The sequence below is a fragment of the Halomonas sp. ABH4_019 genome (assembly GCF_056159885.1).
In genome coordinates this window covers 57672-111814 of the sequence record NZ_JBSWWC010000002.1, presented here as the reverse complement: position 1 = coordinate 111814, position 54143 = coordinate 57672, and the positions used below count along the sequence as shown (strand labels likewise).

Sequence of the window (54143 nt, the reverse complement as noted above, 5' to 3'; positions counted from 1 at the left end):
TCTATCAGGTCACCAACCTGGCCCGGGCGCTCGGCAAGCTCAAGGAGCTCGGCGTCTGGATCACCGGTACCGCCGGCGAGGCCGAGGCCAGCCTGTTCGATGCCGACCTCGCCGGCGCCACGGCGCTGGTGATGGGTGCCGAAGGCAAGGGCATGCGTCGGCTGACCCGGGAGGCCTGCGACCAGCTGGTCAAGCTGCCGATGGCGGGTAGCGTCTCGAGTCTCAACGTCTCGGTGGCCACCGGCATCGGCCTGTTCGAGGCGATACGGCAAAGAAGCCTGAAGCCATAAGCTTTAAGCTTGAAGAGAACCCTTGATCTCATGTCTGAGGGTTCATGCTGGCTTCGAGCTTCGAGCTTCGAGCTTCGAGCTTCGAGCTTCGAGCTTCGAGCTTCGAGCTTCGAGCTTCGAGCTTCGAGCTTCGAGCTTGCGCCCCCGCCGCTCAGTCTTTAGAATACTGGCGCCCGTTCGTCCGGCGAACGGGCATCGTGTATTTCGATAATCACCTCCTTGCTTCCCCTGGGGCCCTGTCGCCTCTCTGGAAGCTGCCAAACCGCAAGGAGAACCCATGCGTCATTACGAGATCGTCTTCATGGTCCACCCGGACCAGAGCGAGCAGGTTCCGGCGATGGTCGAGCGCTACACCAGCGTCGTCACCGAGAACGGCGGCACCGTGCATCGTCTCGAGGATTGGGGCCGCCGTCACCTGGCCTACCCGATCAACAAGATCCACAAGGCTCACTACGTGCTGATGAACGTCGAGTGCCGCGGCGAGACCCTCGAGGAAATCGAGAACATCTTCCGCTTCAACGACGCCATCATTCGCAGCCTGGTCGTGCGCTGCAAGGAAGCCGTCACCGAGGCTTCGCCGATGATGAAGCCGGCGGAAGACAAGCGCGCCCGTCGTGACGAGAAGCCGTCGCGTCCCGCCCAGTCCGCCTAAGCCACACATCGCACGCTAAGGAGTCTTTCCCATGGCACGCTTTTTCCGTCGTCGCAAGTTCTGCCGTTTCACCGCCGAAGGCGTGAAGCAGATCGACTACAAGGATCTGGACACCCTCAAGGCCTACATCACCGAGACCGGCAAGATCGTTCCCAGCCGCATCACCGGGACCAAGGCCCGTTACCAGCGTCAGCTGTCCACCGCCATCAAGCGGGCACGCTACCTGGCGCTGCTGCCCTACACCGACAGCCACCAGTAAGACACCGGCGTGATGCTGCCCGTCGCCCGCTGGATGATGCGCGGCACGCCCCAGGCCGTCGCCGGGGCGGCCGCCGCGACTCTGGTGCCCTGGCTGTTCTGGCTGGGGGCCGCCATCGCCGGCCTGGTCACCCTGCGCCGCGGCCTGTCGCCGGCGCTGCCGGTGATCGTCGCCGCGGCTCTGCCGGCGGGCTGGTGGTGGACCCGGGGTGACGTCATCCCGCTGGCCAGCATCCTGCTGGTCGCGCTGATGGCGGTGGTGCTGCGCGCCCGGATGCGCTGGAGCGAAGCGCTGATCGTCGGCGCCCTCGCCGGGGCGGCGATGATCCAGCTGGACATCTTCCTGCCGCCGGGCGGGGTCGGGCCGCTGCTGGAGCAGCTGCGCCAGGGCTCCCCGGAGGTGGCGTCGATGCTCGACGAGTTCGCTCGCCAGGGCATGGAGACCGAGCGCCTCGCCGAGCTGCTGATCGGCGGCGTCACCGGCCTGGTGGTGCTGCTGGCGGGCGTGGCCTGCCTGGCCCTGGCCAGGAGCTGGCAGGCGGGGCTCTACAACCCCGGCGGCTTTCGCGAGGAGTTCCACGCCCTGCGCCTGGCGCCCCGCGAGCTGCTGGTGCTGCTGGCGACGCTCGTCGTCGGCACGGTGCTGGTGCTGCCCGGCGTGGGCCTGATGCTCTGGGTGCCGCTGCTGGTGGCCGGCATCGCGTTGGTACATGGTGTCATCGGATTGAAGGGAATGAACGGGCTGTGGCTGGTCGCCTTTTACGTGTTGCTGATCACCACCTGGCCCATGATTCTCATCGTGCTGCTCGCGGCCCTGATCGACTCGTTCGCGGATTTCCGCGCACGACTCGGCCGCAGCGACTGACAAGAGGTTTACGAGATGGAAGTCATTCTGCTCGACAAGATTGGCAAGCTGGGCGGTCTGGGTGACCAGGTCACCGTCAAGCCCGGTTATGGCCGCAACTACCTGGTGCCCTACGGCCTCGCCGTGCCGGCCACCAAGGACAACATCCAGGCCTTCGAGGCCCAGCGCGCCGAGCTCGAGGCCCAGGCCGCCGAGCGCAAGGCCGAGGCCGAGGCCCGCGCCGAACAGCTCAACGACATCGAGCTGTCGCTGGTCGCCAAGTCCGGTGACGAGGGCAAGCTGTTCGGTTCCATCGGTCCGCGCGACCTGGCCGACGCGATCTCCTCCGCCGGCTTCGACGTGGTCAAGAGCGAGGTCCGCATGCCGGAAGGCCCGATCCGCCAGACCGGCGAATACGACATCGAGCTGCACCTGCATGCCGAAGTCGATGCCACCGTGCGCGTGGTGGTCGTGGCCGAATAAGCCCGATCCCAGCGGTGGACGCCAGGGGCGCGAGGAGAGATCCTCGCGCCCTTTTTTGCGGGCTTGCGGCACGACGGCGAGGCTGGGGACTCCGGGGCCTTCGCGTTAGAATGTGCCGGCCCATGTTGCGAAGGTGCCTCCCTCAATGAACGAACCCCTCGAGCTCGACCAGGAGACCGCGGCCCTGAAGGTGCCGCCGCATTCGCTGGAAGCCGAGCAATCCGTGCTCGGCGGGCTGATGCTCGACAACCAGGCCTGGGACAGCGTGGCCGACCGCCTGGTGGCCAACGACTTCTATCGCTACGAGCATCGGCTGATCTTCAACGTCATGGCGGGGCTGGCCGAGGAGGCCCGCCCGCTGGACGTGGTGACCCTCTCCGAGGCCCTGGAGGGGCGGGACCAGCTGGAGACGGTGGGGGGGCTGGCCACCCTGGCGGAGTTGGCCCGCAACACGCCCTCGGCGAGCAACATCCGCGCCTATGCCGACATCGTTCGCGAGCGGGCCACCCTGCGCAAGTTGATTCGCGCCGCCAACCAGGTCGCCGAGAGTGCCTTCGCGCCCCAGGGGCGGCCCGCCGACGAGCTGGTCAACGAGGCCGAGCGGCTGGTGTTCCAGATCAGCGAGGAGCGCCCCAAGGAGGGCGGCCCCGTCGGCATGAGCGACCTGCTGGCCAAGGCGGTGGATCGCATCGACGAGATGTTCAACATGCAGGGCGAGATGACCGGCCTGTCGACCGGCTTCCGCGACCTGGACGACATGACCTCCGGCCTGCAACCCTCGGACCTGGTGATCGTCGCCGGGCGCCCCTCGATGGGCAAGACCACCTTCGCCATGAACCTGGTCGAGCACGCGGTGATCTCGAGCGACAAGCCGGTGATGGTGTTCTCCATGGAGATGCCTGGCGAGTCGATCATGCTGCGCATGCTGTCGTCGCTGGGGCGGATCGACCAGACCCGGGTGCGTACCGGCCAGCTGGAGGACGAGGACTGGCCGCGGCTGACCTCGGCGGTCAACCTGCTCAAGGACAAGCAGCTGTTCATCGACGACACCGCGGCGCTGTCGCCCAACGAGATGCGCTCGCGGATCCGCCGGGTGGTGCGCGAGCACGGCAACCTGGCGCTGATCATGATCGACTACCTGCAGCTGATGCAGATCCCCGGCTTCTCTGAGAATCGCACCGGCGAGATCTCGGAGATCTCGCGCTCGCTCAAGGGCCTGGCCAAGGAGTTCGGCTGCCCGGTGGTGGCGCTGTCGCAGCTCAACCGCTCCCTCGAGCAGCGGCCCAACAAGCGTCCGGTGATGTCGGACCTGCGCGAGTCCGGCGCCATCGAGCAGGATGCCGACCTGATCGGCTTCGTCTATCGCGACGAGGTCTACAATCCGGATAACCCCGACAATCAGGGGCTGGCCGAATTCATCATCGGCAAACAGCGTAATGGCCCCATCGGCACGGTGCACATGGCCTTCATCGGCAAGTACACCCGCTTCGAGGACCTGGCGCCGGACAGCTACGGCGAGGCCTTCGGCGAGTGACCCCTTGAGCGCGGCGTTCGGCGCCGTATAATCCCTCCCCCCTGAACAGCACACTGGAGGAGCACCATGGCAGGCGGATTTCGGCGCGGCAATCGGCGGCGCACCCCGAAGCTCGAGGCACGCGGCGAGTTGCAGTCCGTGGAGCGCGAGGGCCCGTTCAAGGAATGGCTGGGCATGCCGGACCTGTACCGCTATTACATCGTGGTCGACGGCGAGCATTACAGCTATCAGACCGAGGACTCGGAGCTGCCGGTGGCGGTCGGCGACCGGGTGGTGTTCCGCTACAAGGAGACCAAGGCCGGCAACTGGGTCGACCGCAACTCCCTGGGCAAGGCGATCGACCCCGCCGACTACCAGTAACCGGAACCCCGGGCCCCTTCATCGGTCATAGTGACGACACGGAGTCGTCATCCGCGTGTCATCGGGCGGCGTCAGGCTTTGCCCGATCCACTCAATGATCCCGCGATGGAGGGACCCATGGATTTCAATGACCTCAAGGCCTTCGTGGCCCAGCACGACAACTTCGAGATCCGCGTGATCGGCCATGCCGGCAGCCACTGCTACCAGGTCGAGCTCGAGGACGTGGAAGGGCGCCGCCACATGCTGACCCGCGGCGGCAAGCCGATGCTGTTTCGCGCCCTGGACGACGTCTACCTGGAGCTCAAGCGGGCCGGCATTCACCGTGCCTATCTGGTCCAGCAGGTGCCCCATGACGAGGTGATCGGCCGCGAGACCCACTACGGCGATCCGCTGGCCTCGCGCATGCCGCTGGTCTTCTGAGCGCCGCGCGAACGGCTTTCACCCGATACCCGCGCCGTTCCCGGCGTCTCCGGCGGGCCCCGCCCGCTTGCCCCGGCCGCCCTGGCCGGTTTCCACCACCCCACCTCCCACCCGTTCGGCGGGCCACCAGGCCGCCGCTGTATCAAGCGTCCCCGGCACTCGGCGTGCCGTATCCCGTCCGATGGTCCCCCTGGCCATAGGCCGGCTCGGTCGTGAGCCCGGCGAGGAAGGTCTCGGCCTGTTCCCGCATGGCCGCGCGCTTGTCGTCCGACATGCGGTCCAGCGAACCGTAGATCAGCTTCATGCGGTGATTGCCGGACAGGGCGTCGCGATGGCGCTCGAGGAAGCGCCAGTAGAGGCTGTTGAGCGGGCAGGCGTGCTCGCCGACGACCCGCTTGGGATCGAAGCGGCAGTGCCCGCAGTGGTCGGACATGCGGTCGATGTACTTGCCCGAGGCGCAGTAGGGCTTGGAGCCCATCAGCCCGCCGTCGCCGTGCAGCACCATGCCCAGGGTGTTGGGCAGTTCCACCCACTCGCAGGCGTCGGCATAGACCGCCAGGTACCAGTCGCACAGCGCCGCGGGGGCCACGTCGCACAGCAGCGCGAAGTTGCCGGTGACCATCAGCCGCTGGATATGGTGGGCGTAGGCATTGTCGCGGGTCATCTCGATGGCGCGCCTGAGGCAGCGCAGCTCGGTGTCGCCGCTCCAGTAGAAGTCCGGCAGCCCACGGTTCGCGCCCAGGGCGTTGGCGCGCTTGTAGTCGGGCATGCGCGTCCAGTAGAGGCCGCGCACGTATTCCCGCCAGCCCAGTATCTGGCGAATGAACCCCTCCGCCGCATTGAGCGGCGCGCGGCCCTCGCGATACTCGCGCTCGGCGCCCTCGCAGACCTCGCGAGGCGATAGCAGGCCGAGGTTCAGCGCCGCCGACAGCCGCGAGTGGAACAGGAAGGGCTCGTCGTCGCTGATGGCGTCCTGCCAGCGGCCGAAGTCGGGCAGCAGGGCGGTGAGGAAATGCCGCAGGTCGGCCAGCGCCTGGCGGCGGGTCACCGGCCAGTGGAAGCCCGCGAGGTCACCGAAATGGTCGCCGAAGTGCTCCTCCACCAGCGCCAGTACCTCGCGGGTCACATCGTCCCGGCGATGGCGGGGCGGGGCGGGCACCTCGAGACGCTCGGGCAGCGGCTCGCGGTTGTCGTGGTCGTAGTTCCAGCGCCCGCCGGCGGGCTCGTCGCCGTCCATCAGCAGGCCGGTGCGCCGGCGCATCTCACGGTAGAAATATTCCTGGCGCGGCGACTTGCGCCCCTTCTCCCAGGCGGCGAAGTCGTCCGGCGTGGCATAGAAGCGGTCGTCCTCCATCAGGCGCCAGGGCAGGGCGGCGCCGCGGCGCTGGTGCATCGCCTGCCACAGTCGCCACTCTCCCGGGCGGGTGACGCGAACCTCGCCGCAGGCGTAGAGCGCGGCGAGACGCTCGGCCTCGTCGATCAGGTTCTGGGCATTGTCCGGTGCGTCCAGGCTGCTGTAATGGACCCGCCAGCCCCGGTTGCGGAGTGCCGCGGCGAAGTGGCGCATGGCGGCCAGGATCAGCGCGATCTTCTGGGGATGGTGGGGCACGTAGCGGCCTTCCTCGGCCACTTCGCACAGCGCGACGACGGCCTCCGGCGGGGCGCCGCGCAGGATCGGCAGGTCGAGGCTGAGATGGTCGCCGAGGATCAGGAGCAGGGGGCGGGACATGGCTCACCAATAATTGTACAAATGTCCCTGATAGTATAACTATATTCCGCTCGACTGCCTGGGGTGATAGGCTAGCAGGCGAATCCAAGACTCACGCCGATCACAGGGAAAGCGCCTCATGGCAGCCTTTGAGCACTCCTCCGATGCCACATTGATCACCCCCGGCGAGGATCGACTGCGGCACGCTCCACAGGATCATCCCCCGCTGCCCGGGGGCAAGGTCGGGGTGGTGCTGGCCAACCTCGGCACCCCGGACGCCACCGACTACTGGTCGGTGCGCCGCTATCTCGACGAGTTCCTGTCCGATCGGCGGGTGGTGGATTATCCCCGCTGGCTATGGCAGCCGCTGCTCAAGCTGGTGATCCTGACCCGGCGTCCCTTCGCCTCGGGCCAGGCGTACCGCAGCATCTGGAACCGGGGTCTCGACGAGAGTCCGCTGCTGACCATCACCCGGGAACAGACCGCCAAGCTGGCGACGCGGCTTGAGGCGGCCTTCGGCGAAGGCGTCGAGGTGGACTTCTGCATGCGCTACGGCAACCCCTCCACCGACAGCGTGCTGCGCCGGCTGCATGCCCGGGGCTGCGAGCGGATCCTGTTCTTCCCGCTCTACCCCCAGTACGGTTCGCCGACCACCGCCACCGCCTGCGACCAGGCCTTCCGCACCCTGATGCGTCTCAAGTGGCAACCCTCGGTGCGCACCGTGCCCGCCTATTACCGGCATCCGGACTATCTCGCGGCACTGGCCGCCTCGGTGCGGGAGGCCTACGCGAGCGCCGAGGCGACGCCGGAAGTGCTGGTGGCTTCCTATCATGGCGTGCCCAGGCGCTTCCTCGACGAGGGCGACCCCTACTACTGCCACTGTCGCCAGACCACCCGCCTGCTGCAGGAGACCCTGGGGCTGTCGGAGGCGGCCATCGAGACCACCTTCCAGTCGAAGTTCGGGCCCGAGGAGTGGGTGGGGCCGGCCACCGTCGAGCGGGTGGCCGAGCTGGCCCGCCAGGGGCGACGGCACATCGCGGTGATTTCGCCGGCCTTCGCCGCCGACTGCGTCGAGACCCTGGAGGAGATCCAGCAGGAGATCCGCGACGCCTTCCTCGAGGCCGGCGGCGAGACCTTCACCTACGTGCCCTGTTTGAACGCCCGGGACGACCATGTCGCCGCGCTGGAGGCCATCGCCCGTCGGGAGCTGGCCGGCTGGCTCTAGTGTCCTGCATCAGAGGTCGACGGTAGCATTCTGGCGGCCGCTTGCGCCGCCATGCCGCGTTGCCACTCCTCGCCATCGCGCTGCTATGCCTCGTCGCGGCGCCTTGCCTGGCGACCCAATGTGCTCGCCATCTTTTCAACGAACCTCCGAAACAGGACACTAGTGCACCGCGGACCAGCCTTGCCGGGGTCTCCACGCGCCACCCGGCGGCTCGACCAGGCCTCCGCGCGGTGCCTTGCCTGGCGGACCCCGGCGGCTCGTCTATGCGTCGACGAGAACGCCGCAACGCTGCGCCTCGCTGGCTCCCGTGCAGGGCTTAGCGGTCCTGGGGCTGCTCCTCCAGGGTGATGGGGCCGCGCTCCTCGGGGTCGCCATGGGGGATCGGTGTCTTGCCGACCTCCTCGTCGTGGAGTTCCACAGGGCGACCGCGAGTCTTGTCGATGTAGTCGAGCCTCAGGTGCAGGCCGGTCTTGGCCAGCAGGTGGGCGCTCACCGGCGCGGTGATGAACAGGAACAGGGCGATCAGCATCTCCTGGACCACCGGCTCGTTGTCGGCGATGCCGAAATAGCACATCGAGGCGATCAGAATGCAGCCGATGCCCATGGTGGTGGCCTTGGTCGGGCCATGCAGGCGCATGTAGAAGTCCCGCAGGTGGGTCATGCCCAGCGAGCCGATGAAGGCAAAGGCGCCGCCGGCGATCAGGAACAGGGAGATGACCCCCTCGAGAATCACGTAGAACGACATGCCGCTGGTCTCCTATTCGATGATGTCGCCGCGCAGCAGGTACTTGCAGACCGCCACGGTGCCGATGAAGCCGAGCATGGCGATCAGTACCGCCGCCTCGAAATAGGTCTTGGTGTTGAGCCACAGGCCGAACAACACGATCAGCGCGATGGAGTTCACGTACATGGTGTCCAGCGCCAGGATGCGGTCGGGGAGGCTGGGCCCTATCGTCAGGCGGTAGGTGTTGAGCACCAGGGCGATCATCACCAGCGCCAGGCTGATCTTCAGCGCGATGTCTAGCATTCGTAGATCTCCTTGAGCGGGCGCTCGTAGCGTTCGCGGATCTGCTCGATCAGCGCCTCGTCATCCTCCGCATCGAGGGCATGGATCAGCAGGCTCTTGCCGTCCATGCGCAGGTTGGCCGACACCGTGCCGGGGGTCAGGCTGATGGTGTTGGCCAACAGGGTGATGGTGAAGCGCTCTTCCAGCATCAGCGGATATTCCACGAAGTGGGGCCGCGAGCGTTGTCGAGGATTGAGGATCAGCCAGGCGACCTGGAAGTTGGCGACCACGATATCGCCGAGCACTCGCAAGACGTAGCGCAGCAGCAGCCACGGGCGCTTGACCCGGGGCTGGACATCCCAGAAGCGGTAGGTGAGCAGCGGGATGACGACGGCCAGGAAGCCGCCCAGCAACAGATGGCCGAACGCCAGGCTGCGCGCCAGCAGCAGCCAGACCACCAGCAACAGCAGGGACAGCAGCGGGATGGGCAGCCAGGAACGAGGACGGATCATGAGGCATCTCCAGCGTCGGGCAGCAGGGCGCGCACCATGGCATCGGGATCGGCCAGTTGTTCGGAGGTGGCCTGGGTGTAGTCGCTGATCGGACCGGCCAGGGCCACCAACAGCGGCGAGGCGGCCAACAGCAGGCTCGCGCCGACCCAGTGCTGGCGAGGCAGGGGCTCGCCGCTGGGTTCGCCCTGCTGGCTGCGCCAGAACAGCGTCGAGCCGGCCCGCGACAGGGCGATCATGGCGCCCAGGCCACTGGCCAGCAGCAGCGGCCACAGCCAGGGTTGCTGGGCGTCGGTGGCGGCATCCAGCAGCAGGGCCTTGCCGATGGCGCCGGACAGCGGAGGCAGGCCGGCCACCGCGATGGCGCTGACCAGAAACAGCAGGCCCAGGGCGCCCCCCTGGGTCAGCGCCCGACCCTTGACGATCCGGGTGCCGGCCTTGCCGCGCTGCACGCCGATCATCTCGGCGAGCAGGAACAGGCCGCCGGTGACCAGGGTGGTGTGAATCAGATAGTAAAGCAGCGAGGCGGTGGCCTCGACGGTGCCCATGCCGACCCCGGCCAGCAGGGTGCCCACCGAGACCAGCACCAGGTAGGCCACCAGCAGGCGCAGGTCTCGGGCCGCCAACACGCCGAGGGTGGCCACCGCCAGAGTGGCCAGCGCCAGCCACCACACCCAGGGTTGCTCCAGGGCGGCCAGTGCGCCGGCACGTTCACCGAACACCAGAGAATAGAACCGCAGGATGGCGTAGACGCCGACCTTGGTCATGATCGCGAACAGTGCCGCCACCGGTGCCGGGGCCGCGGCGTAGGCCCGTGGTAGCCAGAAATAGAGCGGCAGGATGGCGGCCTTGAGGCCGAAGACCACCAGCAGCAGCAGGGCGCCGGCGGTGACCAGCCCGGCCCGCTCCGCGGGCAGCTCGCCCAGGCGCACGGCCATGTCGGCCATGTTGAGGGTGCCGGTGGCGCCGTAGAGGGTCCCCACGGCGATCAGGAACAGCGCCGAGCCGGCCAGGTTGAGCACCACATAGTGGACCGCGGCCTGGGTGCGCGACTTGCCGCCGCCGTGCAGCATCAGGGCGTAGGAGGCCAGCAGCAGTACCTCGAAGAACACGAAGAGGTTGAACAGGTCGCCGGTCAGGAAGGCGCCGTTGATGCCCATCAGCTGCAGCTGGAAGAGGCCGTGGAAGTTGCTGCCTCGCTCGTCGTCCCCGCCGCAGGCGAAGATCACGCAGCCCAGTGCCAGCACCGAGGTCAGCAGTACCATGAGCGCCGAGAGGCGATCGAGCACCAGGGCGATGCCGAACGGCGGCTGCCAGTCGCCCAGTGCGTAGTAGGCGATCTCGCCGCTCGACGCCCGGTCGACGAGCAGGGCGGAGATCAGCACCAGCAGCAGGGTGGCGCTCACCCCCAGTCGGCGCTTGAGCCGAGTGCCTCCGTGGCGCGAGCGCAGCAGCAATACCCCGGCGAACAGCGGCAGCACGATGGGCAGGACGATCAGGTGCTGGCTCATCGACGGTTCTCCTCGCCATTCTCGTGGCTGCGGCCATCCACGTGGTCGTTACCCATGTCGCCGCGGGCCCGCATCGCCAGGATCACCGCGAAGGCGGTCATGGCGAAGCCGATGACGATGGCGGTCAGTACCAGCGCCTGGGGGAGGGGGTCGGCGTAGTTCCGGTCCCCATCGATGATCGCCGCGCCATGGGTGGTCAGCCCGCCCATGGAGAACAGGAAGAGGTTGACCGCGTAGGACAACAGGGTCAGCCCTACCACCACGGGGAAGGTTCGTCCCCGCAGCATCAGGTAGAGCCCGCAGGCGCTGAGCACGCCGGTGGTGATGGCGTAGAGGCTTTCCATCAGCGTTTCTCCTTGCCGGTGGTCGTGGCGTCGGGGGTCTCGTCCTTCACCGGACGGTGCGGGGTGGTCACCTTGCCGAGATTGGCCAGGATCATCAGCGTCGCCCCCACCACGGCCAGGTAGACGCCAAGGTCGAAGATCATGGCGGTGGCCAGCTCGAAGTCGCCGACCAGCGGGAGATGGAAGTGGCCGAAGGCCGAGGTCAGGTAGGGGTGGCCGAACAGCCAGCTTCCTGCCCCGGTCAGGGCCGCCAGCCCCACCCCGGCGATGGCCACCGGCTGGTAGGGGAAGTCGAGGCGCGACTGGCCCCATTCCACGCCGCGGGCGATGAACAGCAGGATCAACGCCACGGCACTGATCAGCCCGGCGATGAAACCGCCGCCGGGCAGGTTGTGGCCGCGCAGGAAGATGAAGGCGGACACCAGCAGCGCCAACGGCAGCAGGGTCTGGGAGATGGTGGTGAGGATCATCGGGTAGCGGTCCGGCGACCACAGCCGGCCGTCGTTGTCGCTGTGCGGCATGAACAGCCGCAGGCGATTGAGCAGCTTGAAGATCGCCAGGCCGGCGATGGCCAGTACCGTGATCTCGCCCAGGGTATCGAAGCCGCGGAAGTCGACCAGGATGACGTTGACCACGTTGTGACCGCCGCCGCCGGAGACGCTGTTGGCGAGGAAGAAGTCCGAGATGCTGGCGCTGTCGCGGGTCAGCACCGCGTAGTTGAGGCTGGCGATGGACATGCCCAGGGCCCCGGCCAGGACGACATCGCGCAGGCTACGCGGCAACGAGGAATCGCGGGGGGTCTTCTGAGGCAGGAAGAACAGCGCCAGCATCAGCAGGATGATGGTCACCACCTCCACCGAGAGCTGGGTCAGCGCCAGGTCCGGGGCGGAGAAGCGCGCGAAGGTCAACGACACCAGCAGCCCCACCATGGACAGCATCAACAGCGAGATCAGGCGATAGCGATGGGTGACCACCGTGGCCAGGCCGCTGAAGATCAGCAGCACCGCCCCGGTCAACAACACACCGTCCACCGGATGCCGGGTCGCCTCGCCGGCCAGACTCGGCATCCGACCGAGCCCCAGGGCGGTGAGCCCCAGGGCCGCCACCAGCAGCAGCCCCATGTAGCGCTGTAGTGAGGCATTGTCGAGGCGCCCCAGCAGGCGTTCGGCGTGGCGCGCCGTGCGTTGGGTAGCGGCCTCGAACACCAGGCGCGCATCCACCGGCTGGAAGCCGCGCTGGAAGCGCCGCAGCTGGGCATGCAGGCGATACAGCAGCACCCCGGCGACCAGGGCCACGGCGCTCATCACCAGCGGCAGGTTGAAGCCGTGCCAGATCGCCAGGTGAAACTCCAGGGGGGCGAGCAGCACGGCGCGGCTGGCCAGGTCGAGCAGGCCGCCGGCCAGCGCCGAAGGGAACAGGCCGACCAGCACGCACAGCGCCGTCAGCAGGGCCACCGGAGCGCTCATCAACCGCGGAGGATCATGGGGCGCTTGGGGCGGGGCCTGGCGCGGCGCCTTGAAGAACACCGCATGGACCAGGCGCAGCGAGTAGGCCACCGAGAGCACGCCGCCGGCGGTGGCCAGCACCGGCATCAGCCAGCTCAGCCCACCCAGTACCGGGGTGTGCAGGGTCTCGGCGAACAGCATCTCCTTGGACAAGAAGCCGTTGAGCAGCGGCACCCCGGCCATGGCGGCGCCGGCGATCGACGTCAGCAGGGCGGTGAGGGGCATGGCCCGGCGCAGGCCGCCGAGGCGAGGGAGTTCGCGGGTGCCGGTCTCGTGGTCGATGATGCCGGCGCTCATGAACAGCGCCGCCTTGAAGGTGGCGTGGTTGAGGATATGGAACAGCGCCGCCAGCACCGCCATGGGGCTGCCGATGCCCAGCAGCACCGTGACCAGGCCCAGGTGACTGACCGTGGAGAAGGCCAGGATGCCCTTGAGGTCGGTCTTCATCAGCGCGAACCAGGCGCCGTAGAGCAGAGTGGTCATGCCCACCAGCGACACCACCAGGGTCCAGAGCTCGCCGCCGGCGAGCGCCGGGTGCAGGCGGGCCATCAGGAAGATGCCGGCTTTGACCATGGTCGCGGAATGCAGATAGGCCGAGACCGGTGTGGGGGCGGCCATGGCGTGGGGCAGCCAGAAGTGGAAGGGGAACTGCGCCGACTTGGTGAAGGCGCCGAGCAGCACCAGCACCAGGATCAGCGGGTAGCGCGGATCGGCGAGCAGTGCCTCGCCGCTGGCCAGCACGCGGTCCATGTCGTAGCTGCCGACGATGTCGCCGATCAGCAGGAAGCCGGCCAGCAGTGCCAGGCCGCCGGCGCCGGTCACCGCCAGCGCCATGCGGGCGCCCTTGCGGGCATCGCTGCGCCGGGACCAGAAGCCGATCAGCAGGAAGGACGACAGGCTGGTCAGCTCCCAGAACAGCCACAGCAGCAGCAGGTTGTCGGCCATGACGATGCCGACCATGGAGGCCATGAACAGGACCAGATAGGCATAGAAACGCCCGTAGGGTTCCTCCGGGCTCAGGTAATAGTGGGCGTAGAGCAGGATCAGCAGGCCGATGCCCAGGATCAGCAGATTGAACAGCAGCGTCAGGCCGTCGAGGCGGAAGGCCAGTTCAAGGCCCAGCGTCGGTATCCAGTCGACGGCGAAGCGCAGCATCTCGCCGTCGAGCAGCGCGGGCACGGCGCCCAGCGTCAACAGCAGCGCCAGGGTGGGCAGGGCGGCGGTGGCCAGCGAGCAGGTGCGGCGCCCGCGGTGCGCACTGAGCGCCGGCACCAGTACGCCAAGCAGGGGGAGCAGGGCGATCCATAGCAAGGTCATCGGTCGGTCATCCTGGGCGATTCCATGGGGGCAGGGCCGCACCGCCGGGCCGACGAGCGTGTCGTGTCCCCGGCCGGGCAAACGGCGCCTTCGATGGCGTCAGGGGCCATACTCTACCGCAAGGTCGGCGTCTCGTGCCTCCTTGCTTTCAATAGCTTGGCTCATTAACGTTGGGCCTTTGCTGGCCCGGCGGAGGCTCGCCCCGCCTTCATGGAGGGATCGCATCATGCAACTGGCCGTGTTGGGAGGCTTCGTGCTGGCCGGGATGGCGCCCCTGCTGCATCGCTGGTTCGGGCCCCGGGCCCCGCTGGTCATGTCCCTGCTGCCGGCCTCGATCGCCGCCTGGCTGCTCGGCCAGTGGCCGACGATCATGAGGGGCGAGGCGTTGCGGCTGGAGTGGGCCTGGGTGCCGGGGCTCGATATCAGCCTGACCTTCCTCATCGACGGCCTGTCGCTGCTGTTCGCCTTGCTGATCACGGTGATCGGCGCCCTGGTGCTCGCCTATAGCGGTGACTACCTGCGTGGCCATCGCGACCTGCCGCGCTTCCTGGTGGTGATCACCGCCTTCATGATGTCGATGCTCGGCCTGGTGCTGGCCGACAACCTGGTGGCGCTGTTCGTGTTCTGGGAGCTCACCAGCATCACCTCCTACCTGCTGATCGGCTTCAACCACACCGACCCGGCCGCCCGCAAGGCCGCCCAGCAGGGCCTGCTGGTCACGGTGGGCGGCGGTCTGGCGCTGCTCGCCGGCTTTATCATGCTCGCCCTGGCCGGGGACAGCTGGTCGTTGCAGACCCTCGTCGGTCGTGGCGAGGCCCTGAGCGATCACGCTCTCTATACACCGCTGCTGATCTGCGTGCTGCTCGGCGCCTTCACCAAGTCGGCGCAGTTCCCCTTCCACTTCTGGCTGCCCAATGCCATGGCCGCGCCCACTCCGGTCTCGGCCTATCTGCACTCGGCGACCATGGTCAAGGCCGGGGTCTACCTGCTGGCTCGGCTGCACCCGGCGCTGGGGGGCACCGAGGCCTGGGTAACCACGCTGTCGCTGGTCGGCGCGCTGACCATGGCGACCGGGGCCTTCCTGGCGATTCGACACACCAACATCAAGAAGCTGCTGGCCTACTCCACGGTGATGGCATTGGGCACCCTGACCATGCTGCTGGGGATCGGCACGCCGAAGGCGCTCAGTGCCTTCGTGGTCTTCCTGCTGGCGCATTCCCTGTACAAGGGGGCCCTGTTCCTGATCGCGGGCATCCTCGACCACGAGACCGGTACCAAGGACGTCACCGCCATGGGAGGGCTGCGTCATGTCATGCCGCTGACCGCGACCCTGGCCGTGGTCGCCGCCCTGTCACTGGCCGGCCTGCCACCATTGCTGGGCTTCGTCGGCAAGGAGCTGATGTTCGGGTCGGCGCTGGGTGCCTCGGCCTGGCGAGGGGGAATCCTGGCGCTGGCCTTCCCGGCCGCCTTCCTGACCCTGGCGGTGGCGGCGATCGTCGCCTTGCGCCCCTTCTTCGGCGAGCGCCGCGAGACGCCCCGGACACCCCACGAGGCGCCCCCCGCCATGTTGGCCGGTCCCTTGCTGCTGGCCACCCTGTCGCTGCTGCTGGGCCTGGTGCCGGGGAGCCTCGATGGCCTGGTGAACGCCACCCTGGCGGGTCTCGGCGTTCCCGGCGCCGAGATGCACCTGGCGCTGTGGCACGGCGTCAACCTGCCGTTGGTGCTGTCGCTGGCGAGCCTGCTGCTGGGGGGGCTGACGTACCGTCACTGGGACCGGCTGCGTGCCGGCTTGAGGCGGCTCGATCCGTTCATCGCGCGTGGCCCCGAGGCCGGTTACGAGTCGCTGATGGCGGGCATGGTGGCCCTGGCCGAGTGGCAGACCCGTTTCCTGCAGAACGGCTACATCCGCAACTATCTGGTGATGACCCTGCTGGTGCTGCTGGGGCTGGTGGGTCATGCGCTGTTCTTCCGCCACGGCCTGGCGCTGGACGTCGGGCTGTCGGTCTACTTCCATGAGGCGGTGGTCGCCGGGCTGATGGTCGCAGGTGCCCTGGCGGCCTGCGTGATGCGCTCGCGGCTGGCGGCGGTGGCGGCGGTGGGGGTGATGGGCTTCTCCATCGCCCTGACCTTCGTGCTGTTCAGCGCGCCGGACCTGGCGATCACCCAGCTGCTGGTGGAGACCCTGACGGTGATCCTGCTGGTGCTGGTGCTGTTCCGGCTGCCGCGTTTTGCGACGCTCTCCACGCCGGCCGAACGGCTCCGCGACCTGGTGGTGGCGTCGCTCACCGGGGGCTTGATCACCCTGCTGATGCTCTCGGTACTGAGCGGCCAGCGGCTGCCGCGAATCTCCGATTACCTGGTGGCCAACAGCCAGCCGTTGGGCCATGGTCACAACATCGTCAACGTCATCCTGGTGGATTTTCGCGCCCTGGACACCCTGGGCGAGGCGTTCGTGCTGGCGCTGGCGGCCATCGGGGTCTACGCCATGCTGCGCTTTCATGCCGGCGAGTACGACGCCCGGCATGCGGGGCGCCGGGGAGGATCGTCGGATGGTTAAGTCGGGAACCCTGATTCTCAACGTGGCGGCGCGCCTGCTGCTGCCGCTGCAGCTGCTGTTCTCGGTGTTCCTGCTGCTGCGTGGCCACAACGAGCCGGGCGGCGGCTTCATCGCCGGCCTGGTGGCGGCCGGCGCCTTCGCCCTCTACCTGTTCGCCTACGGTCGTCGTGCCCTGGGCGAGATGCTCAAGGTCTCGCCTCTGGATCTGGTGGGGATGGGGCTGTTGTTTGGCGTCGCCTCGACGCTGCCGGCCTGGTGGGTCGGTGAGCCCTTCTTCACTGCCCAGTGGTGGACGATCCCGCTGATCGACTTCAAGGCCTCGACGCCCCTGATCTTCGATATCGGGGTCTATCTGGTGGTGGTGGGCTCGGTGCTGACGGCGATCACCGCCCTGGTCGAGACCGACCGGCACGACGAGCGAGATCACTGAGGAGGCTACATGGAACCCCTGATGGCCGTGACCATCGGCGTGCTGTTCGCCGCCGCCATTTACATGATGCTACGACGCTCCATCGTCAAGCTGGTGATCGGCCTGATGCTGCTCTCCAATGCCGCCAACCTGTTGATCTTCGCCACCGCGGGGATGCGACGCGGGGCGCCGCCGCTGGTGCCCGAGGGCATGTCGGCGCCGGAGGGCGTGGTCGCCGACCCCTTGCCCCAGGCGTTGGTGCTCACCGCTATCGTCATCGCCTTCGGCGTGCTGTCCTTCGCCGTCGTGCTGGTGCGGCGTGCCTGGGAAATCGTGCGTGCCGATGACCTGGACAAGATGAAGGATACCGACACGTGACCCCGCAGATTGCGTTGCCCGTGCTGATTCCCCTGTTCGCCGGCGCCCTGTCGCTGGTGTTCTGGCGCTCGCCGATCATGCAGCGCCTGGTCGCCGTGGCCGGCACCGCCGGGTTGCTGGCCACCAGTGTCTGGCTGCTGATCGCGGTGAACCGTGACGGCATCCTGGTGATGCACATGGGAAGCTGGCCGGCGCCCTACGGCATCAGCCTGGTGGCCGATCTGCTGGGCGCCATCATGGTGGTGCTCACCGGCCTCATCGGCCTGGCCGTGGCGCTGTTCTCGCTGGCCTCGATAGGTCGTGGGCACCAGGCCTATGGGTATTTTCCGCTGATGCACCTGCTGCTGGCCGGTGTGGCCGGGGCCTTCCTGACCGGCGACATCTTCAACCTCTATGTCTGGTTCGAGGTGATGTTGGTGGCCTCCTTCGCGCTGCTGATCCTGGGCAGCGAGAAGCCCCAGATGGAAGGGGCCATCAAGTACGTCACCCTCAACCTGGTGTCCTCGGTCATTTTTCTGGTCGCGGTAGGCTTGCTCTACGGCATGGTCGGCACGCTCAACATGGCCGATATCGCCCGCCGTCTGGCGACCCTGGAGAACACCGGCATGGTCGACGTGCTGGCGATGATGTTCATGGTGGCCTTCGGCATCAAGGCGGCGGCCTTCCCGCTGTTCTTCTGGCTGCCGGCCTCCTACCATACCCCGCCGGTAGCGGTGTCGGCGCTGTTTGCCGGCCTGCTGACCAAGGTCGGGGTCTATGCGTTGTTCCGGGTGTTCACCCTGATCTTCCACCACAGCCCGGGATATACCCACGAGATCCTGCTGTGGGGCGCGGGCCTGACCATGCTCTCCGGGGTGCTCGGGGCGGCGGCGCAGTTCGAGTTCCGGCGTATCCTGTCGTTCCACATCGTCAGTCAGATCGGCTACATGATCCTGGGCCTGGCGTTGTTCACGCCCCTGGCGATCCTCGGCGGCGTCTTCTATATCGCCCACCATATCATCGTGAAGACCAACCTCTTCCTGATCAGCGGCATCGTCCAGCGCCTGCGCGGCAGCTACCGACTCGAGGCGCTGGGCGGCTTCTATCGCAGCCATCCCTGGCTGGCGGTGCTGTTCCTGATTCCGGCGCTGTCGCTGGCCGGCATGCCGCCGCTCTCCGGCTTCTTCGCCAAGTTCCTGGTGATTCGGGCGGGCATCGAGGCCGAGGCCTATGGCGTCACGGCGATCGCCCTGGTGGTGGGGCTGTTGACGCTCTACTCGATGGTCAAGCTCTGGAACGAGGTGTTCTGGAAGGAAACGCCCCCGGAGGGCGAGATGGACCCCTATCCGGTGGTCGGTCAGCGCGAGCTGTGGCTGATGGGGGCGCCGGTGGTGGGGCTGGCGCTGTGTACCCTGCTCATCGGCCTCAATGCCGGCCCCCTGTATGCCCTGGCCGAGGCCTCGGCCACTGAACTGATGGCGCCCGAGCGCTACATCGAAGCGGTGCTCGGGGCGCCGGGGGAGGGCGGCTCATGATCGGCGCGGCCTGGAACCTGCTGCTCGGCTTCGCCTGGGTGGTGCTCACCGGTGACTTCAGCGGCCGCAACCTGCTCGCCGGGATGGTGTTCGGCTATCTGGTGCTGGCGCTGATTCAGCCCCAGGTGCCGGCGTTGGCCGGCCATGCCCAGCGCTTGCCGCGGCTGATTCGGTTCGTCGGCTTCTTCCTCAAGGAGCTGGTGGTCGCCAACCTTCGGGTCTCCTATGACATCGTCACGCCGCCCTGGTACATGAAGCCGGGGGTGATCGCCATGCCCTTGAAGGCCAGCACCGAGTTCGAGATCGCCTTCGTGGCCAACCTGATCTCGCTGACGCCGGGGACCCTGAGCCTGGATGTGTCCGACGATCGTCGGGTGCTCTATATCCATGCCATGTTCCTGGATGATGAGCCGGCGCTCAGGAAGAGCCTGGCGAAGCTGGAGCGCCGCGCCCTGGAACTCTTTCACTAGCCAAGGGAGGGAGACCCCGTGTCGACCGTGATCCTGTTGAGCCTGGCCCTGATGTCCCTGGCCCTGTGCCTGGCCTTCGTGCGCCTGTTCCGCGGCCCCAGCCTGCCGGATCGGGTGGTGGCCCTGGAGCTCTTTTCGTCGATTCTCGTCGGCATCATCGGGGTGGTGGCCGTCGCCACCGACGTGCCGAGCCTGCTGGACGTGGCCATCGTCATGGCGCTGATGGCCTTCATGGCGACGATCGGCTTCGCTCGCTTCCTGGAACGCGGGGGGCCCCGGGATGATTGAATTTCTCGAGGGGGCGGGGCTGCTGGCCGGCTCGACCTTCATGTTGCTGGCCGCCCTGGGGGTGGCGCGGCTGCCCGACCTGCTGACCCGAATGCATGCCACCACCAAGGCGGCGACCCTGGGGGCCTCGCTGATCATGCTGTCGGTGGCCCTGCACTTCGCACAGACGGCGGTGGTGGCCCGTGCCTTCGGGATCATCCTGTTTCTCATGCTGACGGCGCCGGTGGCGGCGCACGTCATCGGCCGTGCCGGCTATTTCGTCGGCTCGCGGCTATGGGACGGCACCATCAAGGACGAGCTCAGGCCCCACTACGACCCCTTGACCCACCGCCTGCACAGTGGCGTCGAGGAGGACGGCGGCTCGAGCGACCCGCCCCGCGACACCCCCGACGACCCGTAACGGCCTGCGCGGCCCCGTCGGCGCTTGCGTTCGCGTCCATCCGTTATATCCTGTACATATATTGTACGGATTTGGCGTTTTGTCCATGAGTAGTGCCGCCATGCGTCGCAAGGCCGATCTGCCCGCCAAGCCATGCCTGTCCTGTGGCCGCCCCTTCCGGTGGCGTCGCAAGTGGGCGCGCTGCTGGCACGAGGTGCGCTACTGCAGCGAGCGCTGTCGACGCACGGCCCGACGGCTGTCGCGGGCGGAGGGCCGAGCATGAGCGTTGATCTGATCTGGCTGCGCCAGGATCTGCGTCTGGCCGACAATCCGCTGTTGCGCGGCCCCCTCGGCGAGCAGATGCTCTGCGTCTTCGTGCTGGATGCGCGCTGGCTGGCGGAGGGCCGGCTCGGACCGGCTCGCCTCGGCTTCCTGTGGCAGAGCCTGATCGAGCTGCGCGGGGCCATGCTCGCTCGGGGCAGCGACCTACTGGTGCGCATCGGCGACCCCGTGGACGAGGTGGCGATGTTGGCCGCCGGGCTCGGCGCTCGTCGGGTCCGGGTGAGGCGCGATCCCGGCTGGGAGGAGGTGCGTGCGGCCGCTCGGCTGAGTCGGCGCCTCGCCCCCGAGTGTTCGCTGGACATCCAGGAGGGCGGCATGCTGCTCTCCTCGGCGAGCCTGCCGCTGGCCATCGAGTCTCTGCCGGCCGGCTTCTCGTCCTTCCGGCGTCGAGTGGCGGATGTCGAGCCCCAGCGCGCCGAGGCGGAGCCGGTGACTCTGCCCCCCTGGCCCTTCGGTGCGCCGCGAGGGCTGCCGCCATTGGGGCGGGTCTGCCCCCGGGCGGCGCGGTGGCGGGCCTCGTCCCGCGGCGGCTTTCGCTTCGCCGGCGGTGAGACGGCGGGGCGCGAGCGACTCCACGACTATCTGTGGGGCAGCGGTGCCGTGTCGCGTTATGCCGAAACCCGCAACGGCCTGGTGGGCGCCGACTTCTCCAGTCGGCTGTCGCCCTGGCTGGCCCTGGGCTGTCTGTCCGCCGCCCAGGTCAACGATGCGCTGTGCGCCTGGGAGTCGGAGCATGGCGCCAATGCCTCGAGCCGCTGGCTGCGCTTCGAGCTGCTGTGGCGGGACTACTTCCACTGGGCCGCCGTCCAGGATGGTCGTCGCCTGTTCGGTGGATGCGATCACCCCGCCGGTGGCGACGCCTTCGACGCCTGGTGCCGGGGGGACACCGGCCTGCCGTTCGTCGATGCCGGGATGCGCGAGCTGGCCCAGACCGGCTGGCTGTCCAACCGGGCGCGCCAGAACGTGGCCAGCTATCTCGTCCACGACCTGGGCGTCGACTGGCGGCTGGGGGCGGCCTGGTTCGAGCGTTGCCTGATCGACTACGACGCCGCCAGCAACTGGGGCAACTGGGGCTATATCGCCGGCCGGGGCCGCCATGCCAGCGCCCATCGCTTCTCGGTGCTCGATCAGGCCGAGCAGTATGATCCCCGCGGCGAGTACGTCGCCCGCTGGCGTCCCGAGCTGTCGGACCTGCCGCCGGGCGAGCCCCGGCACCGCCCCTGGCGGCGCGATCCCGAGGCCTTTCCGCCGCCGCTGGCCTCGTGCGTCGGGGGCGGGGAGGCATAGACATGATGACGTCCCGACTCGAGGCGCTGTCCCGCCGGCTCGGCCTGGCCGGTCTGGTGCCGTTCGTGGCCGCCTCGGCGGCGGCCTGGCTGGCGCCGCCGTTCTGGCAGGTGTATGCCCTCCAGGCCTTCCTCTACTACGCCGCGGTGATCCTGTCGTTTCTGGGCGGGGTGCACTGGGGGCTGGCGCTCGGCGAGGCCGGTGGCGACCGGGTCGATGGCCGTCGGCTGCTGGTCGGCGTGCTGCCAAGCCTGGTAGCCTGGCCGGCGCTGATGATCGATAGCCTGGCCGGCGCCCTCGCCCTGCTGGCGGGCTTCGTCGCCCTGCGTGCCTTCGAGGCGGGCCCCGGCGCCCCGGGGTTGCCCGTCGGATACCGTCGGCTGCGCACTAGCCTGACCCTGGTGGTGGTGATCTGCCACCTGGCGCTCATCGCGCGCTTGCTGCGACTGGCCTGAGGGCTCGATCTGGGCGATCATCGGGTCCTGTTTTCGCCAAGGAACGTCGTCGACATGCTGCCCCCGCTCTTGATGCTCGTCTTGCTGTGCGCCGGCCTGGCCGGCTGCCAGGGTATCGCCACGTCCCATGCCGAGGCCGCCCCGGCGGCCTCACAGGCCACCGAGCCCGACGGCCTCGAGCCGGCTGGCGAGGCGCCGGACTTCGCGGCCTGGCGCCGGGAGTTCCGGCGCCAGGCCCGGGCGGAGGGCATCGACGAGACGACCCTGGCGCACCTCGATGCGCTGCGCTATCGGCCCCGGGTCATCGAGCTGGATCGCCGCCAGCCGGAGTTCGTGCGCCCGATCTGGGAATATCTCGATGGCGCGGTCTCGGACAGCCGGGTGACCAACGGCCGGGCTCGGCTCGCCGAGCATCGCCAGGCGGCCCGGCGAGCGGCGGAGCGCTTCGGGGTGCCTGCCGAGATGCTGGTGGCCATCTGGGGCATCGAGAGCAGCTACGGCGGCTACCTGGGGGACTTCTCGACCCTCGAGGCGCTGGCGACCCTGGCCTACGACGGTCGTCGCCGCGCCTTCGCCCGCGGCGAGCTCATGGCGGCGCTGCGTATCCTGCAGGCCGGTGAGGTGCCCGTCGAGCGCATGGTCGGCTCCTGGGCCGGGGCCATGGGCCATCCGCAGTTCCTGCCGTCGAGCTACCTGGCCCATGCGGTGGACGGCGACGGCGACGGCCGACGCGATATCTGGGGCAGCGTGCCCGACGTGATGGCCTCCATCGCCGGCTATCTCGCCGAGGCCGGGTGGCGGTCCGGCGAGGCCTGGGGCGCCGAAGTCCTGCTGCCGCCGGACTTCGACTATTCGCTGGCCGAGCCGTCGACCCGGCGCTCGGCCGCGGAGTGGGCGAGCGCCGGGGTGAGGGCCCGGGACGGCGCTGCGCTGCCGTCCCTCGAGGCCGCCGCGGTGATCACCCCGGCCGGGGCGCGGGGGCCGGCCTTCCTGGTCGGCCACAACTTCGGGGTCATCCGGCGCTACAACAACGCCACCAGCTATGCCCTGGCGGTGGCCGTGCTGAGCGATGCCCTGGCCGGGCGCCCCACTATCCGCGGCGACTGGCCCCGCGAGGAGCCGGCGCTGCGGCGCACCGAGGTCCGTGAGCTGCAGCGCCGGCTCGACGCCCGCGGCTATGAGGTCGGCGAGGCGGACGGCATTCTCGGCCCCAACACGCGGCGCGGCCTGCGTGGCTTCCAGCGCGAGCTCGGCGTGACCCCGGACGGCTTCGCCACTCGCGAGCTGCTGGAGCGGCTGCGGGAGGTGACGCCATGAGGCGGCTGGCCTGTTGCCTGGCCCTCGCCCTGTGGCCGGGGCTGGCGATCGCCGAGGCGCCCGAGCGGGTGGTGGGCTGGGTCGAGCCGGTGGCCCTGATGCCCTGGAACCTGCCCTTCGAGGCCAAGCTGGACAGCGGGGCGCTGACCTCGTCGCTGGACGCCCGGGACATTCGCGCCTTCGACAAGGAGGGCGAGCCCTGGGTGCGTTTCCGGCTGCAGCTCGAGAACGACGCCGAGGGCGAGACCTTCGCCATGACCCTCGAGCGGCCCCGTGTGCGGCGCATGGTGGTGCGCGGGGCCGGGGGACGCGACGAGCGGCCGGTGGTGCTGCTCGATGTCTGTGTGGACGGCGTGCGCTATGAGGAGGAGTTCAGCCTGCGCGACCGCTCCGCCATGGACTATGCGATGCTGCTGGGGCGACAGACCATCGGCCACCTGGGGCGCCTCGACGTGGCACGCACCCACCTGACCGAGCCCGGTTGCGACGGCGAGGCCCGCCGCGTGCCCCACGAGCCCGAGGAGCAGGAAGACGCCGGCGACCCCTCAGAATAGCCGCGCCAACAGCGCCGTCACCGCCGTCTCCACGCGCAGGATCCGCGGGCCCAGGTGGATGCCCCGGCAGCCGGCCGCCTCGAGTCGTTCGACCTCCCAGGGAATGAAGCCGCCCTCCGGACCCACCGCCAGTAGCGTGTCTTCCTCGACGCCGCGCGGGCAGGCCTCCGGCATGCCGGGATGCGCCAGCAGGCCGCGACGGTCGGCCAGCAGGCCCGGCAGGCTGTCCTCGACGAAGGGCCGGAAGCCCTTGGCCAGGGTCACGCGGGGCAGGCGGGTGTCCCGGGCCTGCTCGAGGCCCAGCACCAGGTGGCGATGGATCTTGTCCTCGGTGAGCTCCGGCGACTGCCAGTAGCTCTTCTCCACTCGCCGGGTATTGAGCAGCGTCAGCTCCTTCACGCCCAGCGCGGTGACGTGCTCCAGGGTGCGCGCCAGCATGCGCGGGCGCGGCAGGGCCAGCACCAGGTGCACCGGCAGCGCCGGCGGCGGGGCCTGGTCGAGGGCGGCGACATCGAAGACCGCCTCGTCCTCGCTCAGGGCCAGCAGCTCGCCGCGTCCCAGGGCGCCGCCCTCGATGCCCAGCGTCATGGCGTCGCCGGCCCGGGCCCGGTGGACCTCCTTGAGGTGGGCGAGTCGGCGGGGGTCGCGGACCCGGGCCAGGCGGTCGTTCTCGATGTCGTCGGGCGAGAGCAGGATCAGGTTCATGGGGCCTCGTGACGCCTTTATGTCTTGCATGGAGGGTAGGGCGGTGCACAATACCTGCATAAGGAGGCGTCCGCCCACCCGAACCGAACAAGGAGCAGCGCCGTGCGCGTGATTCGCAAGTATGCCAATCGCCGGCTCTATGATACCGAACAGAGCCGCTATGTGACCCTCGAGGACCTGCGCAAGCTGATCCTCGACGAGGTGCCCTTCCGGGTCGAGGACGCCAAGAGCGGCGAGGACCTGACCCGCACCATCCTGCTGACCATCATCATCGAGCAGGAGCAGGCCGACGGCGATGCCCAGGTGTTCTCCAACGACCTGCTGGCCCAGTTCATCCGCGTCTACAACATGGCCCAGCCGCTGCCGCTGGCCCGCTACCTGGAGCAGGGCACCCGGTTGATGATGGAGCAGCAGAAGCACATGCAGGACCAGTGGCAGCAGGCCATGCGCCACACGCCCATGGAGCTGATGCGCGAGCTGGCCGAGGAGAACATGCGCTTCTGGCAGCAGAACCTCGGCGGCCAGGCCGGCAAGGGCCGCAAGGACGACGACGAGTCCTGATGGCGCTCAGCTGCTCTCGGGGTGGATCCGGTGACCGGTCGGCGAGCGGGCCGGCCCACCCGGCGCTGTGAGTCCCTCCGTGGGCACTGCTTTTGCCCTGCGGCGCTCTCGCATCCTGTGCCGCTTGTGGGTCCGGCGCGTCCCACCCGAAGGCGGCGTTGGCGGCCGCTTTCTGACATAATGCCGCGACGTTTTTCCCGTGTTATCCCCCTGTAGTGAGGTAGAGCAGCGGATGAAGGTTCTGATCATCGGCGGCGGTGGCCGCGAACACGCCCTGGCCTGGAAGGTCGCCCAGTCGCCCCGGGTCGAGACCGTCTTCGTGGCGCCGGGCAACGCCGGCACCGCCCGGGAAGCCGGGCTCGAGAACGTGGCCATCGGCGCCGAGGACCTGGAGGGGCTGGTCGCCTTCGCCGGCGAGCGGGACGTCGAGCTGACCATCGTCGGCCCCGAGGCGCCGCTGGTGGCTGGCGTCGTCGACCGCTTCCGGGAGGCGGGTCTGGCGATCTTCGGTCCCACCGCCGGGGCCGCCCAGCTCGAGGGCTCCAAGGCCTTCACCAAGGACTTCCTGGCGCGCCACGCCATTCCCTCCGCCGAGTACCGCACCTTCGTGGCCGTGGAGCCGGCCCTCGAGTACCTCGCCGAGAAGGGCGCGCCGATCGTCATCAAGGCCGACGGCCTGGCCGCCGGCAAGGGCGTGATCGTGGCCATGACCCGCGAGGAGGCCGAGGCCGCGGTGCGCGACATGCTCGAGGACAACGCCTTCGGCGACGCCGGCGCCCGGGTGGTGATCGAGGAGTTCCTGACGGGCGAGGAGGCCAGCTTCATCGTCATGGTCGACGGCGAGACGGTGCTGCCCATGGCCACCAGCCAGGACCACAAGCGCGCCTTCGACGACGACCAGGGCCCCAACACCGGCGGCATGGGCGCCTACTCGCCGGCGCCGGTGGTCACCGACGCGGTCTATGAGCGCGTGATGGAACGCGTCATCCGGCCCACGGTGCGCGGCATGGCCGAGGAGGGTCACCCCTACACGGGCTTCCTGTACGCCGGGTTGATGATCGACCCCGAGGGCAACCCCCGGGTCATCGAGTACAACTGCCGCTTCGGCGACCCCGAGACCCAGCCGATCATGATGCGCCTGCGGTCCGACCTGGCCGAGCTGTGCCTGGCCGGGGCCCGGGGCGAGCTGGCCGGCCACGCCTGCGACTGGGATGCCCGCGCCGCGGTGGGCGTGGTGATGGCGGCCGGCGGCTACCCGGGCAGCTACCGCAAGGGCGATGCCATCGACGGGCTCGACGCCGCCGAGGCCACCGGCTGCAAGGTCTTCCATGCCGGTACCGCCATGGGCGAGGCCGGCGAGGTGCTCACCGCCGGCGGCCGGGTGCTGTGCGTCACCGCGCTCGGCGAGGGCGTCTTGGCGGCCCGCGACCTGGCCTATCGGGGCGTGGAGGACGTCCGCTGGGCGGACGCCTTCCATCGACGCGATATCGCTCACCGCGCCATCGCCCGGGAGGCAGGCGAGGAGTGAGCGGGGCGGCCGACAGGCATCACCAAGGAGGCGGCATGGAGCGCGTGAAACTGGTCTTTCCCGAGGCGTACATTCGCCACCGGCATCCGCTGTCGGTGCGCATCACCGACATGAACTATGGCCGGCACCTGGGGCATGACGCGGTGGTGTCGCTGATGCACGAGGCCCGCGTCCAGGCCCTGGGCGCCCTGTCGCTCGCCGAGGGCGACATGGGCGGCTTTCCCTGCGTGGCGGCCGACCTCGCCGTGCAGTACCAGGCCGAGTCGCGCTGGCCCGAGGCGCTGGTGGTGGATACCGCCATCCCGGCCCCCGGGCGCCGGGCCATCGCCGTCTACCACCGTATCCGTCGGCAGGCGGACGAGCGCGTCGTGGCCACGGCGCGGATCAACCTGATGCTGGTGGACCCCGCCAGCGGGCGACCGGTAGCGGTGCCCGAGGCGGTGCGCGAGCGCCTGACGGGAGCGGCCTGATGTCACGCGAGTATCCGATCATCGCCGTGACCGGCTCCTCCGGGGCCGGCACCACCACCGTCAAGCGGACCTTCGAGCGCATGTTCGCCCGCGAGGACGTGCACGCCGCCTTCGTCGACGGCGATGCCTTCCATCGCTATACCCGCCAGGAGCTGGCGCGGATCTTCCGCGAGGAGCCCGAGCGCAAGGACGAGCTGTCGCACTTCGCCGTGGAGGCCAACCTGCTCGATCACCTGGAGGCGCTGTTCCAGGAATACGGCGAGCATGGCACCGGCACCTATCGCCACTACATCCATGCCGAAGACAAGTCGATGATCGAGGCCGGCTACCAGGTGGGGACCTTCACCGAGTGGCAGCCGTTGCCGCCTGGCACCGACCTGCTGTTCTACGAGGGGCTGCACGGCGGCCTGGTCACCGCCGACCACGATATCGCCCGCCATGCCGACCTGCTGGTCGGGGTGGCGCCGACCATGAACCTGGAGTGGATCCAGAAGATCGATCGCGACATGCGCTACCGCGGCTATTCCCAGGAGGCGGTGATCGACACCATCCTGGGGCGCATGGACGATTACGTGCGCTATATCCAGCCGCAGTTCTCGCGCACCCACATCAACTTCCAGCGGGTACCCACGGTGGATACCTCCAACCCCTTCGAGGTGCAGGACATCCCCGCCGATGCCGAGTCCTTCGTGGTGATCCGCTTCCGGGATCCCGCTACGGTGGACTTCCCCTACCTGCTGGCGATGATCCAGGATGCCTTCATGAGCCGCCCCCATACCCTGGTGGTGCCGGGTTCGCGGATGCCGCTGGCCATGGAGCTGATCCTGGGGCCGCTGGTGCGCCACCTGCTGGCCCAGCGGCGCTTCCGCTGAGCGACCTTCCATCCTCGAGGAGCACGACCCCATGGACTGCCTGTTCTGCAAGATCGTCAATCGCGAGATACCCGCCGACATCGTCTTCGAGGACGACGAGGTGCTGGCCTTCAAGGACCTCAATCCCCAGGCGCCGACCCACCTGCTGATCGTGCCCAAGCGCCATATCGCGACCCTCAACGACATCGAGGAAGGCGACCTGGCGCTGGTGGGGCGGCTGCAATTCACCGCCGCCAGGCTGGCCCGGGAGGCCGGCTTCGCCGAGGACGGCTATCGGGTGGTGATGAACTGCAATGAGCAGGGCGGCCAGACCGTCTATCATATTCATATGCACCTGATGGGCGGTCGACGCTTTACCTGGCCGGCTGGGTAGTCGGCATGCGGCGTCTCGCCGCGAGCTGTGCGGTGTTCGACGCATCAGGTGCAGCTCTTGGCCTGGCCCGATCCCGTTCCCTCATGGCGCCGCCCGCGGGCGGCGTCGTTGCGTCCGCGAACTGCCGGCCCCGGGGCGACTCGGGTACAATGCGGCCATCATTGATTCAGGGGGTGTCATGAACCGTCAGTATTCCCGTGCCGATCACCTGGTGCGCCAGGGCGATGCCGTGCTGCGTACCCTGCTGCCGGGGGCCGCCCGGCCCTCGCGTCCCTCGCCGGCCACGCCGGAGGTGCGCGATGACGCCCTAGACGAGGCCGAGCGCCGTCATGCCGAGGGGCTGATGCGCATCAATCACACCGGCGAGGTCTGCGCCCAGGCGCTCTACCAGGGCCAGGGGCTGACCGCCAAGCTGCCCGAGATTCGCCGGCAGATGGAGGAGGCGGCCCAGGAAGAGGTCGACCACCTGGCCTGGTGCGAGGCCCGTCTCGCCGAGCTCGACGGCCGTACCAGCCTGCTCAATCCGCTGTTCTATGCCACCTCCTTCGGCCTCGGCGCCCTGGCCGGGGCGGTCGGCGATCGCGTCAGCCTGGGCTTCGTCGCGGCCACCGAGGAGCAGGTGGGGCGTCACCTCGAGGCCCACATGGACGAGCTGCCGTCCGGCGACCATCGCTCGCGAGCGGTGCTGCGCCAGATGGCCATCGACGAGGCCCATCACGCCGAGCAGGCGCTGGCCGCCGGTGGGGCTCGTTTCCCGGCACCGGTCCAGGCCGGCATGACGCTGATGTCCAAGGTAATGACCAAGTCGGTCTACAGGCTCTAAGCCGGAAGACACCCCAAAAAGCGAACCCCACCCGGTCTTGCCAGGGTGGGGTTCGCTTTTTCTGACAGCTTCAAGCTTACCGCTTGAGGCTCCCGCGCTCCGCGCGGGCTAGTCCATGTTGCGCGAGTAGAAGATCTCCAGCATCTCCTTGCGCAGGCGGCCCTCGATATCCCGGGCCTCCTCGAAGCTGATGTCGCGCCGCGAGGTGCCGAACAGGTAGTTGTCCAGCTCGAAGTCCTTGAGCAGCATCTTGGTGTGGAACATGTTCTCCTGATACACGTTCACGTCCACCATCTGGTAGGCCTGCTTGGTGTCCTCGGCCAGGTAGTCCTGGATGGAGGTGATGTCGTGGTCGATGAACAGCTTCTTGCCGTCCACGTCTCGGGTGAAGCCGCGCACCCGGTAGTCCATGGTCACGATGTCGGAATCGAAGCTGTGGATCAGATAGTTCAGCGCCTTCAGCGGGCTGATCTGGCCGCAGGTGGAGACGTCGATGTCCAGGCGGAAGGTGCTGATGCCGTTATCCGGATGGGACTCGGGGTAGCTGTGCACCGTGACATGGCTCTTGTCGAGGTGCGCCACCACGGTCTCAGGTAGTGGCCCCGGGCCGGGCTCCATCTGCTCGGGGTCGGCCTCCTCCAACTCGTGCTCGGCGATCAGGATGGTCACGCTGGCCCCGTGGGGCTCGTAGTCCTGGCGCGAGATGTTGAGCACGTGGGCGCCGATGATGTTGGTGACGTCCTTGAGGATCTGCGTCAGGCGCTCGGCGTTGTAGAGCTCATCGATGTAGTCGATGTAGGCCTTGCGCTGCTCCTCGGTCTTGGCGTAGCAGATGTCGTAGATGTTGAAGCTCAGGGAGCTGGTCAGGTTGTTGAACCCGTGGAGTCGGAGATTGTCGGTCACGTCCGAGCCTCCCTACTGTGGCAGATGTTGTCATCCCGACGGCAGCGCCGGAACCCCTGGCGATCGAAAGGCGCGTATTATGCACACCCCTCGGTGACGGCGCACCCGCCGCGGCGGATTTTTTTCGCCGCCGCCGGGGGGACGCCCCCTGGCAATTCAGGGAGGCGACGTGTCGTCCGTCCGGGGTCGCCCGGGCGGGCGGCATCAGTCCTCGACGATGGTGAAGGAGTGCGTCACTTCCACGCCGCCCTTGGCCAGCATGATCGAGGCGCTGCAGTACTTGTCGGCGGAGAGCTCCACGGCGCGCTTGACCTGCTTCTCCTTGAGCCCCTGGCCGCTGACCGTGAAGTGGATATGGATCTTGGTGAAGACGCTGGGCACGCTGTCGGCGCGCTCGGCCTCGATGCTGGCCACGCAGTCCGCGATCGGGGCCCGGGACTTCTCGAGGATCTCCAGGACATCGAAGGAGGTGCAGGCGCCCATGCCCATCAGCAGCATCTCCATGGGGCGCGGGCCGGTGTTGCGGCCGCCGTGGTCGGGCGGGCCGTCGATGACCACGCTGTGGCCGCTGCCGGCCTCGGCGACGAACTGGCGACCATCGGTCCATTTGACGCTGGCTTTCATACTCGGAGTTCCTTCCAGTTGATTAAAGGCGCGGCGCCACCGTGGCCGCTGCCGGCTTTCCACACCTCAGGCGACGAACTGGCGACCATCGGTCCATTTGACGCTTGCTTTCATGCACGGGGTGTCCTTGTGAATACAGGCTTCGTGAATGAGAGGCAATGAGCGGCTCGCCAGCTTAGCAGCTGGCGCCGCTCGACTCAGCCCGAGCGGGCTCGGAGGGCCCGGTCGAGGGTCTCGAGGCGGGCCGGGGTGCCGACATCGACCCAGGCGCCGCGATGATGATGGCCGGCGACCCGCCCCGCGTCCATGGCCCGGCGCAGCAGCGGGGCCAGGGCGAAGGCGCCGTCGTCGTGGCCGGCGACCAGCGCCGGGTCGAGCAGCGCCAGGCCGGCGTAGGTCAGGCGCGGCGCGCCGTGCTGGCGGACCCGCCCGGTGGCGTCCAGGTGGAAATCGCCCTCGGGATGATGATCCGGGTTGTCCACCAGCACCAGGCGTGCCAGGTCGCCATCGAGCGCGGCAAGCGCGTCAGGCGCCAGGTCGCACCAGACGTCGCCGTTGACCAGCCAGAAGGGCGCCTCGCCGAGCAGCGGCAGGGCGCGGCGGATGCCGCCGCCGGTCTCCAGCGGTGCCTCCTCGCGACTCCAGGCGATCGATACGCCGAACTCGCGGCCATCGCCCAGCGCCTCGATGATCTGCTCGGCCCGGTAGCTGACGTTGATGACCACGTCCCGGATGCCGGCGGCCGCCAGGCGCTCCAGGTGATGAACGATCAGCGGCTTGCCGGCCACCGGCAGCAGCGGCTTGGGGCAGCGGTCGGTGAGCGGGCGCATGCGCTTGCCGAGCCCCGCGGCCAGGATCATCGCCTTCATGCCGCGCCCTCCCGGTCGATGCCGTTCGCCGCCAGCCGCGCCGCCAGGGCGGGGCGGAAGGTGTCGGCCAGCCAGGCCTTGAAGGCGTCATGGCCGTCGAGCTCGGCGAGCGCATCCTCGAGATGGCCGAGAAAATGGGGCAGGCGGGCGAGATAACCGTCGCGATGGTCGCGCAGGGTCAGCCGGCAGAAGATGCCCAGCACCTTGAGGGCGCGCTGGGCGGCCATGGCGGCGACCTGCGCCCGGAAGGCGTCCGACTCGACGCCGGCGTCGAGTCGGCCGTCGGCCACGGCTCGGGCGCGGAAGGCCTCGATCCATTCGGCGCGTCGGGCGGCGTCGAAGCGGCAGTAGCGGCCGTGCAGCAGCGAGATCAGGTCGTAGCTGAGCGGGCCGGCCACGGCGTCCTGGAAGTCGATCAGGTACAGCGCCTCGTCCACCACCATCAGGTTCATGGCGTCGAAGTCGCGGTGCACGGTGACCGTCGGCTGGGCCAGGGCGCTCTCGATCAGCGACTCGCGAAGCGACGTCCAGCCGGACGGCGGAGCCAGGCCGAGCCAGCGTTCCAGGCACCACTCGGGAAAGAGGTCGAGCTCGCGGCCGAGCAGGGCGGCATCAAAGGCCGGCAGGTCGTCCGGGATGGCGCGGTTCTGCAGCTCATGGAGCAGGGCCAGGGCGGCGTCGTGCCAGGCCAGGGTAACGGGGGCATCGTCGCCGTCGAAGCGGGTCTGCAGCGGCGTGTCGCCGAGATCGTCGAGCTCCAGGAAGCCGGCGTCGAGGTCCACGGCATGCAGGTGCGGCACCGGCAGGCCGGCGAGCTCCCAGGCCCGGTCGATGGCCACGAAGGGCGCGCTGTCCTCCTGCGCCGGTGGGGCATCCATCAGCATGCGCGTGGCGCCGTCGGGCAGGCTCAGCCGATAGTAGCGGCGAAAGCTGGCATCGCCGGCGGCCAGGCGCAGGTCCACGGCCTGCGGGGCGAGTCCATGGCGCTGGGCGGCCCAGTGGCGCAATTGCGTCTGGCGGGCGAGGGCATCGGCCTCTGGCATCTTCACCTCTCGATGTCCGGTGGCGGGGCGCCGGTTGACGGCCCCAAAGCGTCGCCGCATGCTGAGGCCCGACGTCGTCGGCGATGACAGGGACTCGTCGGCGGGACAGGTCGCATGGGGCCTGTATAATACCGATTCACTCCGCCAAGGACATCGTGGAACATGGCCAAGCGACCCTCCCGGACGGCCCTGGCAGGCCTGGTGACTTCAAGCCTGATCGGCGCCCCCGCGCTGGCGGCGCCCCCCGAGCCGCTGCCGGCCGACCAACTGGACTGGCAGCCCTGGGGGGCGGACCGCCCCGCGGGCGCCGTATGCCGGGGGCGCTACGTGATGCCGGACTATCGGCTGGCGCCGCCCCCGGGGGGCCAGGTCTCCAGCGAGGCGGACAGCGGCGAGTACGGGGTCGAGGGCGAGACCCTGCTCAGCGGCGAGGTGGTGCTGCGCCGCGACGACACCCAGCTGGAGGCGCCGCGGGTGCGCCTGCCGGCGGCCCGCGACCGGGTGCTGGCCGAGGGGCCGGTGGCGCTGCGCGACCGCAACCTGCTGGTGCGCGGTGATGCCGCCGAATTCGCCCTGGACAGCGACGCGGCGAGCATCGATAGCGCCCACTACGTGGCCCACGAGCAGCGCGTGCGCGGCGACGCGGTACGCCTGGCGCGGCTGGAGGACGGCCGCTATCGCCTGCGCGAGGCCAGCTTCACCACCTGCGAGCCGGGCAGCCGGCTGTGGCGGCTGGTGGGCAACGACATCCTGCTGGATCGCCAGCAGGGCTACGGCACCGCCAAGCACGCCCGGCTCGAGGTCGGCCATGTGCCGGTATTCTACTGGCCCTGGGTGCGCTTCCCCCTGGACGACCGCCGCCAGACCGGTTTCCTGTGGCCGGTGCTGGGCGCCTCCGGCGACGGGCTCGACTACGCCCAGCCCTTCTACTGGAACATCGCCCCCGACCAGGACGCGACCATCACCCCGCGCTGGATCAGCGACCGCGGCTGGTTGCTCGGCGGCGAGTATCGCTACCTCTTCCCGTCCGACGCCGGCACCATCGAGGGCGCCTATATCGCCGACGACCAGCGTGCCGGTGAGGAGGCCTCGAACGGCTCCGACCTCGAGGACGGCGACGAGCGCTGGTACCTGGACTTCCGCCACGCCGGGCGCATCGATGCGCGCACCGACTATCGCCTGCGCTACGGGGCGGCCAGCGACGGCGCCTACTTCGACGATTTCGGGCGCAACTTCGCCGAGCGCGACACCGACCAGCTGTCGCGCCTGGCCCGGCTCGACTACCGCGGCGAGGTCTGGCGCCTGCAGGCCAAGGCCCAGGGCTATCAGGTACTCGACGACCCGCTGGACGAGGGCGACAAGCCCTTCTATCGCCTGCCCAGCCTGGACGCTCGCGCCCGCTGGACCCAGGACACCGGCTTCTATCAGGAGTGGGCCTCCAACCTGACCTACTTCTGGCGGGACATCGAGGGCGACGAGAACGGGATCTACGACTTCCGCGACGGCCAGCGGCGCGTCCCGCTGCGCGAGGCGGCCAACGGCGCCCGGCTTAGGCTAGATCCTGCCGTGGGCTGGCGCCGCGACGAGAGCTGGGGCTTTCTCGAGCCCCGCGTCGAGCTTGCCCACCTGACCTATGACCTGGACTACGGCGAGCGCGACACGGATCGCGCCGAGACCCCCTCGCTGACCGTGCCCATCGCCTCCGTCGACGGCGGGCTGGTCTTCGAGCGTGACCTCGATCTCGGCGGCGCTGACTATCGCCAGACCCTGGAGCCGCGCCTCAACTACGCCTACGTGCCGGCCCGCGACCAGAGCGAATTCCCGGACTTCGACACCGCCGAGCGCAGCTTCTCCTGGCAGCAGCTGTGGTCGCCGGACCGCTTCTCCGGCGGCGACCGGGTGGGTGATCTCAACCGCCTGTCCTACGGCGTGGAGAGCCGACTGCTCGAGGACGCCAGCGGCCGCGAGCGCCTCTCGCTGGGCCTCGGCCAGGCCTTCTACTTCGAGGATCGCCACATCGACATGGCGGGCGATCCCGATACTCTGCCGGCGGATGAGAATTCCTACGAGTACTACGATGCTACCCGCGAGCGCTCGCCGCTGGTCACCCGCCTCGACTGGCGATTGAGCGACCAGTGGCGCACCCGCTGGCAGTGGCTCTATGACGATCACCTGTCGCGCACCGAGCAGGCCAGCTGGGACCTGCAGTATCGGGCCGACGCCGGTCACGTGTTCAACCTGGGCTACCGCTGGCAGCTCGAGGGGTTCGACCTCTCCGAGGAGGACGCCGAGGACAGGCTCGGCTACAACCGCGAGGAGCTCGATGTCTCCGGGGCCTTCAAGGTCACCCCGCGGGTCGACCTGATCGGGCGGGTGGTCTACGACCACACCAACGACCGGACCCTGGAACAGCTGGCGGGTGTGCAGTGGAACGACTGCTGCTATGGTCTGCAGCTGGTGTGGCGCAAGTGGGTCGATGACGAGGACACCGCCAACACCATCGCCGATGACACCACCGATCGCGGGTTCTTCCTGCGCTTCGTGTTCAAGGGGCTGGGCGGCGTCGGCGGTGAGGCCGCCGACTACTTCGACGGCGCCGTGCCGGGCTATCGCAGCACCGCCCTCGAGCGGCCCTGAACGCCGCCCGGCGACGCGACCAAGGGGCCGGACATCGGCCCCGACAGGCAAACCGATACCGAACGAGAGGAAACACCGACATGCGCAGCCGACAACTCGCCGCCCTGCTGCTGGTCCTGCTGCTGGGGGCCGCGCCCCTGACCGGGCTGGCCCAGCAGGTACGCCAGCCCCTGGATCGTATCGTGGCGGTGGTCAACGAAGGCGCCATCATGGCCTCGCAGCTCGAGGACCGCCTCGCCCGGACCCGGGGCCAGCTGGAGGCCCGGGGCATCGAGATGCCGCCGAACGACGTGCTGCGACAGCAGGTACTGGAGCGCCTGATCGTCGAGGAGATCCAGCTGCAGATGGCCCGCGAGGCCAACCTCAGCGTCGACGATACCGAGCTTAACCGCCAGGTGCGCGCCATCGCCGAGAGCAACAACATGACCCTGGACCAGTTCGCCGATGCCCTGGAAGCCGACGGCGTGTCGCTGGGCGTGGTGCGCGACCAGGTGCGTCGCGAGCTGCTGATGCGCGAACTCCAGCAGCGCCGGGTCGGCGGCCGAGTGAGCCTCTCCGAGCGCGAGGTCGACCGCTTCATCGAGCAGCAGGGCGGCAACATGAGTCGTGATCAGGCGCGCCAGGGGCTGTTCCAGCGCAAGGCCAACGACGAGATGGAAGACTGGATCCAGGAGATCCGCAGCGAGGCCTTCGTCGAAGAGCGACTCGAGCCGGGCGCATGAGCGACGCCCCCGTCATCGCCCTGACCACCGGCGAGCCGGCCGGCATCGGCCCGGAGCTGGCGGTCATGCTGGGGGCCGGCGGGGCCTCTGGCCATCGGCGGGTGGCGGTGGGCGACCCCGAGCTGCTGGCCGAGCGGGCCGCGGCCCTGGGCGCTTGCCTGGAGATCGTCGAGCTGGCGCCGGGCGAACCGGTGCCCGAGACGACGCCCGGCGTGCTGGCGGTCTGGCCGGTGACGCTGGCCGCCCCCTGTCGCCCCGGGGTACTGGACACCCGCAACGCCGGCTATGTGCTCGAGACCCTGGACCGTGCGGTGGCGGCCTGCCGCGCTGGCGAGGCCAGCGGCATGGTCACCGCGCCGCTGCATAAGGCGGTGATCCGCGAGGCCGGCCACGCCGACTTCACCGGCCATACCGAATACCTGCGCGACGCCTGCGGCGTCGACGAGGTGGTGATGATGCTCGCCACCGACCACGCCCTGCATGCCGCCGGCCCGGAATGGAACGGCCCGCGGGCGCTGCGCGTGGCGCTCGCCACCACCCACCTGCCGCTGCACGAGGTGAGCGACGCGATCACCCCCGAGCGGCTGGCGCGCCTGCTGCGCATCCTCGACGCCGACCTCAGGCGCTGGTTCGGCCTGGCGACGCCGCGCATCGCCGTGTGCGGCCTCAATCCCCATGCCGGGGAGGGCGGCCACCTCGGTCGCGAGGAGCTGGAGGTGATCGCCCCGACCCTGGCGGCGCTGCGTCGCGAGGGCCTGGCCCTTGACGGGCCGCTGCCGGCGGATACCCTGTTCACCCCGCGCCACCTGGCCGAGGCCGACGCCGTGCTGGCGATGTATCATGACCAGGGCCTGCCGGTGCTCAAGTACGCCGGCTTCGGCCGTGCCGCCAACATCACCCTGGGGCTGCCGCTGGTGCGCACCTCGGTGGATCACGGCACCGCCCTGGACCTGGCCGGCCGCGGCCTCGCCGATCCCGGCAGCCTGGCGGTGGCCGAGGCCCTGGCCGCCGACATGGCCCGACGCGGCCAGCGCGGCTGAATCGCCCGTCAGGCGTCACCGGCAAGGCGCCGCTTCCGTTTCGACTAGAAGGACAGACCGCATGGCATCCCGCCCCCAGGGTCATCGCGCTCGCAAGCGCTTCGGCCAGAATTTCCTGCGCGACCCCGGCATCATCTCGCGGCTGGTGCGCGCCATCGGCGCCCGCCCCGGCGAGCGGCTGGTGGAGATCGGCCCCGGCCAGGGCGCCCTCACCGAGCCGCTGCTGGAGGCGGCGGGCGGCCATCTCGAGGTCATCGAGCTGGACCGGGACCTGATTCCCGGGCTGCGGGTGCAGTTCTTCGACCAGCCGGGCTTCGTGATCCACGAGGGCGATGCCCTCAAGGTCGATTTTGCCGAACTGCGCGGCGACGGCCCGCCGCTGCGGGTGGTGGGCAACCTGCCCTACAATATCTCCACGCCGCTGATCTCCCACCTGCTGCAGGCCGGCGACGCCGTGGCCGACATGCACTTCATGCTGCAGAAGGAGGTGGTGGAGCGCCTGGCCGCGCCCCCTGGCGGCGGCGAGCGTGGGCGGCTGTCGGTGCTGGCCCAGTACTACTGCACGGTCGAGTCGCTGTTCACCGTGCCGCCGGAGGCCTTCGTGCCGCGCCCCAAGGTGGAGTCGGCCATCGTGCGCCTGATGCCCCATGGCGCGCCACCGCACCCGGCGCGGGACGAAACGCTGCTGTTCACCGTGGTACGCGAGGCCTTCGCCCAGCGCCGCAAGACGCTGCGCAACAACCTCAAGGGACGGCTCGATGGGGCGAGCCTCGAGGCCCTCGACATCGACCCGACCCGGCGACCCCAGACCCTGAGCGTGGAGGAGTTCGTGCGCATCGCCAATCACCTGGCCGAACGGGGGAGCGCCTCATGACGGCCACCGCCCTCGGCGAAGAGATCCACGTCGACGTGGAGCCGGCCTTCCGGGAAGACGAATCCGCCCCGGAGGAGGGGCGCTTCGTGTTCAGCTACACCATCACCGTGCATAACCACTCCGGCCACAGCATGCAGTTGCTGGCGCGCCACTGGAAGATCACCCAGAGCAGCGGCGAGATCCAGGAAGTGCGTGGCAAGGGCGTGGTGGGGCAGCAGCCGCTGATCGGCCCCGGCCAGACCTTCCGCTACACCAGCCGCGCCATCCTGGATGGCCCGGTGGGGGTGATGGAAGGGGCCTTCACCTGCGTCGACACCGCCACCCAGCGCCCCTTCGAAGTGGCCATCGCCCCCTTCCGGCTGGCCGGCCCCAACCAGGTGCACTGAGCACCATGCACCGAGAGCGCGAGGGAACGTCATGAGCACCTATGCCGTCGGTGACCTCCAGGGCTGTCACGAGGAGTTCGTGGCCCTGCTCGAGCGTCTCGACTTCGATCCGCGCCGCGACCGACTGTGGCTGGCCGGCGATCTGGTCAACCGCGGTCGCGGCTCGCTGGAGTGCCTGCGCGAGGCGATGGCCCTGGGCGATGCCGCTCGGGTGGTGCTCGGCAACCACGACTTGCACCTGCTGGCGGTGGCCCGCGGCGGCGCCCGGACCAAGCGCAAGGACACCCTGGACGCCACCCTCGCCGCGCCTGACCGCGGGCGCCTGCTCGACTGGCTGCAGAGCCGCCCGCTGGTCGTGCGTGAGGGCGACACCCTGATGAGTCATGCCGGGCTGCCGCCGCACTGGTCGCCGGCACAGGGCGAGGCCCTGGCCGCCGAGGTCGCCGAGCGGCTCGGCGGCGAACATGCCGGCGCCTTCCTCGAGCGCATGTACGGCAACGAGCCGGCCCGCTGGCGCGATGACCTGGACGGCCTCGACCGGTGGCGGGTGATCGTCAATACCCTTACCCGGATGCGCTTCATCGATGCCCATGGCATCCTCGACTTCTCGGCCAAGGAGGGCATCGACAGCGCGCCGCCGGGCTTCGCGCCCTGGTTCCAGTACCCGCGTGACGATGCCCCGAGGCTGCTGTTCGGCCACTGGGCGGCCCTGGAGGGGAAGACCCCCGGCAGCCGGGTGTGCGCCGAGGCGCTGGATACCGGCTGCGTATGGGGCGGTGCGCTCACCGCCCTCGACCTCGATACCGGCGAACGCATCAGCGTTCCCAGTCGCCACTGACTCCATTCTTCGCATCGGAGGCCCGATGACTGCCGCGACCTTCCAGCACCTGGACATTCCCACCCTGGCCGAGTGGCTCGACGGCGAGGCGCCCGTGACCCTGGTGGACATCCGCGACCCGGCGAGCTTCGCCGCCGGGCATATTCCCGGCTGCCGCCACCTGGACAACGACAGCGTGTCGGCCCTGCTCGCCGAGGCCCCCCGCGAGACCCCGCTGGTGGTGGTCTGCTATCACGGTCACTCCAGTCAGCAGGCCGCCGCCTGGCTGGCCGGCCAGGGCTTCGCCGAGGTCTACAGCCTCGATGGCGGCTTCACCGACTGGCAGCACCGGCTTCCCGAACGGGTGGAGGCCTGAGCTTGGCCGCATGTCGCGACCCCCGGCTCGTCGGCCTGACCGTGTATCGGGTCGGCGGCGCCGTGCGCGATGCGTGGCTCGGCTGGCCGGTCACCGACGTCGACTGGGTGGTGGTCGGCGCTACGCCCGAGGCCATGACCCGGCGCGGCTTTCGCGCCGTGGGGCGTGACTTCCCGGTCTTCCTGCATCCCGAGTCCCAGCAGGAGTTCGCCCTGGCGCGCACCGAGCGCAAGTCCGGCCACGGCTATACCGGCTTCGAGGTGCATGCCAGCCCCGAGGTCAGCCTGGAGCAGGACCTGGCGCGGCGCGACCTGACCATCAATGCCATGGCCGAGAGCCCCGAGGGCGAGCTGGTCGACCCCTACGGCGGGCTGGCCGACCTCGAGGCCCGGGTGCTGCGTCACGTCTCGCCGGCCTTCGTCGAGGACCCGCTGCGGGTGCTGCGTACCGCGCGTTTCCTGGCTCGCTACGCCGGGCTCGGCTTCGTGATCGCCCCGGAGACGCGCGGGCTGATGCGCCGGCTGGCCGCCAGCGGCGAGCTCGGCCACCTGGTCGCCGAACGGGTCTGGACCGAGACCGAGAAGGCCCTGGGCGAGCCCTGGCCGGACGTCTATTTCCAGGCCCTGCACGACTGCGGGGCCCTGGCGGCGTTGATGCCGGAGCTGGCGGCGGACGGCGTGGCGCTGGACGAAGCCCTGGGGCGGCTGGCGCGGTTGCCCGAGGATATCCCGGCCGGCGAGGAAGCGTGTTGGCGCTGGGCGCGCCTGGTCGAGCACCTCGACGCCGACGCCCGCCGGGGGCTGTCCGAGCGCCTCAAGCTGCCCAAGGTGCCGCGCAGGCTGGCCGCCCAGGCCGCGTTGACCCGCCGCCTGGTGGAGGAGGCGCGCCAAGGAGAGCTGGACGGCGCGCACGTCATGGCCTGGCTCGACGGCATCGATGCCTGGCGCCACGCTGAACGGGTGGCGCCGCTGATCAGCCTGGTGAGCATGGAAGAGGCGGCGCTGGCCGAGGACCTGGCGCTGGCCTGGCGACTGGCGGGGCAGATCCTGCCACGCGGGCTGGTCGAGGAGGGCTACCAGGGCCGTGCCCTGGGCGAGGAACTGGCCCGGCGCCGTCGCGGCGCCATCGACGAGGTACTGGCGGCCTGAACCTCAGGCCAGCGGCAGGCGGTGCTCCCGCCACACGAACTCCACCGGCCACAGGGCCTGGTCGTCGGCGTCGAATGCGGCCCACAGCGCGGCGTAGCGGATGTCATCCTGCGGATGGCGGGCATCGGGCAGCAACTCCGCCAGGGGTTTCAGCACGAAGGCATGGTGGCGGATCTCGGCGCGGGGCAGGGCGATGCCGTCGTGCTCGCCGCACAGGTCGCCGACGGTCAGCAGGTCGACGTCCAGGGTCCGGGGGCTGAACTTGGGGCTGTCCGGGCGTCGCCCGTTGGCGAACTCCAGCCGCTTGCACCAGGCCGCCAGCTCGCCCACCGACCAGTCGCTGTCGAAGGCCGCCACCAGGTTGTAGAAGTTGCGGCCGTCCTCGAAGCCCACCGGCTCGCTCTCGTAGACCCGCGACAGGCGCAGGCCGGTGAAGGTGGCGGCCAGGGCATCGAGGCAGGCCAGCACATGGCGCTCGCGCTCGATGTTGCTGCCGATGCTGACGGTGACGAGTGTCATCGGCTGCCGCTCCATTCGCCGCGCTCGATGCGCACCCCCACCGCGGACGCCTCGGCGACCGCCCCGGGCTTGCGCAGGGTCAGTCGCAGCCAGGGAATGCCGAACTCGCGGCGCAGGGCGTCGGCCAGGCGCTCGGCGAAGGTCTCTACCAGCTCGAAGCGATGCTCGGCACCGAACGCCAGAATGCGTTGGCTGATGGCCGCGTAGTCGAGGGTCTGGGCGATGTCGTCTTCCGCGGCCGCGGGGCGGATATCGGTGGCCAGCGCCAGGTCGAGGACCAGCGTCTGGGTGAGGGTGCGCTCCCAGTCGTAGACGCCGATCACGGTGTCGACCTTCAGCGCTTCGATCAGTACGAGATCCATCGATAGAGTTCCGAGCGTTGTAAGGGCGGCGGCAATGCCGGATTGGCCGGCGATTGTACGATAGCGAGCCGGTCGGTGACAGCGTGCCGGACGCTTCGCCGTTCGCCGGGGCCGCTCGATCGACGGGCCCCGGCGCTCCCGGCCAGACCCACCGGCGATAGTCCGGCGCTGTTCCCGACTCGCCGGGGCTGGCAGAATCGGGGCCTCACTCCTGCGAGGCTCGCGCGTGCTGCCCCAATTCGAACTCCTGCTGCCGCTCGTGGCGCTGGGCTACCTCAGCGGCACCTGGCTGGGAGCGCTCACGGTGTGCCGACTGGCCGGGCGCGGCGACCCCCGGCTGGCCGGCTCCGGCAATCCTGGCTTCTCCAACGTGCTGCGCCTGCACGGCAAGCGGCTGGCCCTGGCCACGCTGCTCGTCGATGCCGTCAAGGGCATGCCGGTGCTGGGGCTCGCGATGCTGCTGGGTTTGCCGCCCTGGGGGCAGGGGCTGGTGGGGCTCGGCGTGCTGCTGGGCCACAGCTATCCGGTGTGGTATCGCTTTCGCGGCGGCAAGGCGGTGGCCAGCGCCTTCGGCGTCATGCTGCTGCTGACGCCGGGCGTGGCCCTGTGCTGTGCGGCCCTGTGGAGCCTGCTGGCCTGGCGGGTGCGCACCGCGGCGGTGGCCTCGCTGTCCAGTGCCGCCCTGGCCCCGCTGGCCGCTTTCTGGCTGGCGCCCGGCTATGTGCCGGTGGTGATCGGCTTCACCCTGCTGGTGATGGGGCGCCACGCGCTGAATATTCGGCGGTTGGGGCGCGGCGACGAGCCGGGTTTGTAGCCGGGCTTCGCCTGGAGCCTAAAGATCGTCCGCTACGCGGACGTAAGCTGGAAGAGCGGCGCTCCGCGCCTGGAAGCTGGAAGAACGCCCGCTCTTCCAGCTTACGGCTCCCGAAGGGTCTCCATCGGCCAGCGTGGCACGGCCTGCATCTGGCCGAGTGCGTCGCGTTCTCCGGCCAGCAGGCGCTGGGCGCCCCGCCATAGAGAGCGCGATCATCGTCGAGCGCCGCTCAGGGCGCCGTCAGTGTCTCCATCGGCCAGCGCGGTACGGCCTGCATCTGGCCGAGCTCGTCGCGTTCTCCGGCCAGCAGGCGTTGAGCGCCCCGCCATAGAGAGCGCGATCATCGTCGAGCGCCGCTCAGGGCGCCGTCAGTGTCTCCATCGGCCAGCGCGGCACGGCCTGCATCTGGCCGAGCGCGTCGCGTTCTCCGGCCAGCAGGCGCTGGGCGCCCACGTAGGCGATCATCGCGCCGTTGTCGGTGCAGAAGCGCCCGCGGGGATAGAACACCTCGGCGCCGCGCTTGGTCGCCTCCCGGCCGAGGCGTTCGCGCAGGCGGGCGTTGGCGCTGACCCCGCCGGCCACTACTAGGCGTTTGAGGCCGGTCTGGTCGAGGGCGCGGCGGCACTTGATGACCAGGGTATCGACCACCGCTTCCTCGAAGGCGCGGGCCACGTCGGCGCGGGCGGCCTCGTCGAGCTCGCCGTCGGCCTCGAGACGGCGAATCGCGGTCAAGGTGTGGGTCTTGAGCCCGGAGAAGCTGAAGTCCAGGCCGGGGCGGTCGGTCATCGGTCGCGGGAAGCGCCAGCGGCTCGGGTCGCCGGCCTCGGCGAGACGCGCCACGGCGGGGCCGCCGGGGTAATCCAGGCCGAGCATCTTGGCGGCCTTGTCGAAGGCTTCGCCGGCGGCGTCGTCCACCGACTCGCCGAGCAGCCGATAGCGGCCGAGGCCCGCGACCTCCACCAGCTGGGTGTGGCCGCCGGAGACCAGCAGCGCCGCGAAGGGAAAGGCCGGCGGGGTGTCCTCGAGCATCGGCGCCAGCAGGTGGCCCTCCATGTGGTGCACGCCGAGCACCGGGATATCGAGCGCCCGGGCCAGGCCGTGGGCAGTGCTGGCACCGACCATCAGCGCCCCGACCAGGCCGGGGCCGGCAGTATAGGCGATGGCATCGAGCTCGCCGCGGCTCGTGCCGGCGTCGTCGAGCACCCGCTGGATCAGCGGCAGCAGGCGGCGGGTATGGTCGCGGCTGGCCAGCTCCGGCACCACGCCGCCATATTCGGCGTGCATGGCGATCTGGCTGTGGAGGGCGTCGGCCGCGAGGCCGCGCTCGGTGTCATAGAGGGCGACGCCGGTCTCGTCGCAGGAGGTCTCGATGCCCAGTACGCGCATGATCATGGCTCGGTGCTGCGGAAATGCCGGCATTCTACGCCTTTTGCGCGACTCGCGGCAGGGGCTCGGGGGCGAAACGGTTTGCATGGTGGCCGCGCGACGACTAGAATGCTGTGCGCTGCAAGACTGGGTCGTGCGCCCAGGGCGAACGATCGTGTTCCCGTCGTCACCTCCGCGAGCGTTTTTGCGCCGGCGTCGAGCTGGGATGCGATCGGCCCCCGGAAGGCGTGCGTTCGAACCGAACTCAAGTTTTCCAAGGTAGGTGAGTGCTTAATGCCTTCTGTCAAAGTACGCGATAACGAGCCGTTTGACGTCGCGCTGCGTCGCTTCAAGCGTTCCTGTGAAAAAGCCGGTGTTCTCTCGGAGGTTCGCCGTCGCGAGCAGTACGAGAAGCCGACCGCAGAGCGCAAGCGCAAGGCGGCTGCCGCCGTCAAGCGTCACGCCAAGAAGCTTCAGCGTGAGCGCAAGCGTTTCGAACGGCTCTATTGATCCGTACTGGGGTCGGCCGGCTCCCTAGCGGGCCGACTCGGGAGGGACGCCAAGCGGCCGCCGATCGGTGGCCGCTTGTTTTTGCGCCTACTTTCGGCGCCCTGGTTCTCACGCTCGCCTGGATTGCCTGATGGCCGGTCAGATCCCGCAACGCTTCATCGATGACCTGCTGGCCCGCGTCGACGTGGTCGAGGTGGTCGGCGAGCGGGTCAAGCTCAAGAAGGCCGGGCGCAACCATTCCGGCCTGTGTCCCTTTCACCAGGAGAAGTCGCCGTCCTTTACCGTCAGCGCCGACAAGCAGTTCTATCACTGCTTCGGTTGCGGCGCTCACGGCAACGCGCTGCGCTTCCTGATGGAGTACGACAACCTGCGCTTCCCCGAGGCGGTGGAGCAGCTCGCCGCCCGGCTGGGGCTCGAGGTGCCGCGCGAGGGCGCCGACGATCCGCGTGCCCAGGCCCGCGAGCGCAAGCGCAAGGAAGGCGTCAATCTGCTCGAGCTCTCGGCGAGCTTCTTCCGCGAGCGCTTGAAGATGCCCGAAGGGCAGGGCGCGCGGGAGTACATCGAGCGCCGCGGGCTGTCGCCGGACGTGGTCCGCGACTTCGGCATCGGCTATGCGCCCGGTGGCTGGGAGTCGCTCAAGCGGCACCTCGGCGAGCATGGCATCGCCGAGCCGGTGCAGGTCGAGTACGGCCTGCTGGTGCACCGCGAGGACAGCGGGCGCACCTATGATCGCTTCCGCGACCGGGTGATGTTTCCGATCCGCGATATCCGCGGGCGGACCATCGCCTTCGGCGGTCGCGTGCTGGGCGACGCCAAGCCCAAGTACCTGAACTCCCCGGAGACCCCGGTCTTCCACAAGGGGCGCGAGCTCTACGGGCTCTACGAGGCCCGCCAGGCCAATCCGCGCCTCGAGCGGCTGGTGATCGTCGAGGGCTACATGGACGTGGTGGCGCTCGCCCAGTTCGGCATCCGCAACGCGGTGGCCACCCTGGGCACGGCCACCACCGAGGATCATCTGGGGCGGCTGTTCCGGATGGTCGACGAGGTGGTGTTCTGCTTCGACGGCGACCGGGCCGGTCGCCAGGCGGCGACGCGGGCCCTGGAAACGGTGCTGCCGCAGATGATCGACGGCCGCCAGGCGCGCTTCCTGTTCCTGCCCGAGGGCGAGGATCCGGATACCCTGGTGCGCCGCGAGGGGGCCGAGGCCTTCGAGGATCGGGTGACCTGTGCCAGTCCGCTGTCGGAGTTCCTCTTCGAGCACGCCGCGGACGGCCGTGACCTCGAGCGGCTGGAGGAGCGCGAGCGCTTCGCCAGCCGGGTGCTGGGCGCGATCGGCCGGCTGCCCGAGGGAGTGATGAAGTCGCTGTTGCTGACGGAACTCTCGCGGCGTACCGGCGTCGACCAGTCAAGCTTCGAGGCGCTGATGGCCCGCGACGCGGCCAAGGCGCCGGCGCCCGGCGAGGGGCCGGCCGAGAGCGCGATGGCGCCGGCCCCGCCGTCGGGCGAGCCGCCCGCCGAGGGCGGTCGGGGACCGACGTCCTTGGGTCGCATGGCGCGAGCGCTGCAGCTGCTGGTGCACGAGCCGGGGCTGGTCGAGCGGCTGCCCGAGGACGACGACTGGTGCGACCAGGCCGATCCCGAGGCGGGCCTGTGCCGCGAGGTGGTGCGCCTGCTCAAGGCGGGCGGCTACCGCAGCGCCCAGGTGCTGCTGGCGCACTTTCATGGCACGCCGGAGGGCGAGCGGCTGGCGGCGCTGGCGCGTCAGGAGCCCTTGGTGCCCAAGGGGGTGCGAGGCGCCGAACTGGACAACTGGGTGGCCTTCTTCCAGCGCCATCGCCGGCAGCAGTCGCCCCGAGAGGAGTTCGATGGCCTGCTGGCCCGGGAGCGGGCCGGGGAGCGGCTGAGTCGGGAGGAGCGTCAGCGGCTGATGGTGCTGCTGACCGAGCTGAAGGCCTGAAGGGCACCGTCGCGGCGAGTGAAGTGGCGGCGGGGTTGAATTTCCTCCTACCATCACCATATACAACGGCGTCACCCGAGCGGGGCGCAACCTGACAACCTAACACACCTGAATGACCGCGCAAATACACCGAACTGGCAATCGGGCGGTCACACCCGCTATACTGTTCGGCTTATCGAGTTTTTTCTCCGCCTCAGTGCTTCAGGTGCTTCATTCTTCTTCGTCGAGATAGGGTTTCTATGGCTGGAAATGCGCAGCAGCAGTCACGTCTGAAGGAGTTGATCGCGCGCGGCAAGGAACAGGGCTTCCTGACCTATGCCGAGGTCAACGACCATCTTCCCGAGGATATCGCCGACCCCGATCAGGTGGAAGACATCATCGGCATGATCAACGACATGGGCATCAATGTCGTCGAGGAAGCGCCCGATGAAGACACCCTGATGATGGCCGACCACTCCACCGACGAGTCGGCCGCCGAAGAGGCCGTGGCCGCCCTGGCGGCGGTGGAGAGCGACGTGGGCCGCACCACGGACCCGGTGCGCATGTACATGCGCGAGATGGGGACCGTGGAGTTGCTGACCCGCGAGGGCGAGATCGAGATCGCCAAGCGCATCGAGGAGGGCACCCGCGAGGTGATGTCCGCGCTGGCCTATCTGCCGGGCGCCGTCGACTCCATCCTCGAGGCCTACGACGCCACTCAGGACGAGGAGGCCCCGGGCCGCCTGTCCGACCTTTTCTCCGGTTTCATCGACCCCGACGAAGGCATTCCCGGCGTCGCCGAGGCGGAGGCGCCCGAGGAGCCGGACGTGGCCGCGAGCGATGCCGATGAGGACGACGAGGACGCCGAGGAGGAAGACGACAGCGGCGGCGGCCCGGATCCGGAAGAGGCCCGCGCGCGTTTCGAGCAGATCCGCGAGCAGAACGAATCGGTACGCCGTGCCATCGAGGCCGAGGGCCGCCGTGGTGCGGCCGCCCAGGCGGAGCTGGCGCGGCTGGCCGAGCTGTTCTCGCCGATCAAGCTGGTGCCCAAACACTTCGAGCGCCTGGTCGGCCAGGTGCGCATCAGCGTCGAACAGGTGCGCGCCCAGGAAAAGTCGGTGATGCAGCTGTGCGTCAAGAAGGCCAAGGTGCCGCGCAAGACCTTCATCAAGGCCTTCCCGGGCAACGAGTCGCGCCTGGAGTGGCTCGACGACTTCATGGCCGATAACGCCAAGTACGCCGACAAGCTGGCCGTGCTCAAGGGCGACATCCAGCGCGCCCAGCGCAAGATCGCCTTCGAGGAAGAGATGATCCTGCTGCCGGTGACCGAGATCAAGGAGGTCAACCGCCGGCTGTCCATCGGTGAGGCCAAGGCCCGTCGCGCCAAGAAGGAAATGGTCGAGGCCAACCTGCGCCTGGTGATTTCCATCGCCAAGAAGTACACCAACCGCGGCCTGCAGTTCCTGGACCTGATCCAGGAAGGCAACATCGGCCTGATGAAGGCGGTGGACAAGTTCGAATATCGTCGCGGCTACAAGTTCTCCACCTACGCCACCTGGTGGATCCGTCAGGCCATCACGCGCTCTATCGCCGACCAGGCGCGCACCATTCGCATCCCGGTGCACATGATCGAGACCATCAACAAGCTCAACCGGGTCTCCCGGCAGATGCTCCAGGAGATGGGCCGCGAGCCGACGCCTGAGGAGCTCGGCGAGCGCCTCGAGATGCCGGAGGACAAGGTGCGCAAGGTGCTGAAGATCGCCAAGGAGCCGATCTCCATGGAGACGCCGATCGGCGACGACGACGACTCGCACCTGGGCGACTTCATCGAGGACGGTACCATGGTGCTGCCCATCGACTCGGCCACCGGCGAGGGGCTGATCGAGGCCACTCGCAACGTGCTCGGCGGCCTCACCGCCCGGGAAGCCAAGGTGCTGCGCATGCGCTTCGGCATCGACATGAACACCGACCACACCCTGGAAGAGGTCGGCAAGCAGTTCGACGTCACCCGCGAGCGGATCCGCCAGATCGAGGCCAAGGCGCTGCGCAAGCTGCGGCATCCGTCCCGTTCCGAGCCGCTGCGCTCCTTCCTCGACGAATAAGTCCGGCGCTGGCGCCTAAACAAGACGCCCGTCACCGAAAGGTGGCGGGCGTCTTGCGTTATGGGGCTCGACCGGCCCGCCAGGGCCGGTCGTCGGTCTCAGGGGGTGTAATGCGTCGCCGAGCCGGGGCCCACCGGGAGGCCGAACAGGAACACCCAGGCGAAGAACAGCAGGCTCCAGCCGATCAGCATGAACAGCGTGTAGGGCAGCATCAGCGCGACCAGGGTGCCGATGCCCAGATCCTTGCGGTAGCGCGCCGCCACCGCCATGATCAGGCCGAAATAGCTCATCATCGGGGTGATCAGGTTGGTCACCGAGTCGCCGATACGATAGGCGGCCTGGATCACCTCGGGGGCATACCCCATCAGCATCAGCATCGGCACGAAGATGGGGGCGGTCACCGCCCACTGGGCCGAGGCGCTGCCCAGCGACAGATTGACGAAGGCGCACAGCAGGATGAACAGCGCGAACAGTGCCGGGCCGGTGAGGCCGAGGGTCTGCAGCAGGTCCGCGCCGGCCACCGCGATCACGGTGCCGAAGTTGCTCCAGTTGAACAGCGCCACGAACTGGGCGGCGAAGAACACCAGCACGATATAGAGCCCCAGGCTGCTCATGCTCCTGGCCATGGCGTCGACGACGTCGCGGTCGCCGCGCATGGTGCCGGCCAGGCGGCCGTAGACGAAGCCCAGCAGCGCGAACGAGACCGCCACGATCGCCACGATGCCACTCAGGAAGGGGGAGCCGCTCACCGCCCCGGTCTCGGGGTGACGCAGGATGCCGCCCGGTGGCACCACCATGATGGCGAGTGCCGCGGCGATGGCCAGAGCGGCCAGGCCGGTGCCCTTCAGGGCGCGTTTCTCGGCGCCGGTGAGTCCTTCCAGGCGCTGGGAGTCGATGTCGTCCTCGGCATAGGCGGCATCGAACTTGCCGAGCTTGGGTTCGACGATGCGTTCGGTGACCAGGCCGCCGATCAGGGTCACGGCAAAGGTGCTGACGATCATGAAGAACCAGTTGGCTTCGGCGCCGACCGTATAGCCCGCGTCGATCAGGTGTGCCGCTTCCTGGGTGATGCCGGAGAGCAGCGGGTCGACGGTGCCGATCAACAGGTTGGCGCTGTAGCCGCCCGAGACGCCGCAGAAGGCCGCGGCCAGCCCGGCCAGGGGGTGGCGCCCCAGGGAGTGGAAGATCATCGCCGCCAGCGGGATCAGCACCACGTAGCCGAGCTCGGCGGCCATGTTGGACATGATGCCGGCGAACACCACCGCGTAGGTGACGATGCGGGGGGAGCGATCCAGCACCAGGGCCCGCATGCTCGCCGACAGCAATCCGGAGTGCTCCGCCACGCCGACCCCGAGCATCGCGACCAGCACGGTGCCGAGCGGTGCGAAACCGGTGAAGTTGGTGACCATCTCGGTGATCAGCCGACGTAACCCCTCGGCGTTGAGCAGCGAGTTGACGGCGATCCACTCGCCTTCATTGGCGGGGCGGGGGTCGGCCACGGCAATGCCGAGCGCGCCGGCGATGCCGCTGGCCACCACCACGGCCACGCAGAGTACCGCGAACAAGGTGACGGGATGAGGCAGCAGGTTGCCGAGCCACTCGATGCTGTCGAGGAAGCGCGTGAAAGCGCTGCGGCGTAGGCGCGCGCCACTTGGGGTGTTGGTAGGCATCAAACTTTCTCGTCAATCAGGTTTTTTGTGGTCGAAGGTGTCGCCAAAATGGCATTGCGCGCGACATTACTTCGACAGTCCCTCGACTGCAAACCTGATCTTGCTGTGATTGAGATGCCTTGCGAGTGGCGGGGCTCAGTCCGTTCCCCGGGTTCGAGCCCAGCGGCGCACCATCAGCAGCAGCTCCAGCATGGCGAACAACAGCAGGCTGTAGCCGAACAGCTCGGTGATCTCCTCGGCGGCGTCCTTGACGATGCGTTGGTAGTGCTCGCCGAGGATCGCCTGCCACATCTCGCCGCGACCGTAGAGGCGCGAGAAGGCGTAGGTGGTCAGGAAGCCGGCGGCGAACAGGCCGCCGGAGAAACTCGCGGCGTAGCGTTCCAGCTCGGCGGCGAAGGCGTGACGGCCGCGAATCACCGCGAACAGGATCGGCACCACCAGCAGGGTCACCAGCATCTGCCAGGCGCCATCGAAGACCTGGGCGTCGAGCCAGGCATCCTGCTCGCGGATCAGGGAGGCGCCGAGCAGGCCGAGCAGCAGCAGGGTGACGTGGGGCAGTCGACGGTCGAAGTGTCGTGCCGCCAGCACCAGCGCCATGGCGACCAGCAGCAGCGCCGACTGGGCGAGTTCGGTGAAGCCGGTTTCGGAGAACCGCGTGACGTCCAACTGGCGAGCGGCGAAGAGCACGCCCTGGAGCAGGGCGCCGATCGTCAGCAGGTAGAGGAGGCCGCGCAGGCACAGGGCGCGGAAGCCGAGACGGTCGTGGGGGAGGTCGGGCATGAGTAGGCGTCGGTAGTGTATTAGCCGACTAATTATACGTCCTCGATGGGACTATTGTCTGCCACCACCGGGTGTCGCGAGCGGCTCTGGCGCTTGGCCTCCTCGAGCAGCCAGTCATGGACCGCCTGGACCCGACGATCGTCGAGCGAGCCGGCGGCATGCACGATGCCGTAATGCATGCCGGTGGCCACGCGCTGCTCGAAGGGCACCACCAGGGCGCCGGTGTCGAGCTCGTTGGTGATCAGCGTCTGGCGGGCGATGGCCACGCCCATGCCGGCCAGGGCGGCCTCCATGGTCAGGTGGTTGCGGTTGAAGGTATAGCCGCGGCGTACGTTGAGTCGCGGAGCTCCGATGGCCTGCAGGTAGTGCTCCCATTCGCCGTAGTCATGGCTGCCCCGCCAGGCGGTGACGTCGTGCAGCAGCGGGTACCAGGCCAGGTCCTCGGGGCGGCGCAGGGGCGGGCGTCCACGCAACAGCGAGGGCGCGCAGACCGGGAAGATCGTCTCCTCCATCAGCGGGGTGATGGACATCCCGGGGTAATGGCCGTCGTTGAGGTCCAGCGCCAGGTCGAACTCGCCCTCGCGCAGCGAGGTGCTGCTGTCCTCGGCGGTGATGTGCAGCTCGATGTCCGGGAAGCGGGCCTGCAGCCTCGGCAGGCGCGGCATCAGCCACTTGTTGAGGAAGGAGGGCACCACGCGCAGGCGGATGATGCCGCTCATTACCCCGCTGCGTAGCCGTTTCACCTCGAGGCCCACCGATTGGTAGGCCTCGTCCACCACCGCGGCGAGGCGGCGTCCCTCTTCGGTGAGGGCCAGCTGGCGCGGCAGGCGGCGAAACAGCTTGAAGCCCAGCCGCTCCTCGAGCTGCTTGATCTGCTGGCTGACCGCGCCGGTGGTGACATGCAGCTCCTCCGCCGCCCGGGTGAAGGACAGGTGGCGGGCGCTGACGGTGAACACCTTCAGCCAGGCGTGGGTCTGGGCGTTGAGGAGTCGGCTCATGGTTTAGCAATTCTATACTGTGGGCGAGATATTGTGGATTGTCGTCGCGGCGGAGTGGCGACAACATTAAGACCCATGACAAGCGAAAGCCAGTTGGCTTTAGTGTAACTGACAACAAGGCGTCACCGGTGCGATCCGGCCCGACACGAGGTTCTCCCCATGGCAATCAGCGTCTTCGACCTGTTCAAGATCGGTATCGGCCCCTCCAGTTCCCACACCGTCGGCCCGATGCGGGCGGCCTGGGACTTCGTCCAGGCCCTGCGTTCCCGGGACTTGCTGGAGCGCGTGGCCCGGGTCGAGGTGCACCTTCACGGCTCGCTGTCCGCCACCGGCAAGGGGCACGGCACCGACCGGGCCACCATCATGGGGCTGATGGGCGAGCGCCCGGAGCTCATCGACCCGGCCATCGTCTCGCCCTGCATCGAGGAGCTGCTGGAATCCCAGACCCTGCTGCTCGACGGTCGCCTGGCGATTCCCTTCCTGTGGTCCCGGGACCTGCAGTGGCACGACGAGAGCCTGCCCTACCACCCCAACGCCATGACCCTGGTGGCCCATGGTCACGCCGAGGAGCTCTATCGCAACGTCTACTATTCGGTGGGCGGCGGCTTCGTGGTCGACGAGGCCCAGGCCTCCAGCGGCGAACTCGATAGCGACACCACCGCCTTGCCCTACGACTTCAACAGCGCCGGCGAGCTGCTGGCGCTGTGTCGGCTGCACGGCCTGCGCATCAGCGAGCTGATGATGGAGAACGAGAAGGCGTGGCGCGACGAGGCCGAGATCCGCGCCGGCCTGTGGCGCATCTGGGAGGCCATGCAGGACTGCGTGAACCAGGGCTTCGAGGCCGAGGGCGTGCTGCCCGGCGGGCTCAACGTCAAGCGCCGGGCCGCCGCCCTGCACCGTCGACTGGAGGCGCTGGAGAGCGACACCAACCTGATCTCCACGACCTTCTCGGCCATGGACTGGGTCAACGTCTTCGCCCTGGCGGTCAACGAGGAGAACGCCGCCGGCGGGCGCATGGTCACCGCCCCCACCAACGGCGCGGCGGGCATCATCCCGGCGGTGCTGCACTATTACATGAAGTTCCAGCCGGAGGCCGACGAGCGCTGCGTGGTGGACTTCCTGCTCACCGCCGCCGCGGTGGGCATCCTGTGCAAGAAGAACGCGTCCATCTCCGGCGCCGAGGTCGGCTGCCAGGGCGAGGTGGGGTCGGCCTGTGCCATGGCCGCCGCCGGCCTCACCGAGGTGCTGGGCGGTTCCCCGGCCCAGGTCGAGAACGCCGCCGAGATCGGCCTGGAGCACAACCTGGGGCTCACCTGCGACCCGGTGGGTGGCCTGGTGCAGGTGCCCTGCATCGAGCGCAACGCCATCGCCTCGGTGAAGGCGATCAATGCCACCCAGATGGCGCTGCGCGGCGACGGCGAGCACTTCATCTCCCTGGACAAGGCCATTCGCACCATGCGCGATACCGGCGCCGACATGCAGGAGAAGTACAAGGAGACCTCCAAGGGCGGCCTGGCCGTCAATGCCATCGAGTGCTGAACGATCTCTCTCGGGGCGGCGGATGCCGTCCTGCCTGGCGCGTCGCTTCGGCGGCGCGCCTTTTTTGTTTGCAACCTATTGAAATGCCCGCCTCTACGCCATTGGTGGTGTTTGCTCCTGCGGAGGTTGCCGAGGTGCTTTTCGTCCTCTAGTTTACGTTAACGTAAAAGTAAAAGCGTCCTCGAGGCTCGGGCCTCGATGCCGGTGTCATGCCCCGCCTGGCCTGGCGCCACAACAACGACAACAGCGACGAGGGGCCGCCCAGGCGGACCCGAGAGGACCTCAGATGACCCAGGAGTTCGTGCTCGAGACTCGCGGGTTGACCAAACAGTTCCGCGGCTTCACCGCCGTGGACGGCGTCGACCTGCAGATTCGGGAAGGCCATATCCATGCCTTGATCGGCCCCAACGGCGCCGGCAAGACGACGGTCTTCAACCTGCTCACCAAGTTCCTGCCGCCCACCCAAGGCGAGATCCTCTACCGCGGCAAGCCGATCACCGGGATGAAGGCCAACGAGATCGCCCGGCTCGGCCTGGTGCGTTCCTTCCAGATCTCGGCGGTGTTCGCCCACATGACGGCGCTGGAGAACGTGCGGGTGGCTCTGCAGCGCAAGCTCGGCACCTCCTTCCACTTCTGGAAGTCCGAGCGTTCCCTGGCGCCCCTCGACGCGCGGGCCCTGGCGCTGCTCGAGGAGGTCGGGCTCCAGGAGTATGCCGACGTGCTCACCGTGGAGATGCCCTACGGCCGCAAGCGCGCCCTGGAAGTGGCCACCACCCTGGCCCTGGAACCCTCGGTGATGCTGCTCGACGAGCCGACCCAGGGCATGGGGGCCGAGGACGTCGATCGCATCGTCGAGCTGAT

59 protein-coding genes (2 of these 59 cut by a window edge) are annotated in these 54143 nt (G+C 68.9%); 41 read left to right on the top strand and 18 right to left on the bottom strand.

What is annotated here, in order from left to right:
- The 8 genes from rlmB to ACXAFN_RS07635 all read left to right on the top strand — a co-directional run.
- On the top strand, positions 1–290 hold the final stretch of the coding sequence (gene rlmB, locus ACXAFN_RS07670; RefSeq protein ID WP_474989084.1) for a 23S rRNA (guanosine(2251)-2'-O)-methyltransferase RlmB. 508 nt of this gene lie to the left of the window's left edge; the window shows 290 of its 798 coding nt (coding positions 509–798); its start codon lies beyond the left edge, outside the window; the stop codon is at positions 288–290.
- Positions 291–567: 277 nt separating this feature from the next.
- On the top strand, positions 568–942 hold the full coding sequence (rpsF, locus tag ACXAFN_RS07665) for a 30S ribosomal protein S6 (RefSeq protein ID WP_474987665.1): 375 nt from the start codon (positions 568–570) through the stop codon (positions 940–942).
- A gap of 31 nt (positions 943–973) precedes the next feature.
- Positions 974–1201, top strand: a complete 228-nt coding sequence (gene rpsR, locus ACXAFN_RS07660; RefSeq protein WP_016853668.1) for a 30S ribosomal protein S18 — start codon at positions 974–976, stop codon at positions 1199–1201.
- 12 nt (positions 1202–1213) lie between these two features.
- Entirely contained in the window at positions 1214–2065 is an 852-nt protein-coding gene (locus tag ACXAFN_RS07655) for a hypothetical protein (RefSeq protein ID WP_474987663.1), read from the top strand.
- A 15-nt stretch (positions 2066–2080) separates the two neighbouring features.
- The gene (rplI, locus tag ACXAFN_RS07650; RefSeq protein ID WP_474987661.1) at positions 2081–2527 is read left to right on the top strand and encodes a 50S ribosomal protein L9; all 447 of its coding nucleotides are present in this window, start codon (positions 2081–2083) and stop codon (positions 2525–2527) included.
- A gap of 145 nt (positions 2528–2672) precedes the next feature.
- Positions 2673–4061: a replicative DNA helicase gene (gene dnaB / locus ACXAFN_RS07645; RefSeq protein WP_474987659.1), complete on the top strand. Its 1389-nt coding sequence runs from the start codon at positions 2673–2675 to the stop codon at positions 4059–4061.
- A 66-nt stretch (positions 4062–4127) separates the two neighbouring features.
- Positions 4128–4421 carry a hypothetical protein gene (locus ACXAFN_RS07640; RefSeq protein WP_474987658.1) on the top strand — a complete coding sequence of 98 codons (294 nt, stop codon included), beginning with the start codon at positions 4128–4130 and terminating at the stop codon, positions 4419–4421.
- A gap of 117 nt (positions 4422–4538) precedes the next feature.
- On the top strand, positions 4539–4841 hold the full coding sequence (locus tag ACXAFN_RS07635) for a DUF6482 family protein (protein ID WP_474987657.1): 303 nt from the start codon (positions 4539–4541) through the stop codon (positions 4839–4841).
- Positions 4842–4983: 142 nt separating this feature from the next.
- Here ACXAFN_RS07635 and ACXAFN_RS07630 read toward each other — a convergent pair whose 3' ends face one another.
- Positions 4984–6570, bottom strand: coding sequence for a cryptochrome/photolyase family protein (locus tag ACXAFN_RS07630; RefSeq protein ID WP_474987655.1), 1587 nt, complete (start codon positions 6568–6570; stop codon positions 4984–4986).
- A 118-nt stretch (positions 6571–6688) separates the two neighbouring features.
- Here ACXAFN_RS07630 and hemH point away from each other — a divergent pair, with 118 nt between their 5' ends.
- Positions 6689–7774: a ferrochelatase gene (gene hemH / locus ACXAFN_RS07625; protein ID WP_474987654.1), complete on the top strand. Its 1086-nt coding sequence runs from the start codon at positions 6689–6691 to the stop codon at positions 7772–7774.
- 316 nt (positions 7775–8090) lie between these two features.
- Here hemH and ACXAFN_RS07620 read toward each other — a convergent pair whose 3' ends face one another.
- From ACXAFN_RS07620 to ACXAFN_RS07595, 6 genes are read right to left on the bottom strand one after another with little or no spacing between them, the layout of a single operon-like run.
- Entirely contained in the window at positions 8091–8519 is a 429-nt protein-coding gene (locus ACXAFN_RS07620) for a Na+/H+ antiporter subunit G (protein WP_474987652.1), read from the bottom strand.
- Positions 8520–8531: 12 nt separating this feature from the next.
- Positions 8532–8801 carry a K+/H+ antiporter subunit F gene (locus ACXAFN_RS07615; protein WP_474987651.1) on the bottom strand — a complete coding sequence of 90 codons (270 nt, stop codon included), beginning with the start codon at positions 8799–8801 and terminating at the stop codon, positions 8532–8534.
- The gene (locus tag ACXAFN_RS07610) at positions 8795–9292 is read right to left on the bottom strand and encodes a Na+/H+ antiporter subunit E (RefSeq protein WP_474987649.1); all 498 of its coding nucleotides are present in this window, start codon (positions 9290–9292) and stop codon (positions 8795–8797) included. Before ACXAFN_RS07610 ends, ACXAFN_RS07615 begins: the two co-directional genes overlap by 7 nt.
- On the bottom strand, positions 9289–10800 hold the full coding sequence (locus ACXAFN_RS07605; RefSeq protein ID WP_474987648.1) for a monovalent cation/H+ antiporter subunit D: 1512 nt from the start codon (positions 10798–10800) through the stop codon (positions 9289–9291). The genes ACXAFN_RS07610 and ACXAFN_RS07605 overlap by 4 nt, the downstream gene beginning before the upstream one ends.
- Complete coding sequence (locus ACXAFN_RS07600; protein ID WP_474987646.1) at positions 10797–11144, bottom strand: Na+/H+ antiporter subunit C; 348 nt, start codon at positions 11142–11144, stop codon at positions 10797–10799. The genes ACXAFN_RS07605 and ACXAFN_RS07600 overlap by 4 nt, the downstream gene beginning before the upstream one ends.
- Complete coding sequence (locus ACXAFN_RS07595) at positions 11144–13966, bottom strand: monovalent cation/H+ antiporter subunit A (RefSeq protein WP_474987644.1); 2823 nt, start codon at positions 13964–13966, stop codon at positions 11144–11146. The genes ACXAFN_RS07600 and ACXAFN_RS07595 overlap by 1 nt, the downstream gene beginning before the upstream one ends.
- Positions 13967–14192: 226 nt before the next feature.
- Here ACXAFN_RS07595 and ACXAFN_RS07590 point away from each other — a divergent pair, with 226 nt between their 5' ends.
- The 12 genes from ACXAFN_RS07590 to ACXAFN_RS07535 all read left to right on the top strand — a co-directional run bounded on the left by ACXAFN_RS07590 (position 14193) and on the right by ACXAFN_RS07535 (position 23916).
- Complete coding sequence (locus ACXAFN_RS07590) at positions 14193–16523, top strand: putative monovalent cation/H+ antiporter subunit A (protein ID WP_474987642.1); 2331 nt, start codon at positions 14193–14195, stop codon at positions 16521–16523.
- The gene (locus ACXAFN_RS07585) at positions 16516–16953 is read left to right on the top strand and encodes a Na+/H+ antiporter subunit B (RefSeq protein ID WP_474987640.1); all 438 of its coding nucleotides are present in this window, start codon (positions 16516–16518) and stop codon (positions 16951–16953) included. The genes ACXAFN_RS07590 and ACXAFN_RS07585 overlap by 8 nt, the downstream gene beginning before the upstream one ends.
- 9 nt (positions 16954–16962) lie before the next feature.
- Positions 16963–17310, top strand: coding sequence for a Na+/H+ antiporter subunit C (locus ACXAFN_RS07580; protein ID WP_474987639.1), 348 nt, complete (start codon positions 16963–16965; stop codon positions 17308–17310).
- On the top strand, positions 17307–18824 hold the full coding sequence (locus ACXAFN_RS07575) for a Na+/H+ antiporter subunit D (RefSeq protein ID WP_474987637.1): 1518 nt from the start codon (positions 17307–17309) through the stop codon (positions 18822–18824). Before ACXAFN_RS07580 ends, ACXAFN_RS07575 begins: the two co-directional genes overlap by 4 nt.
- A complete protein-coding gene (locus ACXAFN_RS07570; protein WP_474987636.1) occupies positions 18821–19294 on the top strand; it encodes a Na+/H+ antiporter subunit E in 474 nt (157 codons plus the stop codon). Before ACXAFN_RS07575 ends, ACXAFN_RS07570 begins: the two co-directional genes overlap by 4 nt.
- A gap of 18 nt (positions 19295–19312) precedes the next feature.
- Positions 19313–19582 carry an MrpF/PhaF family protein gene (locus tag ACXAFN_RS07565; RefSeq protein ID WP_474987634.1) on the top strand — a complete coding sequence of 90 codons (270 nt, stop codon included), beginning with the start codon at positions 19313–19315 and terminating at the stop codon, positions 19580–19582.
- A complete protein-coding gene (gene mnhG, locus ACXAFN_RS07560) occupies positions 19575–19982 on the top strand; it encodes a monovalent cation/H(+) antiporter subunit G (RefSeq protein ID WP_474987632.1) in 408 nt (135 codons plus the stop codon). The genes ACXAFN_RS07565 and mnhG overlap by 8 nt, the downstream gene beginning before the upstream one ends.
- 85 nt (positions 19983–20067) lie before the next feature.
- Entirely contained in the window at positions 20068–20244 is a 177-nt protein-coding gene (locus ACXAFN_RS07555) for a DUF2256 domain-containing protein (protein ID WP_474987631.1), read from the top strand.
- The gene (locus ACXAFN_RS07550; RefSeq protein WP_474987629.1) at positions 20241–21590 is read left to right on the top strand and encodes a DASH family cryptochrome; all 1350 of its coding nucleotides are present in this window, start codon (positions 20241–20243) and stop codon (positions 21588–21590) included. Before ACXAFN_RS07555 ends, ACXAFN_RS07550 begins: the two co-directional genes overlap by 4 nt.
- A gap of 2 nt (positions 21591–21592) precedes the next feature.
- Positions 21593–22045, top strand: coding sequence for a DUF3429 domain-containing protein (locus ACXAFN_RS07545; protein WP_474987628.1), 453 nt, complete (start codon positions 21593–21595; stop codon positions 22043–22045).
- Between the two features lie 54 nt (positions 22046–22099).
- On the top strand, positions 22100–23362 hold the full coding sequence (locus ACXAFN_RS07540) for a lytic murein transglycosylase (RefSeq protein ID WP_474987626.1): 1263 nt from the start codon (positions 22100–22102) through the stop codon (positions 23360–23362).
- Positions 23359–23916, top strand: coding sequence for an ATP-dependent zinc protease family protein (locus ACXAFN_RS07535; protein WP_474987625.1), 558 nt, complete (start codon positions 23359–23361; stop codon positions 23914–23916). Before ACXAFN_RS07540 ends, ACXAFN_RS07535 begins: the two co-directional genes overlap by 4 nt.
- Here the strand turns inward: ACXAFN_RS07535 and ACXAFN_RS07530 are convergent.
- Positions 23908–24621, bottom strand: coding sequence for a 16S rRNA (uracil(1498)-N(3))-methyltransferase (locus tag ACXAFN_RS07530; protein WP_474987623.1), 714 nt, complete (start codon positions 24619–24621; stop codon positions 23908–23910). The two genes, ACXAFN_RS07535 and ACXAFN_RS07530, sit on opposite strands and share 9 nt — an antisense overlap.
- 102 nt (positions 24622–24723) lie before the next feature.
- Here ACXAFN_RS07530 and phaR point away from each other — a divergent pair, with 102 nt between their 5' ends.
- From phaR to coq7, 6 genes are all read left to right on the top strand, one after another.
- Complete coding sequence (gene phaR / locus ACXAFN_RS07525; RefSeq protein ID WP_394590220.1) at positions 24724–25182, top strand: polyhydroxyalkanoate synthesis repressor PhaR; 459 nt, start codon at positions 24724–24726, stop codon at positions 25180–25182.
- 232 nt (positions 25183–25414) lie between these two features.
- On the top strand, positions 25415–26710 hold the full coding sequence (purD, locus tag ACXAFN_RS07520; RefSeq protein WP_474987621.1) for a phosphoribosylamine--glycine ligase: 1296 nt from the start codon (positions 25415–25417) through the stop codon (positions 26708–26710).
- A 35-nt stretch (positions 26711–26745) separates the two neighbouring features.
- Positions 26746–27180 (top strand): acyl-CoA thioesterase, encoded by a 435-nt coding sequence (locus ACXAFN_RS07515; protein ID WP_474987620.1) that lies wholly within the window; start codon positions 26746–26748, stop codon positions 27178–27180.
- Complete coding sequence (locus ACXAFN_RS07510; RefSeq protein WP_474987618.1) at positions 27180–28052, top strand: phosphoribulokinase; 873 nt, start codon at positions 27180–27182, stop codon at positions 28050–28052. The genes ACXAFN_RS07515 and ACXAFN_RS07510 overlap by 1 nt, the downstream gene beginning before the upstream one ends.
- A gap of 31 nt (positions 28053–28083) precedes the next feature.
- Positions 28084–28425, top strand: a complete 342-nt coding sequence (locus ACXAFN_RS07505) for a histidine triad nucleotide-binding protein (RefSeq protein ID WP_474987617.1) — start codon at positions 28084–28086, stop codon at positions 28423–28425.
- A 178-nt stretch (positions 28426–28603) separates the two neighbouring features.
- Positions 28604–29248 (top strand): 2-polyprenyl-3-methyl-6-methoxy-1,4-benzoquinone monooxygenase, encoded by a 645-nt coding sequence (coq7, locus tag ACXAFN_RS07500; protein WP_474987615.1) that lies wholly within the window; start codon positions 28604–28606, stop codon positions 29246–29248.
- Between the two features lie 108 nt (positions 29249–29356).
- Here coq7 and speD read toward each other — a convergent pair whose 3' ends face one another.
- From speD to ACXAFN_RS07480, 4 genes are all read right to left on the bottom strand, one after another.
- Positions 29357–30151, bottom strand: a complete 795-nt coding sequence (speD, locus tag ACXAFN_RS07495) for an adenosylmethionine decarboxylase (RefSeq protein WP_474987614.1) — start codon at positions 30149–30151, stop codon at positions 29357–29359.
- 204 nt (positions 30152–30355) lie between these two features.
- A complete protein-coding gene (locus ACXAFN_RS07490; protein WP_474987612.1) occupies positions 30356–30775 on the bottom strand; it encodes an OsmC family protein in 420 nt (139 codons plus the stop codon).
- A 197-nt stretch (positions 30776–30972) separates the two neighbouring features.
- A complete protein-coding gene (gene murU, locus ACXAFN_RS07485; protein WP_474987611.1) occupies positions 30973–31644 on the bottom strand; it encodes an N-acetylmuramate alpha-1-phosphate uridylyltransferase MurU in 672 nt (223 codons plus the stop codon).
- Positions 31641–32687 carry an aminoglycoside phosphotransferase family protein gene (locus ACXAFN_RS07480; RefSeq protein ID WP_474987609.1) on the bottom strand — a complete coding sequence of 349 codons (1047 nt, stop codon included), beginning with the start codon at positions 32685–32687 and terminating at the stop codon, positions 31641–31643. The genes murU and ACXAFN_RS07480 overlap by 4 nt, the downstream gene beginning before the upstream one ends.
- A gap of 162 nt (positions 32688–32849) precedes the next feature.
- On the opposite strand from ACXAFN_RS07480, the gene ACXAFN_RS07475 reads away from it, so the two are divergent.
- The 8 genes from ACXAFN_RS07475 to ACXAFN_RS07440 all read left to right on the top strand — a co-directional run bounded on the left by ACXAFN_RS07475 (position 32850) and on the right by ACXAFN_RS07440 (position 40687).
- Positions 32850–35324: an LPS-assembly protein LptD gene (locus tag ACXAFN_RS07475; protein ID WP_474987608.1), complete on the top strand. Its 2475-nt coding sequence runs from the start codon at positions 32850–32852 to the stop codon at positions 35322–35324.
- A gap of 80 nt (positions 35325–35404) precedes the next feature.
- Complete coding sequence (locus ACXAFN_RS07470; RefSeq protein ID WP_474987607.1) at positions 35405–36046, top strand: SurA N-terminal domain-containing protein; 642 nt, start codon at positions 35405–35407, stop codon at positions 36044–36046.
- A complete protein-coding gene (pdxA, locus tag ACXAFN_RS07465) occupies positions 36043–37086 on the top strand; it encodes a 4-hydroxythreonine-4-phosphate dehydrogenase PdxA (RefSeq protein WP_474987605.1) in 1044 nt (347 codons plus the stop codon). Before ACXAFN_RS07470 ends, pdxA begins: the two co-directional genes overlap by 4 nt.
- Before the next feature lie 61 nt (positions 37087–37147).
- A complete protein-coding gene (gene rsmA / locus ACXAFN_RS07460) occupies positions 37148–37960 on the top strand; it encodes a 16S rRNA (adenine(1518)-N(6)/adenine(1519)-N(6))-dimethyltransferase RsmA (RefSeq protein ID WP_474987603.1) in 813 nt (270 codons plus the stop codon).
- On the top strand, positions 37957–38346 hold the full coding sequence (apaG, locus tag ACXAFN_RS07455; RefSeq protein ID WP_474987602.1) for a Co2+/Mg2+ efflux protein ApaG: 390 nt from the start codon (positions 37957–37959) through the stop codon (positions 38344–38346). The genes rsmA and apaG overlap by 4 nt, the downstream gene beginning before the upstream one ends.
- Before the next feature lie 31 nt (positions 38347–38377).
- Positions 38378–39184, top strand: a complete 807-nt coding sequence (locus tag ACXAFN_RS07450; RefSeq protein WP_474987600.1) for a symmetrical bis(5'-nucleosyl)-tetraphosphatase — start codon at positions 38378–38380, stop codon at positions 39182–39184.
- Positions 39185–39209: 25 nt separating this feature from the next.
- Positions 39210–39539: a thiosulfate sulfurtransferase GlpE gene (glpE, locus tag ACXAFN_RS07445; protein ID WP_474987599.1), complete on the top strand. Its 330-nt coding sequence runs from the start codon at positions 39210–39212 to the stop codon at positions 39537–39539.
- Positions 39536–40687: a tRNA nucleotidyltransferase/poly(A) polymerase-related protein gene (locus ACXAFN_RS07440; RefSeq protein ID WP_474989083.1), complete on the top strand. Its 1152-nt coding sequence runs from the start codon at positions 39536–39538 to the stop codon at positions 40685–40687. Before glpE ends, ACXAFN_RS07440 begins: the two co-directional genes overlap by 4 nt.
- A 3-nt stretch (positions 40688–40690) precedes the next feature.
- On the opposite strand, the gene folK is transcribed toward ACXAFN_RS07440, so the two are convergent.
- Both folK and folB read right to left on the bottom strand, forming a co-directional pair.
- Positions 40691–41206 carry a 2-amino-4-hydroxy-6-hydroxymethyldihydropteridine diphosphokinase gene (gene folK / locus ACXAFN_RS07435; RefSeq protein ID WP_474987597.1) on the bottom strand — a complete coding sequence of 172 codons (516 nt, stop codon included), beginning with the start codon at positions 41204–41206 and terminating at the stop codon, positions 40691–40693.
- Positions 41203–41568 carry a dihydroneopterin aldolase gene (gene folB, locus ACXAFN_RS07430; protein ID WP_474987595.1) on the bottom strand — a complete coding sequence of 122 codons (366 nt, stop codon included), beginning with the start codon at positions 41566–41568 and terminating at the stop codon, positions 41203–41205. The genes folK and folB overlap by 4 nt, the downstream gene beginning before the upstream one ends.
- Positions 41569–41794: 226 nt before the next feature.
- Here folB and ACXAFN_RS07425 point away from each other — a divergent pair, with 226 nt between their 5' ends.
- A complete protein-coding gene (locus ACXAFN_RS07425) occupies positions 41795–42382 on the top strand; it encodes a glycerol-3-phosphate acyltransferase (RefSeq protein WP_474987593.1) in 588 nt (195 codons plus the stop codon).
- 357 nt (positions 42383–42739) lie between these two features.
- Here the strand turns inward: ACXAFN_RS07425 and tsaD are convergent, their stop codons facing one another.
- Positions 42740–43768, bottom strand: a complete 1029-nt coding sequence (tsaD, locus tag ACXAFN_RS07420) for a tRNA (adenosine(37)-N6)-threonylcarbamoyltransferase complex transferase subunit TsaD (RefSeq protein WP_474989082.1) — start codon at positions 43766–43768, stop codon at positions 42740–42742.
- Between the two features lie 273 nt (positions 43769–44041).
- On the opposite strand from tsaD, the gene rpsU reads away from it, so the two are divergent.
- The 3 genes from rpsU (at position 44042) to rpoD (ending at position 48295) form a co-directional block, all read left to right on the top strand.
- Complete coding sequence (gene rpsU / locus ACXAFN_RS07415; RefSeq protein WP_013333229.1) at positions 44042–44257, top strand: 30S ribosomal protein S21; 216 nt, start codon at positions 44042–44044, stop codon at positions 44255–44257.
- A gap of 130 nt (positions 44258–44387) precedes the next feature.
- Positions 44388–46214: a DNA primase gene (gene dnaG, locus ACXAFN_RS07410; protein WP_474987591.1), complete on the top strand. Its 1827-nt coding sequence runs from the start codon at positions 44388–44390 to the stop codon at positions 46212–46214.
- 239 nt (positions 46215–46453) lie between these two features.
- A complete protein-coding gene (rpoD, locus tag ACXAFN_RS07405) occupies positions 46454–48295 on the top strand; it encodes an RNA polymerase sigma factor RpoD (protein ID WP_474987590.1) in 1842 nt (613 codons plus the stop codon).
- A gap of 98 nt (positions 48296–48393) precedes the next feature.
- On the opposite strand, the gene ACXAFN_RS07400 is transcribed toward rpoD, so the two are convergent.
- From ACXAFN_RS07400 to ACXAFN_RS07390, 3 genes are all read right to left on the bottom strand, one after another.
- Positions 48394–49965: an AbgT family transporter gene (locus tag ACXAFN_RS07400; protein WP_474987588.1), complete on the bottom strand. Its 1572-nt coding sequence runs from the start codon at positions 49963–49965 to the stop codon at positions 48394–48396.
- A 135-nt stretch (positions 49966–50100) separates the two neighbouring features.
- Complete coding sequence (locus tag ACXAFN_RS07395; RefSeq protein ID WP_474987586.1) at positions 50101–50745, bottom strand: hypothetical protein; 645 nt, start codon at positions 50743–50745, stop codon at positions 50101–50103.
- 32 nt (positions 50746–50777) lie between these two features.
- Positions 50778–51743 carry a LysR substrate-binding domain-containing protein gene (locus tag ACXAFN_RS07390; RefSeq protein ID WP_474987585.1) on the bottom strand — a complete coding sequence of 322 codons (966 nt, stop codon included), beginning with the start codon at positions 51741–51743 and terminating at the stop codon, positions 50778–50780.
- 159 nt (positions 51744–51902) lie between these two features.
- Here ACXAFN_RS07390 and ACXAFN_RS07385 point away from each other — a divergent pair, with 159 nt between their 5' ends.
- Positions 51903–53282 (top strand): L-serine ammonia-lyase, encoded by a 1380-nt coding sequence (locus tag ACXAFN_RS07385; protein WP_474987583.1) that lies wholly within the window; start codon positions 51903–51905, stop codon positions 53280–53282.
- A gap of 286 nt (positions 53283–53568) precedes the next feature.
- Positions 53569–54143, top strand: partial view of an ABC transporter ATP-binding protein gene (locus ACXAFN_RS07380; RefSeq protein ID WP_474987581.1) — the 5' portion only. 196 nt of this gene lie beyond the right edge of the window; the window shows 575 of its 771 coding nt (coding positions 1–575); it begins with the start codon at positions 53569–53571; its stop codon lies off the right edge, out of view.

Excerpts from the sequence above, each read along its gene's own strand:
- rpsF (WP_474987665.1), top strand. The coding sequence starts at position 568 with ATGCGTCATTACGAGATCGTCTTCATGGTCCACCCGGACCAGAGCGAG.
- rpsR (WP_016853668.1), top strand. The coding sequence starts at position 974 with ATGGCACGCTTTTTCCGTCGTCGCAAGTTCTGCCGTTTCACCGCCGAA.
- ACXAFN_RS07655 (WP_474987663.1), top strand. The coding sequence starts at position 1,214 with ATGCTGCCCGTCGCCCGCTGGATGATGCGCGGCACGCCCCAGGCCGTC.
- rplI (WP_474987661.1), top strand. The coding sequence starts at position 2,081 with ATGGAAGTCATTCTGCTCGACAAGATTGGCAAGCTGGGCGGTCTGGGT.
- dnaB (WP_474987659.1), top strand. The coding sequence starts at position 2,673 with ATGAACGAACCCCTCGAGCTCGACCAGGAGACCGCGGCCCTGAAGGTG.
- ACXAFN_RS07640 (WP_474987658.1), top strand. The coding sequence starts at position 4,128 with ATGGCAGGCGGATTTCGGCGCGGCAATCGGCGGCGCACCCCGAAGCTC.
- ACXAFN_RS07635 (WP_474987657.1), top strand. The coding sequence starts at position 4,539 with ATGGATTTCAATGACCTCAAGGCCTTCGTGGCCCAGCACGACAACTTC.
- ACXAFN_RS07630 (WP_474987655.1), bottom strand. The coding sequence starts at position 6,570 with ATGTCCCGCCCCCTGCTCCTGATCCTCGGCGACCATCTCAGCCTCGAC.
- hemH (WP_474987654.1), top strand. The coding sequence starts at position 6,689 with ATGGCAGCCTTTGAGCACTCCTCCGATGCCACATTGATCACCCCCGGC.
- ACXAFN_RS07620 (WP_474987652.1), bottom strand. The coding sequence starts at position 8,519 with ATGTCGTTCTACGTGATTCTCGAGGGGGTCATCTCCCTGTTCCTGATC.
- ACXAFN_RS07615 (WP_474987651.1), bottom strand. The coding sequence starts at position 8,801 with ATGCTAGACATCGCGCTGAAGATCAGCCTGGCGCTGGTGATGATCGCC.
- ACXAFN_RS07610 (WP_474987649.1), bottom strand. The coding sequence starts at position 9,292 with ATGATCCGTCCTCGTTCCTGGCTGCCCATCCCGCTGCTGTCCCTGCTG.
- ACXAFN_RS07605 (WP_474987648.1), bottom strand. The coding sequence starts at position 10,800 with ATGAGCCAGCACCTGATCGTCCTGCCCATCGTGCTGCCGCTGTTCGCC.
- ACXAFN_RS07600 (WP_474987646.1), bottom strand. The coding sequence starts at position 11,144 with ATGGAAAGCCTCTACGCCATCACCACCGGCGTGCTCAGCGCCTGCGGG.
- ACXAFN_RS07595 (WP_474987644.1), bottom strand. The coding sequence starts at position 13,966 with ATGACCTTGCTATGGATCGCCCTGCTCCCCCTGCTTGGCGTACTGGTG.
- ACXAFN_RS07590 (WP_474987642.1), top strand. The coding sequence starts at position 14,193 with ATGCAACTGGCCGTGTTGGGAGGCTTCGTGCTGGCCGGGATGGCGCCC.
- ACXAFN_RS07585 (WP_474987640.1), top strand. The coding sequence starts at position 16,516 with ATGGTTAAGTCGGGAACCCTGATTCTCAACGTGGCGGCGCGCCTGCTG.
- ACXAFN_RS07580 (WP_474987639.1), top strand. The coding sequence starts at position 16,963 with ATGGAACCCCTGATGGCCGTGACCATCGGCGTGCTGTTCGCCGCCGCC.
- ACXAFN_RS07570 (WP_474987636.1), top strand. The coding sequence starts at position 18,821 with ATGATCGGCGCGGCCTGGAACCTGCTGCTCGGCTTCGCCTGGGTGGTG.
- mnhG (WP_474987632.1), top strand. The coding sequence starts at position 19,575 with ATGATTGAATTTCTCGAGGGGGCGGGGCTGCTGGCCGGCTCGACCTTC.
- ACXAFN_RS07555 (WP_474987631.1), top strand. The coding sequence starts at position 20,068 with ATGAGTAGTGCCGCCATGCGTCGCAAGGCCGATCTGCCCGCCAAGCCA.
- ACXAFN_RS07550 (WP_474987629.1), top strand. The coding sequence starts at position 20,241 with ATGAGCGTTGATCTGATCTGGCTGCGCCAGGATCTGCGTCTGGCCGAC.
- ACXAFN_RS07545 (WP_474987628.1), top strand. The coding sequence starts at position 21,593 with ATGATGACGTCCCGACTCGAGGCGCTGTCCCGCCGGCTCGGCCTGGCC.
- ACXAFN_RS07540 (WP_474987626.1), top strand. The coding sequence starts at position 22,100 with ATGCTGCCCCCGCTCTTGATGCTCGTCTTGCTGTGCGCCGGCCTGGCC.
- ACXAFN_RS07535 (WP_474987625.1), top strand. The coding sequence starts at position 23,359 with ATGAGGCGGCTGGCCTGTTGCCTGGCCCTCGCCCTGTGGCCGGGGCTG.
- ACXAFN_RS07530 (WP_474987623.1), bottom strand. The coding sequence starts at position 24,621 with ATGAACCTGATCCTGCTCTCGCCCGACGACATCGAGAACGACCGCCTG.
- purD (WP_474987621.1), top strand. The coding sequence starts at position 25,415 with ATGAAGGTTCTGATCATCGGCGGCGGTGGCCGCGAACACGCCCTGGCC.
- ACXAFN_RS07515 (WP_474987620.1), top strand. The coding sequence starts at position 26,746 with ATGGAGCGCGTGAAACTGGTCTTTCCCGAGGCGTACATTCGCCACCGG.
- ACXAFN_RS07510 (WP_474987618.1), top strand. The coding sequence starts at position 27,180 with ATGTCACGCGAGTATCCGATCATCGCCGTGACCGGCTCCTCCGGGGCC.
- ACXAFN_RS07505 (WP_474987617.1), top strand. The coding sequence starts at position 28,084 with ATGGACTGCCTGTTCTGCAAGATCGTCAATCGCGAGATACCCGCCGAC.
- coq7 (WP_474987615.1), top strand. The coding sequence starts at position 28,604 with ATGAACCGTCAGTATTCCCGTGCCGATCACCTGGTGCGCCAGGGCGAT.
- ACXAFN_RS07490 (WP_474987612.1), bottom strand. The coding sequence starts at position 30,775 with ATGAAAGCCAGCGTCAAATGGACCGATGGTCGCCAGTTCGTCGCCGAG.
- murU (WP_474987611.1), bottom strand. The coding sequence starts at position 31,644 with ATGAAGGCGATGATCCTGGCCGCGGGGCTCGGCAAGCGCATGCGCCCG.
- ACXAFN_RS07480 (WP_474987609.1), bottom strand. The coding sequence starts at position 32,687 with ATGCCAGAGGCCGATGCCCTCGCCCGCCAGACGCAATTGCGCCACTGG.
- ACXAFN_RS07475 (WP_474987608.1), top strand. The coding sequence starts at position 32,850 with ATGGCCAAGCGACCCTCCCGGACGGCCCTGGCAGGCCTGGTGACTTCA.
- ACXAFN_RS07470 (WP_474987607.1), top strand. The coding sequence starts at position 35,405 with ATGCGCAGCCGACAACTCGCCGCCCTGCTGCTGGTCCTGCTGCTGGGG.
- pdxA (WP_474987605.1), top strand. The coding sequence starts at position 36,043 with ATGAGCGACGCCCCCGTCATCGCCCTGACCACCGGCGAGCCGGCCGGC.
- rsmA (WP_474987603.1), top strand. The coding sequence starts at position 37,148 with ATGGCATCCCGCCCCCAGGGTCATCGCGCTCGCAAGCGCTTCGGCCAG.
- apaG (WP_474987602.1), top strand. The coding sequence starts at position 37,957 with ATGACGGCCACCGCCCTCGGCGAAGAGATCCACGTCGACGTGGAGCCG.
- ACXAFN_RS07450 (WP_474987600.1), top strand. The coding sequence starts at position 38,378 with ATGAGCACCTATGCCGTCGGTGACCTCCAGGGCTGTCACGAGGAGTTC.
- glpE (WP_474987599.1), top strand. The coding sequence starts at position 39,210 with ATGACTGCCGCGACCTTCCAGCACCTGGACATTCCCACCCTGGCCGAG.
- folK (WP_474987597.1), bottom strand. The coding sequence starts at position 41,206 with ATGACACTCGTCACCGTCAGCATCGGCAGCAACATCGAGCGCGAGCGC.
- folB (WP_474987595.1), bottom strand. The coding sequence starts at position 41,568 with ATGGATCTCGTACTGATCGAAGCGCTGAAGGTCGACACCGTGATCGGC.
- tsaD (WP_474989082.1), bottom strand. The coding sequence starts at position 43,768 with ATGCGCGTACTGGGCATCGAGACCTCCTGCGACGAGACCGGCGTCGCC.
- rpsU (WP_013333229.1), top strand. The coding sequence starts at position 44,042 with ATGCCTTCTGTCAAAGTACGCGATAACGAGCCGTTTGACGTCGCGCTG.
- dnaG (WP_474987591.1), top strand. The coding sequence starts at position 44,388 with ATGGCCGGTCAGATCCCGCAACGCTTCATCGATGACCTGCTGGCCCGC.
- rpoD (WP_474987590.1), top strand. The coding sequence starts at position 46,454 with ATGGCTGGAAATGCGCAGCAGCAGTCACGTCTGAAGGAGTTGATCGCG.
- ACXAFN_RS07400 (WP_474987588.1), bottom strand. The coding sequence starts at position 49,965 with ATGCCTACCAACACCCCAAGTGGCGCGCGCCTACGCCGCAGCGCTTTC.
- ACXAFN_RS07395 (WP_474987586.1), bottom strand. The coding sequence starts at position 50,745 with ATGCCCGACCTCCCCCACGACCGTCTCGGCTTCCGCGCCCTGTGCCTG.
- ACXAFN_RS07390 (WP_474987585.1), bottom strand. The coding sequence starts at position 51,743 with ATGAGCCGACTCCTCAACGCCCAGACCCACGCCTGGCTGAAGGTGTTC.
- ACXAFN_RS07385 (WP_474987583.1), top strand. The coding sequence starts at position 51,903 with ATGGCAATCAGCGTCTTCGACCTGTTCAAGATCGGTATCGGCCCCTCC.